This is a genomic window from Streptomyces sp. NPDC056224 (assembly GCF_042267665.1).
Classification (GTDB): Bacteria; Actinomycetota; Actinomycetes; order Streptomycetales; family Streptomycetaceae; genus Streptomyces.
Genome location: NZ_JBHJTK010000017.1, coordinates 1 through 57,366 on the forward strand (window position 1 = coordinate 1; position 57,366 = coordinate 57,366).

Below are 57,366 nucleotides of genomic sequence, written 5' to 3' on the forward strand. Positions count from 1 at the left end.
GTCCGCTTTCGCGGACCGGGGCCCTCTCGCAGGGTGAGTGACGGGACTTGAACCCGCGGCCACCTGGACCACAACCAGGTGCTCTACCAACTGAGCTACACCCACCATGTCCGGTCGGAGAACCGACCGGCCGAAGAAAAGGGTACAGGGTCCGGGAGGGTGCTCGCTCCCCCCTTGTCGCCGCCCCCGCTCCGGGGTGGCTATTCGGCGGGCAGGACGTACTTGGCGGCGATGGCCCGAGCGGTGTCCGAGTCGGGTCCGGGCTGCGGAACGAAGACCGCCTCCCGGTAGTAGCGCAGCTCGGCGATGGACTCCTTGATGTCCGCGAGCGCCCGGTGGTTGCCGTTCTTCGGGGGGCTGTTGAAGTACGCCCGCGGGTACCAGCGGCGCGCCAGCTCCTTGACCGAGGACACGTCCACGATCCGGTAGTGCATGTAGCTCTCCAGCGCGGCCATGTCGCGCAGCAGGAAGCCGCGGTCGGTGCCGACCGAGTTCCCGCACAGCGGGGCCTTGCGGGGTTCCTTGACGTGTTCCCGTACGTACGCCAGGACCTGGGCCTCGGCGTCGGCGAGGGTGGTTCCGCCGGCCAGCTCGTCCAGCAGCCCGGAGGCGGTGTGCATCTCGCGCACCACGTCGGGCATGGTCTCCAGGGCGGCGTCCGGCGGGCGGATCACGATGTCCACGCCGTCGCCGAGCACGTTGAGCTCCGAGTCGGTGACCAGTGCGGCCACCTCGATAAGTGCGTCGTCCGTCAACGAGAGCCCGGTCATCTCGCAGTCGATCCACACCATGCGATCGTTCATGTGTCCCACCTTATGCGGTACCTGGGATCCCGGGCGCTGATCGCACATCACCGGCCACACCTCACCGGCCACACCTCACCGGCCACACCTCACGGGTCGCACCTGGACGATCACGCAAGGACGATCACGCAAGGACGATCACGCAAGCGGAAGGTCCCCCATCGGCGGCGACCGATGGAGGACCTTCTTCGCCGGCTGTCGCCGGGAGCGTTACGCGTGTTCCCGCAGGACCCGGCCGGGGGCGTAGAGCTCGGTCACCGTCGGGCCCGTGGCGGCCAGGGCCGCCGCCGCCCGCTGGGGCTGCGCAGTCCGCTGGTGCGGGAGCGGGCTCTCCGAGAGCTGGGACACCTGGGCCACGTCGGCCTGCGGCCGCCGTGCCCGGTAGGCGGACCGGTATGCGGCCGGGGAGGACCCCAGCTGCCGCCGGAAGTGCCCGCGCAGGGCGACCGGCGACCGGAACCCGCAGCGGCCGGCGACCTCGTCGACCGAGTAGTCGGAGGTCTCCAGCAGCCGCTGTGCCTGGAGCACCCGCTGGGTGATCAGCCACTGGAGCGGCGCGCTGCCGGTCAGCGAGCGGAACCGGCGGTCGAAGGTGCGCCTGCTCATGTAGGCGCGGGCCGCCAGGGTCTCCACGTCGAACTGCTCGTGGAGGTGTTCCAGCGCCCAGGCGACGACCTCGGCCAGCGGGTCGGCGCCGATCTCCTCCGGCAGCGACCGGTCGAGATAGCGCTCCTGGCCGCCGGTGCGGCGCGGCGGTACGACGAGCCGGCGGGCCAGGGCCCCGGCCGCCTCACTGCCGTGGTCCGTCCGCACGATGTGCAGGCACAGGTCGATTCCGGCCGCCGTACCGGCGGACGTGAGCACGTCGCCGTCGTCGACGAACAGTTCGCGCGGATCGACGTGGACGGACGGGTACCGCTTGGCCAGCGTCGGCGCGTACATCCAGTGCGTCGTCGCGGGCCGGCCGTCCAGCAGACCGGCGGCGGCGAGCACGAAGGCTCCCGTGCACAGTCCGACGATCCGGGCTCCCTCCTCGTGCGCCAGACGCAGTGCGTCGAGCGCCTCGGGGGGCGGTGGTGAAGTGATGGAACGCCACGCGGGCACGACGACCGTGCCTGCCCGGGCGATCGCCTCCAACCCGTACGGCGCGGTCAGTTCGAGTCCGCCGGTGGTCCTGAGCGGACCGTCCTCACCGGCGCACACGAGCAATCGGTAGCGTGGAACTCCCGCGTCCTGCCGGTCAATGCCGAACACGGAAAGTGGAATGGAGCTCTCGAAGATCGGTCCGCCGCTGAAGAGCAGCACCGCGACGATCTCCCTGCGGCGACGCCCCGCGAGCTTCCGGCCGGCGTCTGCGACGACGGCGGTGGAATCCTGGCTCATGGCGCTAAGCCCCCCTTGGGTGTCGCGACTCCTTGGTCTGGTCGCACCTGCACGTTTCCCCTCGGCCTTGCACGTGGATCCCCCGCCGTAAATACATGATCGAATCTACTGCGTCCCGTGGTGTCGGCGTGACAAGTTCAGCACGCAGCGCTATATCGACTTCTCAACTTGGCGAAAAGCATTCGATCAGGAAGCGTTCCGCTCCGCTACCTGCCGGAGGTGCGTTCCCTCCGGCCGTGGCCAGTACGCGTAGGGTCGAGGCACCCCCCGGCGCCTGTCGTCGCTGGTGGTGGGGGCGTTGGGGGGACATTCCGGCAAGGGGGGCACCCTGTCGGGAAGTTGGCTGAAAACATGCGGGTGTGGGTGTGCGAATGAGTCAGTCGTGCGGGAGTGCGGGCTCAGAACCGCCGCACACCCGGCGAGTCCCGGACCTGCCGCGCGAGTGCCGGCCCCGGTGGCCGGACGGAATCCGCTCCGCCGTCCGGACCGGGGCCGTGGCCGTGGCCCGCCCGGCCCTCTCCGACTGGCGCAGCAGTGCCCGGCACGCGGCCGTGACCGCGAGCAGGCCGAGGGTGGCGGCGGTCGCGCCGCCGAAGGAGGTTCCGTGGACGACGAGGACCACGGGGACCAGCAGGCAGCTGAAGGCGGCCCAGCGCACGACGTCACCCGCGGGGTCGTCATGACGGCGCCCGGCGGGACGCACGGACGGGTGAAGTGGGGGGCGTGCCGAGGCGGGGAATTGCGGGAGGGTGTCGGCGTAGTGGATGGACTGCGTCGGCTGAGCTGGCTGGACGGGGTGAACCGGATGGCCGGGCACGGCGTACTCCCTGCGGGCTCTTACCTGGAGGTCGGTCGCCTGTCCAACGCCGGCGGGCCGGGCTCGGTCACTGCGCGCACGGGTGGCTCCGGGCCGGATCGTCACTGGCTGTAGGGGACAGCGGACATTGCCAAGGCGCGCTCGCTCCGGCATGCTCCCTGGGACGCTCTCCCGGTGCGGCAAGCCCTGGGCTGCCCTGTGCAGGACAGGAGTGTCGCCGTACCCTGGTGGGTATGGGCTTGGGAAGATGCTTCCCGGACAGAGCTCCGTTACCCAGCGTCGCCGAAATTCGCCCCTGTTGCTTCCTCCAAGGACCTCTTCGCCGAGACACCCATGGCCGGTCACGAATTCTCCGATCCCGCGGACCGCAAGCGCAAACGCCTCGCCGACCCCGCGTCGGCCGCCGATCTGCGCGCGGTGGAACAGACACGCCAGCACTGCGATCCGGCCTTCCGGCACGGGGTCGTTGTGGGATTCGACGGATCCACGTCCAGCGAGCGCGCCCTCGCGTACGCGATCGGCATGGCCCGCCGCTCCGGATCCGGTCTGATCATCGTCCATGTCGCGAACCGGCTGCCCACCACCGTGTGGGCCGGCTGTGAGCCGCCGGTGTTCGTCGACGTTCCGGACCACCGCACCGAGGTGCTCGGGCTGGAACTGGCCTGTGCGGACTACCTGTCCGAGGTGCCGTGGATCCTGGTCGAGCGGGGCGGGGACATCTGCCACGAGCTGGAGGAGGTCGGCCGGGAGTACTCGGCCGACGCCATCGTCGTCGGGTCCACGCACGGGATCGTGGGCCGGATCTTCGGCTCGGTGGCGGGCCGGTTGGCCAAGCGCGCACAGCGACCGGTTGTTGTGGTTCCGTGACCGGTTGTTAATCGATTGTGCGGTTGTGCACCCGTGTAAAGGGTAGATAAATGCTGCTGGGACGCAGCAAACAACTGCAGATCGAAGGGAGCCCGCCGTGGACAATGGTGTCTCTGCGGGAAGCACGGCCTCGACTTCGACCCTCGGGAACATCGCCCTGGGTCTGACCCTTCTCGCATTCGGTATCGGCCACACCGGTGTCATCGACGGCGTGACCGCTGCCAGTTCCGTATCGCTCGCGATGTACGTCGGCGGCGTCGCCCTCTTCCTCCTCGGGCTCCTGGAGTACCGCGGCGGCAGCGGGTTCAACGGCACCGCGTTCGCGGGCCTCGGCATCTTCTGGTTCACGTGGGCCAAGGGCGCGGGAGCTTCGGTCTCCGACGAAGCCGCCGGAGCGTTTCTTGTCCTCTTCGCGCTGCTCGCACTGACCCTCACGGTCGCCGCCGCGAGCGGTCTGTTCAGCCAGGGCGTCTACGCCCTGCTGACCCTGTCCCTGCTCCTGCTGGCGATAGGCGCCTTCGCGGACAGCGGCGGTCTCGCCAAGGCCGGCGGCTGGGTCGCCGCCGTGTCCGGCCTGCTGGCCTGGTACGGGGCCACGGCGGCCCTGGCGCACTGGCCGATGGCCGTCGGCAAGGCGCGGCGCGGCGCGGTCGCCGCGGGCTGAGCACCATGTGACGAACCCCCGTGCGCGGTGCGCACGGGGGTTCGTCACATGGTGGGGGCGGTCCGGCTACTCGACGGTGACCGACTTCGCCAGGTTGCGCGGCTTGTCGATGTCCCGGCCCATGGCCAGGGCCGTGTGGTACGCCAGCAGCTGGAGCGGGATGCCCATCAGGATCGGGTCCAGCTCGTCCTCGTTCTTCGGGACCACGATGGTGTGGTCCGCCTTCTCCTGCTCGCGGTGGGCGACCGCCAGGATCCGGCCGCTGCGGGCCTTGATCTCCTCCAGCGCCGCGCGGTTCTTCTCCAGCAGGTCGTCGTCCGGGACGATCGCGACCGTCGGCAGCGAGGGCTCGATCAGCGCCAGCGGACCGTGCTTGAGCTCGGAGGCCGGGTAGGCCTCGGCGTGGATGTAGGAGATCTCCTTGAGCTTCAGGGAGGCCTCCAGCGCCACCGGGTAACCGCGCACCCGGCCGATGAACATCATCGACTTGGCCTCGGCGAACTCGGCCGCCAGCTTCTTGATGTCCTCTTCGCCGTCGAGGATCTCCTGGATCTGCGCGGGCAGCTTGCGCAGGCCCTCGATGATCCGCTTGCCGTCGGTGACCGACAGGTCCCGGATGCGGCCCAGGTGCACGGCGAGCAGCGCGAACGCCACGACCGTGTTGGTGAAGCACTTGGTGGAGACGACGCAGACCTCGGGGCCGGCGTGCACGTACACGCCGCCGTCGGCCTCGCGCGCGATCGCCGAGCCGACCACGTTGACCACGCCGAGGACGCGGGCGCCCTTGCGCTTGAGCTCCTGCACGGCCGCGAGCACGTCGTACGTCTCACCGGACTGGGAGACCGCGATGTACAGGGTGTCGGGGTCCACGACCGGGTTGCGGTAGCGGAACTCGGAGGCCGGCTCGGCGTCCGCGGGGATCCGGGCCATGCCCTCGATGAGGCCGGCGCCGATGAGGCCCGCGTGGTACGAGGTACCGCAGCCCAGGATCTTGACCCGGCGGATGCCGCGCGCCTCGCGCGGGTCCAGGTTCAGGCCGCCCAGGTGGACGGTGTTGAAGCGGTCGTCGATCCGGCCGCGCAGCACGCGGTCGACCGCGTCGGGCTGCTCGGAGATCTCCTTGTGCATGTAGGTGTCGTGACCGCCCATGTCGTACGAGGCGGCCTCCCACTCCACGGTCTCCGGGGTGGCGGTGGTCGTCGTACCGCTGGTGGTGTACGTGCGGAAGTCGTCGGCCTTGAGGGTGGCCATCTCGCCGTCGTTGAGGGTGACGACCTGGCGGGTGTGGGCGATCAGCGCGGCGACGTCGGAGGCGACGAGCATCTCCTTCTCGCCGATGCCGAGGATGACCGGGGAGCCGTTGCGGGCGACCACGATGCGGTCGGCGAAGTCGGCGTGCATCACGGCGATGCCGTAGGTGCCCTCGATGACCTTGAGCGCCTCGCGGACCTTCTCCTCGAGGGTGTCGGCCTGGGCGCGGGCGATCAGGTGGGTGATCACCTCGGTGTCGGTCTCGGAGGCGAAGACCACGCCCTCGGCCTCCAGCTTGGCGCGCAGTTCGGAGGCGTTGTCGACGATGCCGTTGTGGACGACGGCGACCTTGTTCTCGGGGTCCAGGTGCGGGTGCGAGTTGACGTCGCTGGGGGCGCCGTGGGTGGCCCAGCGGGTGTGGGCGATGCCGGTGGTGCCGGCGAAGCGCTTGGGGACGCGGGACTCCAGCTCGCGGACCCGTCCCTTGGCCTTGACCGCCTTGAGGGCGGCGGCCTTCGGGCTGTTGACGACGATGCCCGCGGAGTCGTATCCGCGGTACTCCAGCCGCTGCAGGCCTTCCAGCAGCAGCGGTGCCACGTCACGCTTGCCGATGTAACCGACGATTCCACACATACGGTCCTGCCCCTCCTGATGTTCGGTTCCTGTGCTCGTCCGCGGCCGCGTGCGGCGGCCGCCGGCGGCCGCTCAGCCGTAGACGATGCGGCGCAGTTGCCGGAGCGAGAGCTCCGCGGGCGCCACGGCGCGGTGCGGCAGCTCGGCCGCGATCCGCTCGAAGATCTCCGTGTTCACCGCTCCGCCGGACTGCAGTTCCCGGTGGCGGCGGCGCACGAACTCCTCGGTCGTCTCGTCGAAGTACGCGAGCACGTCGAGTACCACCCGGGCGGCCTCGCCGCGCTGCAGCGCGGTGCTGCGCACCAGGTGGTCGACGAGGTCGTCATGCGACGGGCGGCGATCGAGCACCCGTAGATACTGGCGGGTGGAGGCGCCGAATGCAAAAGATCCTGCCCGAATCCGGGCAGGATCCTTCTGGTATGGACCAGCGGAATGGATGGATCCGGTCAGAAACGCCGCAAAACGGCCTGCTTGGCGGCCGCGAACTCCTCGGCCGTGAGGATCCCCGTCTGATGCAGCTCGCCGAGATCACGCAGGCGGCGCAGGAGGGTGTCGTGGTCCGCCGGGGTCTCCTCCGGCGGCGCCGCGGCCGCGCTGAGCACGGTGACCGCGGCCGGGGCGCCGTCGGCGGCGGCCGCCCCCGGGTGGGGCAGCCGCAGCGCCACCGCCGCCGCGACCAGGGCCATCAGCGGGTCGTTCTTGAAGCCGAAGAGCTCCACCGTGAAGGGGTCGTACTTGGGCGCGGCGGCCGACGCGACGCCCGCCGGGACGAAGCGCAGCCAGCCGTTGCTCAGCCCCTTGGACGGACACCACTCCACCGTCCGGAGGTCGGCCAGCCCGAAGCCGCGCGTCCCTCCGGACCGCTTGGCCTCCTCGGCCGTCCAGTTCCACTCCAGGGTCACCCGGTCCCCGTCGAAGGCCACGGTCCCGTCGCCCGCGGCCACGGTGAGCGGCACCGCGGGGCCCGGCAGCAGGTACTCCCGGGTGGGCCCGGTGTCCACCTGCTCCAGCAGCAGCGCGCTGCGGACCTCGTCGACGAAGTACTCCGCCACCCCGGCCCGGTCCTGCTCCACGGTCAGCCGGTACGGGTCGGAGGCCTCCGGCAGCCGCCCGGCGGTCACCTGGAGCAGCGGATCCGCACCGTCACGCAGCCGTAGTCGCAGCCGGCCCGCCTTGCGCCCCGGTTCGAAGCTGATCCCGGCCAGCGCGCGCAGCGGTACGGCCACCTCGCCGAGCGTCTGGCGCAAGGGGCCCACCCCCTTGTCGCGGCCCGGCACGATGCGCACCACGTCCCCGTCGAAGGTCCAAGTGCCGTCCTTCTGGATGATTTCCGCCATCCGATGATTCTCGCACCGGCCAGGACGGCCCACTTGGCCTATACCTGGCCTCATGAGAGTCCTGCGACGCGCGCTCGGCACCCTCCTCGTCCTCGGCGCCCTCGGTGTCCCCGTCTCGTGTACCGACGCCCGCGGTGAGGACGCCGGAGCCGGCGACGATCCCCCCGCCGTGCCGGCCCCCTTCGAACGGCTGCTGCCGGCGCCCGTCTCCGCACGCGCCGAAGGCCCCGGGTACGCCGTCGGGCCGGGCACGGTCATCCGTACCGGCCCGGGACGGGACGCGGAGGTCCGGCGGGTCGGCGAACTCCTCGCGGAGCAGCTGCGCGGCCCGAGCGGGCTGCCGCTGCCCGTGGTCGGCGGGGCCGGCGGGGCCGGCGGGGACGGGATCCGGCTGCGGATCGACGAGGAGACCGAGGGGGTCGGCGACGAGGGTTACCGGCTGGAGTCCGGCCCGGACGGGATCACCCTCGCCGCACGGACCCCGGCCGGGCTGTTCCACGCGGGACAGACGCTGCGCCAGCTGCTGCCGGTGGCGGGCCCCGGGACGGTGCCGGGCGGGACGGTCACCGACCGGCCGAGGTTCGCGTACCGCGGGGCGATGGTGGACGTCGCGCGGCACTTCTTCACGGTGGAGCAGGTGAAGAGGTACGTCGACCAGATCGCCCAGTACAAGGTCAACACCCTGCACGTGCACCTGACCGACGACCAGGGGTGGCGCCTGGCGGTCGACTCCTGGCCGCGGCTGGCGGAGTACGGCGGCGCCAGCGAGGTCGGCGGCGGCCCCGGCGGCCACTGGACGAAGGACGAGTACCGGGAACTCGTCGCGTACGCGGGGCGGCGGTACGTCGACGTGGTCCCGGAGATCGACATGCCGGGGCACGTGAACGCGGCGCTCGCCTCCTACGCGGAGCTGAACTGCGACGGGAAGGCCCCCGAGCGGTACACGGGGGTCAAGGTCGGCTTCAGCTCGCTGTGCGTCGGCAAGGAGCGGACGTACGAGTTCATCGACCAGGTGCTCGGTGAGCTGGCGGAGCTGACGCCCGGCCGCTACCTGCACATCGGAGGCGACGAGGCGCACTCGACGCCCGCCGCGGACTACGCGGCCTTCATGGACCGGGCGCAGGCGGTGGTGGGCCGGTACGGGAAGAGGGTGGTGGCCTGGCACCAGCTGGCGGCGGCCCGTCCGGCGCCGGACGCGGTGCTGCAGTACTGGGGCCACGACCGCACCCCGGCGGCGGACAGGACACGGGTGGCGACGGCGGCCGGGGCGGGCCACCCGCTGATCCTGTCCCCGGCGGACCGGCTGTACCTGGACATGAAGTACGACACCACGACCAAGCCGGGCCTGGCCTGGGCGGGCTACGTCCCGGTGCGCAGGGCGTACGACTGGGACCCGGGCTCCTACCTGCCCGGCGTCCCGGAATCCGCGGTCCTGGGCGTGGAGGCCCCGCTGTGGACGGAGACCGTCGCGACGCGCGCCGACTGGGAGTTCATGGCCTTCCCCCGGCTCCTGGGCCTGGCGGAACTGGGCTGGTCCCCGGCGGCCGCCCTCGACTGGACGTCGTACAGCCGCCGCCTGGCGGCCCAGGCACCCCGCCTGGAGGCGCAGGGCATCGGCTACCACCGGGCGCCGGACGTGCCCTGGTCCTAGGGGTGTCCGGCTGATCAGCCGTGGCGCCGGTGGCCGCGACGGAGGCTCCCGCGGTGTGGACGGATCCGCTCGACGCGGCACGCGAGGCGGCCGAGGCGCGGGCGGCGGAGTTCCGCGGCCGGGCCTGACGGCGTGCCACGGGAGCAGTGCCGTCAGCGGGCAAGGGCCAGGGCGAGGCCGGCGCCTCCACCCGACGGCGGGTACCCGGGGGTGGCCCCGGCGAGCGTTCCGCGACGGGGAAACACGCGGGGCGTGTCCGCGAAGAGGGCCGGTCAGGGCTTCGCGGACACGCCCCGCGTGCGGAAGGGGCGGGGTTCCGGGGGGACCGTACCCGCAGGAGTGCCCGCCCCCTCGTTCACCGCCGGGCGAAGGCCGCGACGGGGTTCTTGAGGGTGCCGATCAGCTGGAGGGCCGCCGACGGGTCGGCGAGGTCGACCATCTGCTTGTTGTCGCGCAGCTGGAGGCGGTTCAGGCAGGACAGCTGGAACTCGTCCGCGAACAGGTCGTAGCGGGCGAAGCGGTCCGCGAGGGCCGGTACGGAGTCCTGGTACGCGTGGGCGCAGTCCGCGACCGCCCGCCAGAAGGTGTCCTCCTCGCAGATGCCCTCCGTGACGAGGATCGGGCCGAGGAAGCGGAAGAAGCAGTCGAAGACGTCCGTGAAGACCGACAGCAGCTTCATGTCCTCCGGGATGTCCGCCCGGACCCGCTCGACCGCCGGGGGCAGGACCGCGTCCGGGTCCATGACCACGATCTCCTCGGCGATGTCCTTGAAGATCGCCCGCTTCACCACGCCGCCCTCGATGACGAGGATCGTGTTCTCGCCGTGCGGCATGTACGCGAGGTCGTACTGGTAGAAGCAGTGCAGGAGGGGGACCAGGTAGGCGCGGAGGTAGGACGCCAGCCACTCGGACGGGGTCAGGCCCGACTCCTCGATCAGGGCGCCGACGAAGGACTTGCCCTCGGCGTCCACGTGGAGGAGCGAGGCCATCGTGGCCAGCCGCTCGTCGCCCCGCAGCGAGTTCACGGGGGACTCGCGCCACAGCGCGGCCAGCATCTTGCGGTACGGGCTGTACCGGTCGGTGGCGCGCTCGTACTGGCGGTGGTGGTAGCCGATCGCCGCCCGCTCGCGGATGATCGAGAAGTCGACGGACCGCAGGACGGGGTCCGACTCGATCAGCTGGTGGAGCCAGTCGTTGATGGCCGGGGTGGCCTCCATGTACGCGGCCGACAGACCGCGCATGAAGCCCATGTTGAGGACCGAGATGGCCGTCTTGACGTAGTGCTTCGTCGGCGTGGTGGTGTTGAAGAACGTGCGGATGGACTGCTGTGCGAGGTACGCGTCCTCGCCCTCCCCCAGCAGGACCAGGCGGCGGCCCGCGATCTCGGCGGCGAAGGTGACCGTCGTCTTGTTCCACCACTGCCAGGGATGGACGGGCAGGAGGTGGTAGTCCGCCAGGTCCAGGCCCAGGGACCGCATCTTCGAGGAGAAGAGCGCGAGGGTGCCCTCGCCCAGCTCGGCGTGCATGAACGCGTCGTGGTCCAGGCCCGCGCCCGCCGTGAAGGTGGAGACGTCCTTGCGGGCGGCGACCCACACCAGGTGGACCGGGCTCGCCGCCTCGGGGGCGTACGACAGGTACTCGTGCACGCCGAAGCCGAGCCGGCCGTTGTTGGCGACGAAGCAGGGGTGGCCCTCGGTCATGCCGGTCTCGATGTCCTGGAACGAGGACTTCGCGAGGACGGCCGAGGAGACCTGCGGTTTCGTGTACTTGAAGCCCGAGCCCGCCAGGGTGGAGGAGATCTCCTCCAGGTAGACCGGCAGGACCTCCGCACTCAGCCCCAGGGCCTCGCGCATCTCGATGTGGAAGTCGAGGGCGTCCAGCGGGAGCTCGGCGCCGCCCTTCCGGCGGGTGATCGAGGACTCGTCCACCGCCCAGTGGTCCAGGGCGTGGAGCTGCGCCGTGAAGCGGTACTCGACCGAGCCGTCGTCACTCAGGACCGCGTACGTCGAGTCGCCGAGCGGTTTCGGGGTCAGCAGGCGCTCGTGCGAGAACTCCGCGAGGGCCTTGCGGACCAGGGCGCGGCTGGCGCGGGCCCACAGCTCCGGGGAGAGGTGGGAGACGGCGTCGGCGAGGCTCATATCGACACTTCCTGGGTGGCTTCGAACTGCGCCCGCGTGCAGAAGCTGAGCAGGGCGGTCTTCTCCGGCTTGACGACCTCGCGCTCGGGGACGAAGCCGACCGCCTCGTTCAGGGCGTGGACGGCGGTGTTGCGGACGTCCGGCTCGACGACGACGCGGAGGTTCGCGGGGTCGTCGAAGAGCGAGGCCATCACCGTGGTGATCACGGCGCGGGTGAAGCCGCTGACCGGGGTGTCGGCCGGGGCCACCAGGAAGTGCATGCCGACGTCGCCGGGCCGGGCGTCGTACAGGCCGACCAGCTCCAGTTCGGCGGGGTCGTACGTCTCCATCAGGAAGGCCGGCCGTCCCTCGTGGAGGCCGATGAAGGCCTGGTGGTGCTCGGCCGCGGCGATCCTCATGTACTCGCGCTCGACGTCCGGCAGCGAGGCGTCCTGCATCATCCAGAACGAGGCCTTGGGGTGCGTGACCCATCCGTGCAGGAGCTCCGCGTCCGCGAAGGGGTCCAGGGGGCGGAGGGAGAAGGTCCCGAGCGCCGCGTCGGTGCGGGCGTACAGGACCTCGGAGGTGGTGCTCATGCGTGCGTGCCTTCCGGGGCTGCGAACTGCTGGAACGCGATGGACTTCTCGACCTTGTAGTGCTCGCGGCCGAGGAGCTCACCGACGATGTACGCGTTGCGGTACGCGGCCATGCCCAGGTCGGGCGAGGTGAGGGAGTGGTTGTGGGTCGTGCCGTTCTGCAGGTAGACCTCGCGCCCGGTGGTGTCGACGCTGTAGTTGCGGGCGGCGTCGAGGCGGCCGCGGCCGTCGAAGTTCAGCCGGCCGCGCACGGGGGCGAGGAACTCCGGGACGGGGTGCTTGTAGCCGGTGGCCAGGACCAGGCCCTCGGTCGCGAGGGAGAAGTCCCGCTCCTGTTCCTCCTGGCGCAGGCCCAGGGTGTACGTGCCCGTGGTGGTGTCGTAGGCCGCGCCGTTCAGGGAGGTGTTGGTCAGCAGGGTGGTCGGGACGGCGCCCGGCATGCTGATCCTCTTCTGATAGAGCAGGTCGAAGATGGCGTTGATCAGATCGCCGTCGATGCCCTTGAAGAGGTTCTTCTGCCGGCTCTCCAGCCGGTAGCGGGTGTCCTCGGGGAGGGCGTGGAAGTAGTCCACGTACTCGGGGGAGGTCATCTCCAGCGTCAGCTTCGTGTACTCCAGCGGGAAGAACCGCGGTGAGCGCGTGATCCAGTTGAGCTGGTAGCCGTACGCGTCGATCTCGGCCAGCAGGTCGTAGTAGATCTCGGCGGCGCTCTGCCCGGAGCCGACCAGGGTGATCGACTTCTTCTTCTGCAGCTCGGCCTTGTGCGTCATGTACGCGGAGTTGTGCAGGAAGTCGCCGCCCAGGCGGGCGCAGGCCTCCGGCACGAAGGGCGTGGTGCCGGTACCGAGGACCAGGCGGCGGGCCCGGTGGGTCTCGCCCCGGTCCGTGTGGACCTCGTAGAGGCCGGCCGCCTCGTCGTGGGTGACCTCGGTGACGGAGGTGGAGTACAGGACGTTGTCGAGCCGGTCGGCGGCCCAGCGGCAGTAGTCGTTGTACTCGGCCCGCAGCGGGTAGAAGTTCTCCCGGATGTAGAAGGAGTACAGCCGGTCCTGGTCCTTCAGGTAGTTCAGGAAGGAGAAGGGCGAGGTCGGGTCGGCGAGGGTGACCAGGTCGGACATGAACGGCGTCTGCAGGTGGGCGCCGTCCAGGAACATTCCGGCGTGCCACTCGAAGTGCGGCTTCGACTCGATGAACAGGCCGTCGAGTTCGCCGATCGGTGCCGTCAGGCAGGCGAGTCCCAGATTGAAGGGACCGAGGCCGATGCCGATGAAGTCGTGGGTCTTAGCGGTGGACGGCAAGGGATTCTCCCAGGAACTGCTCGGCGTGCGAGGCGAGAAGGTCGAGGACGGCCGCGATGTCGGCCGTCGTGGTCTGCGGGTTGAGGAGGGTGAACTTCAGGTACTGGTCCCCGTCGACCCTGGTGCCGGCCACCACCGCCTCGCCGGAGGCGAACAGGGCCTTGCGGGCGTGCAGGTTGGCCTCGTCGACCAGGTCCCCCCGGACCTCGCCCTCCGGGACGTAGCGGAAGACCAGGGTGGAGATCCGGGGCTTGACCACGACCTCGAAGCGCGGGTCGGCGTCGATGAGGTCCCAGCCCGCGGCGGCCAGGTCGACGACCTCGTCGAAGAGCGAGCCGATGCCGTCGGCGCCCATGACGCGCAGGGTCATCCAGAGCTTGAGCGCGTCGAAGCGGCGGGTGGTCTGGATGGACTTGTCGACCTGGTTGGGGATGCTTTCCTCGGCCATCCGGCGCGGGTTGAGGTAGTCCGCGTGGTACGTGGCGTGCCTCAGCGTGTCGCGGTCGCGGACCAGCACGGCGCTGGAACTGACGGGCTGGAAGAAGGACTTGTGGTAGTCGACCGTGACCGAGTCGGCGCGTTCGATGCCGTCGAGGAGGTGCCGCCGGGTGGGGGAGACCAGCAGTCCGCAGCCGTACGCGGCGTCCACGTGCATCCACGCGGAGTGCTCGGCGGCCAGGCGGGCGATCTCGGGGAGCGGGTCGATGGACCCGAAGTCGGTGGTGCCGGCGGTGGCGACGACGGCCATCGGGAAGAGGCCCTCGGCGGCGCACTCCTCCAGCTCCAGGGCGAGCACCGCGGTGTCCATGCGGCGGCTCCGGTCGACCGGGACGGCGATGACGGCCTCGTAGCCGAGTCCGAGCATGGCGGCCGACTTCTGCACGCTGAAGTGGCTGGCCTCGGAGGTGAAGATGCGCAGCTTCGGAAGGAGTTCGGCCTTGGTGAGCTCGCGGCCCTCGTCCATCGCCTGCTTCATGACGATGCGGCAGGCCTCGTCGCGGGCGAGGAGCAGCGCGTGGAAGTTGGACTGGCTGCCGCCGGAGGTGAAGACGCCGTCCGCGCCGGGGCCGAGGCCGATGCGCTGGGCGGTCCAGTCGATGAGGCGGCGCTCGATGAGCGTGCCCCCGATGGACTGGTCCCAGGTGTCGAGCGAGGAGTTGACGGCGGAGAGGACCGCCTCGCCGAGCACCGCGGGGATGACGACCGGGCAGTTGAGGTGGCCGAGGTAGCGCGGGTGGTGGAAGTACACCGCGTCGCGCAGGTAGACGTCCTCCAGCTCGTCGAGGACGGCGGCCGGGTCTTCGAGCGGCTTGTCGAGGTCGATCCCGTTGATGACCGGGGCGAGTTCGTCGACGGAGATGCCGGTGTGGGGACGCTGCGTGCTCGCGAGTTTGGCGGCGACGCGTTCGACTCCCTCGGTGACGGAACGCCGGTAGAGGTCCGCGGTCGTCTCATTCAGCAGATGCGAGCGCATCAACTTTCCTCCGGGCAGGGAGAGCGGGGGGTGGGGTGGCAATACTTAGGTTAGCCTAACCTAAATTCCAGGCCAAATGGAGATGGGCCCTGGCCGGAAGCCGGGGCCCATCTCAACTGCTCTGCTGGGTAAGGGAGTTGCCTACAGCTCGGAAGCCGGGTCCTCGCTCGGGGCCCGGCCCGCGTACGCCTCGGCGAGGAGCTGCTCCTCGCTCGCCCCGAGCCGCCAGTAGCCGGTGAAACGCACCGCGCGGCGATCGACGGATCGTTCCTGCACGAAGTGCCGGCGCACGGCCCGGATCGTGCCGGACTCGCCCGCCAGCCACACGTACGGGGCTTCGGCGGGGCGCGGATCCTCGGCCCGCAACACGCTCAGCAGCTGCTCGGTCCGCTCCCGGCCCGCGCTGCCGCGCACGATCCAGGTAATGTCCGCCTCGGCGAGCGTGTCCAGCGGCAGCCGGTCGTCCTCGTGCGGGACCTCCAGCCAGGCCCGGACCGGGGTGCCCGCGGGCAGCCCGTCCAGGATCGCGGCCGCGGCCGGCAGGGCGGTCTCGTCCGCGTACATCCAGATCGCGTCGCTGCCGGCCGGCGGCTGGAACCGTACGGACTTGTTCTCCGCGACGGCCGGGCCGATCGCCATGATCCGGCGGCCGGTGACCGCCCGTCCCGCCCAGCGCGAGGCGGGGGACGAGTCGCCGTGCAGGACGAAGTCGATGTCGACCTCGTCCACGCCCCCGGCCGTACGGCGCTGCTCGCGCACGGTGTAGGAGCGCATCACCGGGCGTTCCCCGTCCGGCATCGCGCGCCAGGCGGCGAACCAGGTGTCCTCGTCCGTGGACGGGAGCACCGTGTGCTCCTGGTCGCCCGTCGGCAGGAAGAGCGACAGGCTCTGGTCGAAGCCGCCCGAGCGGAAGTCCGCGAGGGACTCACCGCCGAACGTGACCCGCAGGAACGAGTGGCCGAGGCGGCGCGTGCGGAGCACGTCGAGCGTGAAGAACCGGAAGTGCGCTACGGCCGGGGCGTCGGACGCGGTGGCGGTCATACGGTGGGTCCCCCCTGGGATTCAGCCGGAGTGAAGGGTGGTCAGCTGACCTTCTTGGCGTTCTGGACGGCCTTGGTGAGGTCCTCCAGGATCTGGGCGCACCTGTCGTACGAGTAGATCGGCTCGGTGACGCGCGGGGTGACCTGGCCGGCCTTGACGGCGGGGAGCTCGGCCCACGTGGCCTTGGCCTTCAGGGCGTCCGGCTGCAGGGTTCCGGTGCGGTTGTCGAGCAGTACGACGTCGGCCTTGTACTTGCCGGCGTTCTCCCAGCTGAGGCTCTCGAAGAAGCCGCCCTCGTCCAGCTTCTCCGGGGTGACGAACTCGACGCCGAGGGACTTGAAGTACTTCAGGTCGGCCGAGGTGTCCGGGGTCGAGACGTAGAACAGCGCGTCGGCGCCGGAACCGGCGAGCACCTTGACGCCCGGGTTGGCCTTGGTGGCCTCGCGGAGCTTGGCGGAGGCGGCCTCGAAGCGGGCCTTGGCGTCGACGACGGTCTTGGAGTTCAGGTCGGCGCCGAGCGCCTTGGCGAGCTCCGCGGTGCGCTGCAGGCCCTTGTCCAGGGTGGCGTCGCCGCCCACGCCGATCGCGGCGGCCGGGGCGAGCTTGAGGATCTTGTCCTTGGAGGCCTCCGGCACGTACCAGTACTTGCCGTCCCAGGTGTTGGTGACCAGCAGGTCGGGCTGGAGGGCCGCGTACTTCTCGACGTTGAACTCGTCGTAGACGTTGCCGAGGATCTCGACCTTGGAGATGTCCATCGAGCCGGCCTGGACGTCGGGCTTGCCGTCGGCGGTCCTGGTCGGGCCGAAGACGCCCTTGACCGGGACGCCGTAGTCGTACAGCGCGGCGGCGGTGCCGGTGAACGCGACGATGTTCTTCGGCTTGGCCTTGAGGCTGACTTCCTTCTTCGTGACGTCGTCCGTGAAGGTCCAGGGGCCCGAGGCGGCGGAGCCCTTGTCCTTGCCGCCGTCACCCTTCGCCGAGTCGGTGCCTCCACACGCGGCGAGCGCCGCGACGAGGCCGAGGGCGCCGCCGGCCGCGACGAATCCGCGACGGGTCAGGGAGGAGGTACGGGACTTGGGCATGTCGGGGTCCGCTTTCGTGCGTGCAGGGCGGCCAGCCACCGGGCCGTTCGGAGGGAAGGTTAGCCTAACCTTGGCCGAAAGCGGTAAGGGGGCCCTAACTTTCTTGGGCCCCCTCGGTGCTGTCCTGCGTCCGTACGCGCGCTACGGCTAGGCGGAGAAGCCCAGTTCACGCGCGATCAGCATGCGCTGGACCTCGCTCGTGCCCTCGCCGATCTCCAGGATCTTGGAATCCCGCCACATCCGGGCCACCGGGTACTCGTTCATGAACCCGTAGCCGCCGTGGATCTGCGTGGCCTCGCGGGCGTTGTCGACGGCGACCGTGGAGGAGTACAGCTTCGCGATCGCCGCCTCCTTCTTGAACGGCTCCCCGGCCACCAGCCGGGAGGCCGCGTCGCGCCAGCCGATGCGGGCCATGTGCGCGCGCATCTCCATGTCGGCCAGCTTGAACTGGATGGCCTGGTTGTCGCCGATCGCCTTGCCGAAGGCGTGCCGCGCCTTGGCGTACTTCACCGACTCGTCCACGCAGCCCTGGGCGAGCCCGGTGGCCAGCGCCGAGATGGCGATGCGGCCCTCGTCGAGGATCCGCAGGAACTGGGCGTAGCCGCGCCCCTCTTCGCCCACCAGGTTGGCGAGCGGGACCCGTACGCCGTCGAAGGACAGCTCACGGGTGTCCGAGGAGTTCCAGCCGACCTTGGAGTACGGCGCGGCCACCGTGAAGCCCGGCGTGCCGGACGGGACGATGATCGAGGAGATCTCGGGGCGGCCGTCCGGCTTGCGGCCCGTCACGGCCGTGACGGTGACCAGACCGGTGATGTCCGTACCGGAGTTGGTGATGAAGCACTTGGAGCCGTTGATGACCCACTCGTCGCCCTCGCGCACGGCGGTGGTGCGGGTGCCGCCCGCGTCGCTGCCCGCGCCGGGCTCGGTCAGGCCGAAGGCGCCCAGGATCTCGCCGGAGCACATCTTCGGCAACCACTCCCGCTTCTGCTCCTCCGAGCCGAAGAGGTAGATCGGCATGGCGCCGAGGGAGACGCCGGCCTCCAGGGTGATGGCGACCGAGGAGTCGACGCGGGCCAGCTCCTCCAGGGCGATGCCGAGGGCGAGGTAGTCGCCGCCCATGCCGCCGTACTCCTCGGGGAAGGGCAGGCCGAACAGGCCCATGCGGCCCATCTCGCGGACGATCTCGTACGGGAACTCGTGGCGCTCGTACAGGTCGCCGATCTTGGGCGCGACGACGTCGTGCGCGAACTCCTCGACGGTGCGGCGGAGTTCCTCGTGCTCGGGGGTGAGCCGGTGGTCGAGGGACATGATGTGACTACTCCTTGTGGGAGAGGGCGCGGACGGTACGGGAGGGGCTGGGACGCCCCAGCTGTTCGGCCATCCACACGCTCGTGGCGGTGAGGGCGGCCAGATCGACCCCGGTCTCGATGCCGAGACCGTCGAGCATCCACACCAGGTCCTCGGTGGCGAGGTTGCCGGTGGCGCTCTTCGCGTACGGGCACCCGCCGAGGCCCCCGGCGGAGGCGTCGACCGTGGTCACGCCGTGCTGGAGCGCGGCGAGGGTGTTGGAGAGGGCCTGGCCGTAGGTGTCGTGGAAGTGCACGCCGATGCGGTCGGTGGCGACCCCCGCTTCGTTCAGGCCGCTGAGCAGTGCCTGAACGTGGCCGGGGGTCGCGACGCCGATGGTGTCGCCGAGGCTGAGCTCGTCGCAGCCGAGGTCGAGCAGGGACGTGGCCACGGAGACGACCTGGTGGACCGGGACCGGGCCCTCCCAGGGGTCGCCGAAGCACATCGAGAGGTAGCCGCGGACGTGGGCCCCGCCCTCTTTGGCGCGGGCCACGACGGGCTCGAACATGGCGAGGGACTCGGCGACGGTCCGGTTGAGGTTGCGCGAGGCGAAGGTCTCGGTGGCCGATCCGAAGACGGCGATGCGGGTGGCGCCGAGGGCGAGGGCGCGGTCGAGGCCGCGCTCGTTGGGGACGAGGACGGGCAGGGCCGCCTGCACGTCGCCGAGGAGCGGGACCAGTTCCTCGGCGTCGGCGAGCTGCGGCACCCACTTGGGGTGGACGAAGCTGGTGGCCTCGACGGTGGTGAGGCCGGCGGCGGCGAGCCGGTGGATGAACTCGGCCTTGACGGCGGTGGGGACGGCCGTCTTCTCGTTCTGCAGCCCGTCGCGGGCGCCGACCTCGTGGATCCGGACCCGGGCCGGGAGGCCCGGGGCCGGGACGGTCATGGGCAGACGGTTCATGCGGCCGCCTCCTCTTCCGGTTCCGGGGTGACCACGGCCAGGACCTGGTCCATGGCGACGGTGGTGCCGGGGGTGACGTCGAGCTCGGTGACGGTCCCGGCGTGCGGGGCGGAGATGACGTGCTCCATCTTCATGGCCTCGACGACGAGGAGGCTCTGCCCGGCCACCACCGTGTCGCCCACGGCCACCTTGACGACGGTGACGGTGCCGGGCATGGGGGCGGCCAGCGTGTCGGCCCCCGCGTGTCCGCTCCCGCTCAGCGCCGCGGCGACCGGGTCGTGGGCCTGCACGTGCCAGGAGTCCGCGTCGCGGCCCAGCCAGGTCCCCTCCGGGGAGGCGGCGTGGCTGAACCGGTGCGTGACGCCGTCGAGTTCGACGGTGACGGTGTCGCAGGTGCGGGCCACGATCCGGGCGCGCGCCGGTGCCGCCTGATCCGGCCCGGCGGGGTCGACGACGAGCAGCTCGGACTCCGCGCCCAGGGGTCGGGTGCGGACCTCCACCGGGTCCTGGCCCGGGAGGCGGAAGTGGCGCACCGTCCAGGCCGCAGTGCCGCCGAGGCGCCAGCCGTTGGCCGCGTCGAACGGGTCGACCCAGCGGGCGGTGGCCGGGGGAATGCGGGGCGCGGCCAGCAGCGCGGCCGCCGCGTACACCTCGTACGGGACCCCCTCCGGGAGGAGGGAGGGGAGGTCGCGCTCGACCAGGCCCGTGTCCAGGTCGCCCGAGACCACGTCCGGGTGCGCGAGGAGACGGCGCAGGAAGCCCGCATTGGTCTGGACACCCAGGATCACCGTGTCGGCGAGGGCGGCCCGCAGCATGCGCAGGGCGCCGGCCCGGTCCGGCCCGTGGACGATGACCTTCGACAGCATCGGGTCGTACGTCGACCCGACCGGCACGCCCGCCGTCAGCCCGGAGTCCGTACGGACCGCCCCGCCGTCGGGCTCCGACAGCGCCAGGACCGTGCCGCCGGACGGCAGGAACCCCCTGGCCGGGTCCTCCGCGCAGACGCGGGCCTCGATCGCGTGGCCCGTGAGCCGGACCTCGTCCTGAGTGAGGGGCAGGGTCTGGCCGGCCGCCACCCGCAGCTGCAGCTCCACCAGGTCCAGGCCCGTGACCAGCTCCGTCACCGGGTGCTCGACCTGGAGGCGGGTGTTCATCTCCATGAAGTAGTAGGAGGAGGGGTCCCCGCCCGGGACGATGAACTCCACCGTGCCCGCGCCCACGTACCCGCACGAGCGGGCCGCGTCCACGGCCGCCGCGCCCATCGCCGCGCGGGTCTTCTCGTCGAGCAGGACCGAGGGGGCCTCCTCGATGACCTTCTGGTGGCGCCGCTGGAGCGAGCACTCGCGCTCGCCCAGGTGGACCACGTTCCCGTGGGCGTCCGCCAGCACCTGGATCTCGATGTGCCGCGGCCGGTCCACCCACCGCTCGACCAGGAGGGTGTCGTCGCCGAAGGAGGAGCGCGCCTCGCGGCGGGCCGCCGCGATCTCCTCGGCCAGTACGGCCGCGTCGCGCACCAGCCGCATGCCCTTGCCGCCGCCGCCCGCCGAGGGCTTCAGCAGCACCGGCATGCCGATCTCCTCGGCGGCGGAGACCAGTTCGGCGTCGGTGAGGCCGCTGCCGGAGGAGCCGGGGACCACGGGCACGCCCGCCGCCTTCACCGTCTCCTTGGCCCGGATCTTGTCGCCCATGAGGGAGATGGCGGAGGCGGGCGGCCCGATGAAGGCCAGTCCGGCGTCCGCGCACGCCTGGGCGAAGGCCGCGTTCTCGGCGAGGAAGCCGTAGCCCGGGTGCACGGCCTCGGCGCCCGTCCGCCTCGCGGCATCCAGCAGCCGCTCCACCGACAGGTAGCTCATCGAGGCCGCCGCCGGGCCGATCCGGACGGCCGTGTCGGCCTCCCGTACGTGACGGGCGTCCGCGTCGGCGTCGCTGAAGACGGCCACGGAGCGGATGCCGAGCTCCCGCAGGGTGCGGATGACCCGGACCGCGATCTCGCCGCGGTTCGCGACCAGAACAGTGCTGAACATCGAAGAGGTCCTCACGTCACATACGGAAGATGCCGAAAGCGGAGTCGCCCAGCGGGGCGTTCGCGCACGCGGTCAGGGCCAGTCCCAGCACCTGCCGGGTCTCCATCGGGTCGATGACCCCGTCGTCCCACAGCCGGGCCGTGGCGTAGTAGGCGTTGCCCTGTTCCTCGTACTGCGCGCGGACCGGGGCCTTGAAGGCCTCCTCGTCCTCGGCCGGCCACTCCTGGCCCGCGCCCTCGATCTGGTCGCGCTTGACGGTCGCCAGGACGGAGGCGGCCTGCTCGCCGCCCATCACCGAGATCTTGGCGTTCGGCCACATCCACAGGAAGCGCGGCGAGTACGCCCGCCCGCACATCGAGTAGTTGCCCGCGCCGTACGAGCCGCCCACCACCACCGTCAGCTTCGGGACCCGGGCGCAGGCCACCGCCGTCACCATCTTGGCGCCGTGCTTGGCGATGCCGCCCGCCTCGTAGTCCCGGCCGACCATGAAGCCCGAGATGTTCTGGAGGAAGAGCAGCGGGATCCCGCGCTGGTCGCACAGCTCGATGAAGTGGGCGCCCTTCTGGGCGGATTCGGCGAACAGGATGCCGTTGTTGGCGATGATGCCGACCGGGTGGCCGTGGATCCGGGCGAAGCCGGTGACCAGCGTCTGGCCGAACTCGGACTTGAACTCCTGGAAGCGGGAGCCGTCCACGACCCGGGCGATGATCTCGCGGGCGTCGTAGGGGGTGCGCGAGTCGACGGGGACCGCTCCGTACAGGCCGGCCGGGTCCACCTTCGGCTCCTCGGGAGCCTCGACCGACCAGGGCAGGGCCCCGCGCTCGGGCAGGGTCGCCACGATGTTCCGTACGATCCGCAGCGCGTGCGCGTCGTCCTCCGCGAGGTGGTCGGTGACGCCCGAGGTCCGGGAGTGCACCTCGCCGCCGCCGAGCTCTTCGGCCGTGACGACCTCGCCGGTGGCGGCCTTCACCAGCGGCGGGCCGCCGAGGAAGATCGTGCCCTGGTTGCGGACGATGACGGCCTCGTCGCTCATGGCCGGGACGTACGCGCCGCCCGCCGTGCAGGAGCCGAGGACGGCGGCGATCTGCGGGATGCCGGCGCCCGACATGCGCGCCTGGTTGTAGAAGATGCGGCCGAAGTGCTCCCGGTCGGGGAAGACCTCGTCCTGCATGGGGAGGAACGCGCCGCCGGAGTCGACCAGGTAGAGGCAGGGGAGACGATTCTCCAGGGCCACCTCCTGGGCGCGCAGGTGCTTCTTGACGGTCATCGGGTAGTACGTGCCGCCCTTGACGGTGGCGTCGTTCGCGACGATGACGCATTCGCGGCCGCTGACCCGGCCGATGCCCGCGATGACACCGGCGGCCGGGGCCGCGCCCCCGTACATGCCCTCGGCGGCCAGCGGGGCCAGTTCCAGGAAGGGGGATCCGGGGTCGAGGAGGGTGTCGACGCGGTCGCGCGGGAGGAGTTTCCCGCGGGCGGTGTGGCGGGCGCGGGCCTTCTCGCCGCCGCCGAGCCGGGCCGCGTCGAGCCGGGCCCGCAGCCCCTCGGTCAGCTCGCGGTGGGCGGCCTCGTTGGTCCGCCAGGCCTCGGACGCCGGGTCCGCGGCGCTCGTCAGCACTGGTGCCTGCTGCATCGGTCGAGCTCCCTTGCTCGGTGCACGCTGTTAATGAGCGTTAACGCATGTACGCCTTAGGTTAACGACCGCTAACGGCCCTGTCTAGAATGGTTTCCCATGAGCACCAGAGCGGCCGCCCCGACCCGTCGCGAGCAGATCCTCAGTGAGGCCGCCCGCCTCTTCGCCGCGCGCGGATTCCACGGCGTCGGCGTCGACGAGATAGGGGCCGCGGTGGGCATCAGCGGACCCGGCCTCTACCGGCACTTCGCGGGCAAGGACGCCATGCTCGCCGAGCTGCTGGTCGGCATCAGCGAGCGGCTGCTGACCGGCGGCCGCCGCCGGGCGGAGGAGGCGCAGGGCGATTCCGTCCTGGTCCTGTCCTCCCTCATCGACGGGCACATCGACTTCGCGCTGGACGACCGGGCGCTGATCACCCTGCACGACAGGGAGCTCGACCGGCTGCGGGACACCGACCGCAAGCTCGTACGGCAGCTGCAGCGGCAGTACGTGGAGCTGTGGGTGGCGGTCGTACGGGAACTGCATCCGGAGGTGGGCGAGGCGGAGGTACGGGTCTCCGTGCACGCCGTCTTCGGCCTGCTGAACTCCACCCCGCACCTGGCGGCCCTGGGGCGGGAGGCGACGGAGTCGCTGCTCCGGAGGCTCGCGCACGGGGCGTTCGGGGCGCTGTCGGTGTGAGCCGGGGCGTCCGCGGACCGGGATGGACGGGACGCTTCCGCCTGGGCGGCGGCAGAATGGCCCGTATGCCGAAGCCGATAGAGACGCCCGTACCCAGCCGCGCAGAACTCATCGACCACCTGGTCCGCACCCGGATCGCGGGGCAGGTCGCGACCCCGCGCGAGAACAACCTCTCCCATTACCGCAAGCTCGCCAACGGCGACCGGCACTACTGGCTCGGTCTGGAACTGGGCGACCGCTGGACCGACGAGCAGGACGTGCTCGCGGTGATGGCCGAGCGGTGCGGGGTCGTCGACGACCCCGAGCTCCGCCACGGCCAGGACACCATCGACCCCGAGCTGACCGTGGCCGGCCTGGACCGGCTGGCGGCGCGGCTGCGCAAGGCGGCGCTGGACCGGCAGAGCGTGCTGCTGGCCACCGGGCACCCGGGCGGGCTGCTGGACGTCCACCGGGTCACGGCGGCGGCCCTGCGGGCGGCCGGGTGCGAGATCGTCGTCATCCCCGCCGGACTGACGGCCGACGAGGGCTCGGTGTGGCAGTTCGCGGACGTCGCCGTGCTGGAGCGGGGCGCGACGCTGTGGCACACCCATTCGCCGGAGCCGATGGCCGCGATCCTGGACGGGCTCACGGCGGCGGGCCGCCCGCAGCCGGACCTGGTCGTCGCCGACCACGGCTGGGCGGGCTGCGCGGCGCAGCGCGGCCTGGACGCGGTGGGCTACGCGGACTGCAACGACCCGGCCCTCTTCCTCGGCGAGGCCGAGGGCACCCTCCAGGTGGCGATCCCGCTCGACGACCACGTCCGCGACCCGCGCCACTACGACCCGATGGTCGCCTACCTGCTGGACGCGGCGGGCCTGTTGGAGGCCTGAGGCCGCGTCTGAGACCGTGCCTGGGGGCGTTGTCAGTGGCCGCGGTTACGGTCGTTTTCATGCCGACACCGCCGAAGTCGCCGCAGGCGCACCACCCGCTGTCCGTGCTGGCCGAGGATCCCCAAGGGCGCTCCCTGGGGCTTGAGTTGCCGCCGGGGACGCTCTTCCCCCGGCCGGTCGCGCGGACCTGGCGCGCGCGCCGCGCGCGGCCCGAGCCGCTGCTGTGGGTCTGCGACGGACCCGTGGACGCCGGGGAGTTCGCCGCGCACCGGGGCCGCGCCCTGGCCGCGGCGGGGCTCCAGGCGGTGCTGCTCCTGGAGCGGTCCGGACTGGAACGGTGGTGGGAGGTCAAGGGGCTGGCGCCGGAGCGGATGTCCGACCCCGACGACCACCATGTCGAGCCGGTCCTGCGGGAGTTCTGGGGCGCCGTGATACCCGACCCCGAGGAGGAGGGCGAGGACGGTCCGGAGCTCATCGCCCCGTTCGGCCGACACTGGCCGGGCCTGGCGGACCCGGGCGCGCAGCCGCAGGACGGGCCGGACCCCGACGAGGCGGCCCGCGCCCTCGCGGCCGAGCTGATCGGGGACGGCACCCGGCCCGCCCCACGGCTCGCCCTGGTCGCGGCGGGACGCCCGGCCGACGTACCCACCGCGATGGGCTGGTGCGGGCCCACCAACCACGAGAACGACACCGCCCTCATGAGCGCGGTCCTGCGGTCCTGGGAGGACCGCTTCGGCGCCCGCGTCGTCGCCCTCGGCTTCGACGAACTCCACGTGTCGGTCGCGGCCCCGCCCCGTACGCTCGTCCGCTCGCTCCCCGTCGCGGCGGAGCACTTCGCCTTCGCGCCCGACAACATCTGGCAGGGCTCCGGCAGCATCCGGGCCTACGCGGACGAGGCGGTCACCGGCGCCGCACACTGGGGCTTCTGGTGGGACTGAGGCCGCCCGGGACGTCCGTCACGCACGCGGGACGCGGACCACGCCCTCCTGGATGACGGTGACGGCCAGACGTCCGTCCTGGGTCCAGATGCGGGCCTGGCCGAGGCCCCGGCCGGCGGCCGCCGAGGGCGACTCCTGGTCGTACAGCAGCCACTCGTCCGCGCGGAAGGGCCGGTGGAACCACATCGCGTGGTCCAGCGAGGCGCCGACCACGTCGCCCACCGCCCACCCGCCGCGCCCGTGGGCGAGCAGCACCGAGTCGAGCAGCGTCATGTCGGAGACGTACGTGGCCAGGCAGGTGTGCAGCAGCGGATCGGCGCTGTCCAGCTTCCCGGCCGTGCGGAACCACACCTGCGAGCGCGGCTCCACCGGCTCGCCGATGCTGCCCCAGGGCGGGATCGTGGCGTACCGCAGGTCCACGGCCTCCCGGGTCTCGATCAGCCGCTCGACCGTGCCCGGGTCGCGGAAGATATCCCGGTACGCGGGCAGCGACTCGGCCGCCGTGGGCAGGGACTCCGGGTCCGGGGCCGACGGCATCGGGACCTGGTGGTCGAGGCCGTCCTCGTACGTCTGGAACGACGCGGAGAGGTGGAAGATCGGCTGCCCGTGCTGGACGGCGACGACCCGGCGCGTGGTGAACGAGCGGCCGTCGCGGATGCGGTCCACGGAGTACACGATGGGCGCGCCCGTGTCCCCGGTGCGCAGGAAGTACGAGTGCAGGGAGTGCGCGGTGCGGTCCGCCGGGACGGTCCGCCCGGCCGCGACCAGCGCCTGGGCCGCGACCTGACCGCCGAAGACGCGCGGTACCAGGGAAGGCCTGCTGGTACCGCGGAAGATGTTCTCCTCGATCTGCTCGAGGTCGAGCAGATCGAGGAGGGACGTCAGTGCCTCGTTCATGGGACTGGGACTGGATCCCTTACAGGCCCATCGACTTGGCGATGATGGACTTCATGACCTCGCTGGTGCCGCCGTAGATGCGGTTCACGCGGTTGTCGGCGTACAGGCGGGCGATCGGGTACTCGTTCATGTAGCCGTAGCCGCCGTGCAGCTGGAGGCACTTGTCGATGACGCGGTGCGCGACCTCGGTGCAGAACAGCTTCGCGGACGCGGCCTCGGCCGCCGTCAGCTCACCGGCGTCCAGGGCCTCCAGGGCGCGGTCGGCGACCGCCTCGGCGGCGTCCACCTCGGCCTGGCAGGAGGCCAGCTCGAACTTGGTGTTCTGGAAGTGCGCGACCGGCTTGCCGAAGACGGTGCGCTCCGTCACGTACTGCTGGGCGAACCGGATGGCGGCCTTGGCCTGCGCGTAGGCGCCGAAGGCGATGCCCCAGCGCTCGGACGGCAGGTTGGCGCCGAGGTAGTAGAAGCCCTTGTTCTCCTCGCCGAGGAGGTCCTCGACCGGGACCTTCACGTCGACGAACGCCAGCTCGGCGGTGTCGGAGGTGCGCAGGCCGAGCTTGTCCAGCTTGCGGCCGATGGAGTAGCCCTCGGACTTGGTGTCCACGGCGAACAGGGAGATGCCGAAGCGGCGGTCCTCGGCCGAGGGGGCGGAGGTGCGGGCGCAGACGATCACGCGGTCGGCGTGCACGCCGCCGGTGATGAAGGTCTTGGCGCCGTTGAGGACGTAGTGGGTGCCGTCCTCGGAGAGCTTGGCGGTGGTCTTCATGCCCGCGACGTCGGAGCCGGTGCCCGGCTCGGTCATCGCCAGGGCCCACATCTCCTCGCCGGTGACGAACTTCTCGAGGTAACGCTTCTTCTGCTCGTCGTTGGCGAGCATCTTGATGTAGGGGAGGGCGAGCAGCACGTGCACGCCGGAGCCGCCGAAGTTCACGCCCGCGCGGGAGGTCTCTTCGTAGAGGACGGCCTCGAACTTGTGCGTGTCCAGGCCCGCGCCGCCGAACTCCTCGGGCACGTTGATGCCAAAGACGCCCAGCTCGCCGAGCTTGTAGTAGAAGTCGCGCGGCGCCTGGCCGGCCTGGAACCACTCGTCGTAGACCGGGACGACCTCGGCCTCGATGAAGGCGCGGATGGTCTCGCGGAACGCCTCGTGGTCCTCGTTGAATACGGTACGGCGCACGGCCGGCCTCCCTCTCTGCGGCTAAACCGCCGCCGCTCTCGCGGAGCGGTTGCGCGCCGTCGTGGTGCCTCAATTGATGGTTGAGGTCTAAGCGCTTGCTCAGATTAAGTTACCGACGAGTTATGGCCGCTGTCCAGGCCACGTAGCGCAAACCACAGTTCCATCCGGGTGTCGGGGTCGTCGAGGTCGCGGGCCAGCAGGGTCGCGGCGCGGGCCACCCGCTGGCGGACCGTGTTGCGGTGGACTCCGAGGGCTGTGGCGGTGCGGTCCCAGCTGCCGTGGTGGGCGAGCCAGGCGCGGAGGGTCTCGCGGTGCGCCGGGCCGAGCGGGGCGAGCAGGGACTCGGCGTGGGCGCGGGCCTCCGCCGGGTCGACGAGGGCGGCCAGCCCCCCGCTCGTGTGCCGGACCAGTGGGGTGCGGGCCGCCTCCGCGCGGTCCAGGGCCCGCGCGGCCTGGGCCGTCGCGGTCGCCAGCCCGTCCGGAGCCGCGGGGGCGCTCACTCCCAGCCGCCATCCGGGCTGCGGGGCCGGCTCCCGGTCGGTGAGCAGTCTTGCCCGGTCCCCCTGCGGGTCCAGCAGTACGGTGCCCAGCGCGGCCGCCAGGGCGTGCGGGTCGCCGGAGCCGCGGGCGTGCACGACGTACCAGGGTCCGGGTGCCAGGGCCCGGGCCGGGTGCCCGTCCAGCAGGAGCCGGGTGAGGGCGGCCGCCGCGTCCCCCTCGGGCCGGGGCGCGGTGAGCAGCGTCAGCAGCACGGCCGCGATGGCGGTGACGGCGTGGTCGCCGGGGGTGCGGTCGGGGCGGGCGACGCCGAGGACGGGCCCGTCGCCGAGGGCGTAGGCGGTCAGGCTCCAGCCCGCCGCGGAGTCGGTGGCGGTGGCCGCGCCGCCGGGCGGACCGACGCGCGCCAGCAGGGCGGACAGGGCCTCGGCGGCCCCGGTCGGCAGCGGGCGCCCCGCCGACTGTGCCGCCGACCGCCCCGCCGACCGGCCGTCCCGGTCCCGCCCGTCCTGGTCCCGCCCATCCCGGTCCCGGCCGGCCGGGACCAGGACGACGTGGCCCCCCAGGCTCGCCGCGAGCCGGGACAGCACCGCCGGGACCGGGTCGGGCCGGGCGGCCGCGGCGGCGAGCGACTGCTGGGCCTCGGTGACCCGGCGCAGCTCCCGCGTACGGGCCTCCGCCATCAGCCGCCAGACCGTACGGGCCACCGCGGTGAAGGGGGTCCCCGGCGGGACCTCCAGCAACGGCAGTCCGTACCGGTCGCAGGCCTCGGCGAGCCCCGGCGGCACCGCCTCGTGCACCGGGGCCACGCCGAAGCCGAGCGCCGCCACCCCCGCCGCGGAGAGCCGCGCGACGTACGCCTCGGCGTCGGTGAGCGCCGCCCCCGCCGTCAGGAGCAGCTCGCCGCCCAGCAGGTAGGGGGACGGGTCCGCCATCTCGGAGGCGTGCACCCCGTGCACATCGGCCTCGGCGGGCCCCGCGAGGTGGCGCAGGCCCAGCTCCCGGCCGGGGAGCAGCGCGCTGAGGGGGACCGGTGGGGTGAGCGGGGCCTCCATGGATACTCCGTATATGTCAGAGGCGGTCTATGGATAGAACGTACACTTCGCCGTCCCGTGGGCACCGGCTTACGCTCGAAGCACCGCACTTGTAGGACATCCAGAAGGGCACCCCCCATGAGCACGCAGCCGCGCGGACCCGTCGACTCCTCCCGCATCCCGCGCTACGCGGGCCCGGCGACCTTCGCCCGGCTGCCGCGCCTCGACGAGGTCGGCTCCGCCGACGTCGCCGTCGTCGGCGTGCCCTTCGACTCCGGTGTCTCCTACCGTCCCGGCGCCCGCTTCGGCGGCAACGCGATCCGCGAGGCCTCCCGCCTGCTGCGCCCGTACAACCCGGCCCAGGACGCCTCCCCGTTCGCCCTCGCGCAGGTCGCGGACGCCGGTGACATCGCCGTGAACCCCTTCAACATCAACGAGGCCGTCGAGACGGTCGAGGCCGCCGCCGACGAGCTGCTCGGCGCCGGCTCCCGCCTGATGACCCTCGGCGGCGACCACACCATCGCCCTCCCGCTGCTCCGTTCCGTCGCGAAGAAGCACGGCCCGGTCGCGCTGCTCCACTTCGACGCGCACCTGGACACCTGGGACACCTACTTCGGCGCCGAGTACACCCACGGCACCCCGTTCCGCCGCGCCGTCGAGGAGGGCATCCTCGACACCGAGGCGCTGTCCCACGTCGGTACGCGCGGCCCGCTGTACGGCAAGCAGGACCTGGATGACGACGCCAAGATGGGCTTCGGCATCGTGACCTCCGCCGACGTCTACCGGCGCGGCGCCGACGAGGTGGCCGACCAGCTGCGCCAGCGCATCGGCGACCGCCCGCTGTACATCTCCATCGACATCGACGTGCTGGACCCGGCGCACGCGCCCGGTACCGGCACCCCGGAGGCGGGCGGCATGACCTCCCGCGAGCTGCTGGAGATCATCCGGGGTCTGTCCTCCTGCAACCTCGTTTCCGCCGATGTCGTCGAGGTCGCCCCGGCGTACGATCACGCGGAGATCACCTCGGTCGCGGCCTCGCACACCGCGTACGAGCTCACCACGATCATGAGCCGTCAGATCGCGGCGGCGAAGGCCAAGTGACGGCGAAGGCCAAGTGACGGCGAACGCCGATTGACGGCGAAGGCGAAGGGCGACTGAGAGCGTGACGCACGACCACGACCTGGTACTCCGTCCCACCGAGGCCCAGACGGCCGCCGCCCTGGCGCCGCCGCCGGGCCGGACGGGCGGGGACCTGGTCGTGGAGACGCTGCGCTCCCTCGGCGCGACCACCGTCTTCGGGCTGCCCGGGCAGCACGCGCTGGCCGTCTTCGACGCCGTCGGCCGCTCGGACCTGCGCCTGATCACCCTCCGTACGGAGAACAACGCGGGCTTCGCCGCCGACGCGTACGGCCGGATCACGGGCGAGGCCGTGCCGCTGCTGCTGTCGACCGGCCCGGGGGCGCTGATGGCCCTGCCCGCGCTGGCGGAGGCGGCGGCGGCGTCCGCACCCGTCGTCGCCATTTCCTCCCAGGTCCCCGTGGCGGGTCTGGGCGGCGGCCGGCAGGGGTACCTGCACGAGCTGCGCGACCAGTCCGCCTCCTTCCGGGACGTGGTCAAGTCGGTCCATGTGGCCCGCAGCCCCTCCCAGATCCCGTCGGCGGTCGCGGCGGCCTGGGAGTCGGCGCTGTCCGCCCCGCACGGCCCGGTCTGGGTGGAGATCCCCGAGGACGTCCTGCGGGCCGAGACCCTCGTCCCGCAGGTCACGGGGATGGACGCGACCCCGCACGAACTCGCCCCGCGCCCGGAGCTGACGGCGCTGGCGGCGCACTGGCTGTCGCGGGCCTCCCGCCCGGTGATCATCGCGGGCGGCGGCGTGATCCGCGCGGACGCGGCGGGCAAGCTGAGGCAGCTGGCGGAACGCCTCAACGCCCCGGTGGTCACCACCTTCGGCGGCAAGGGCGCCTTCCCCTGGACGCACCCGCTCTCCCTCCAGTCCTGGCTGGAGGACCGCTACATGACCGACTTCCTGGAGGACGCGGACGTCCTCCTCGTCGTCGGCTCCGGACTGGGCGAACTGTCCTCGAACTACCACACCTTCTTCCCCACGGGCCGGGTCATCCAGATCGAGGCCGATCTCGGCAAGCTGGAGTCCAACCACGCGGGCCTGGGCATCCACGCCGACGCCCGCCTGGGGCTCCAGGCCCTGCTGGAGACGGTGGCCGGGCGCGAGGACCCGTACGCCCCGGACCGCGTCCGCATGGTCCTGTCGGCCGTCGCGGACCGCTTGTCCGGTCAGGACGTCGCGCTGGAGCAGGAACTCCTGGCCTCCGTCCGCGCGGCCCTGCCGCCGCGCTCCCCGTCCTTCTGGGACATGACGATCCTGTCCTACTGGGCGTGGTCGGCGTTCGACGCGCAACACCCCAACACCATGCACTCGGCCCAGGGCGCGGGCGGCCTCGGCTACGCCTTCCCGGCGGCCCTCGGCGCCTGCGCGGCGGAGCCCGGCACCCCGGTCCTGGCCGTCTCCGGCGACGGCGGCGCGATGTACTCGATCGGGGACCTGGCCACGGCGAAGCAGCACGGCCTGGACGTCACCTGGCTGATCGTGGACGACGGCGGCTACGGCATCCTGCGCGAGTACGGCTGCGAGACCGGCACGGAACTGACCCGCCCGGACTTCGTCGCCCTGGCGGCCTCCTTCGGCGTCCCGGCCGCCCTCACCACCGCGGACACCCTCCGCGAAGACCTGGCCACGTCCCTCTCCACGCCGGGCCCCTCGGTCCTGGTCCTCCCCACCACCCTCAAGATGTTCGCCCCGACGCACGTGTAGGGACCACCCTGGCGGTCGGACCGGGGCGGTAAGGAATCAGCCACTCCGATTCCGCTTGGTTAAGGTGGCCGGGTCAATGTCTGACGAGGTGTCGCTGGGGGAGACGTGTCGTTCGAGCAAGAGTGGGCCGGAGCCAAACAGGCCGCATCCGATGGCCCGTCGCCGCAGATGCGGCTGAATCAACTCCCTGCCGATCAGGGGGGTTCCACGGCGCCGCCCGGTGGCGGCTACGGCGTCCTGGCGACGGCCCCTCCCGAGAAGAAGAAGGCGGCCAACACCATCGAGAACGTCCTGCAGCCCGGCACGACGAAGGCAGCGGACGCAGCCGACGAACCGACGAAGGGCGCCGTCAAGGCCTTCAGCGGCTGGGAGACGGCGGTGGGCCTGACGAAGGCGCACACGCAGTGGGACGACCAGGTCAAGCGCCTGATGGCGCGGCTGAACTCGGAGAAGACGGCGCTTCGCGGGGCGTCGAACCTGTTCACCGGAAACGACCAGCTGACGGGTCGGAGCTTCCAGCCGGTGCAGTCCAAGATCTCGGGAGTGTAGGGAAAGACATGCCGAGCTACCACGAGATCATGCAGACGGACCTCTCCGCGCTCACCACGGCCGCAGAGGGCTGGAAGTCGATGGCGACGGAGTTCAAGAAGCTCGAGGACGTCTACGAGAAGGAAGTCCAGAGCGTCTCCGCCGGCAACGGCTGGCTGGGCAGCAGTGCGCAGGTCGCGAGCACCAACTCCTCCATCACCCGGAACGAGTTCGACGCGGCCCAGACGGAGGCGCTGGCCATGGAGTCGCTGCTCCGTGACGCGTTCGCCCGGTTCACGGAGCTCAAGGGGCGGGTGACGTCCGCCGTCGCCGACGCCGTCGAAGCGGGCATGAAGGTCTCGGACGCGGGCATAGCGAGCTACGACTTCAGCAAGGCCGACCCGGCCTCCGCGAACGCGATCCGCCACGACCCCGACCTTCGAAACGTCGAGCAGTCCTGGACGAGCCGGATCGCGGACACCGTCAAGGCGGTCACCGAGTTCGACGAGGACGTGAAGACGGCCCTGTTGAGCGCGTCCGGGGCCGATGGAACCTCCGTGTTCGGGTTCAACTCCAAGGCCGTGAACGACGTCGAGGCCGTGGAGGCGCTGGCCCTCACCCAGAAGATCCGTGACGGCAAGGCCTCGCCGGAGGAGCTGAAGCACTACAACGACCTCCTCAAGCAGAACTCCGGGGACAAGCACTTCAGCGAGGCGTACCTGCACTCGATGGGCGCGAAGGACACCCTGCTGCTGGCGGACCAGATGAACCTGGCGTCCAACGACCGCGGTGCGTCGGCAGCCGACAAGAAGCTCTACGAGTCGATCAACTCCGGCCTCGCGGGGACGATCGCCTCGGGCACCAAGGACCCGGAGAGCTACGCCTACAAGCCCTTCGTCAACGGGCTCAAGGAGCTGGGCGACGACAACCTCGCCAAGGGCGCGCGGCCGATGCACGGGTACCAGGCCCTCGTGACCCTCATGGAGAACGGCGACGGCTACGGCAAGCAGTTCCTCAACGACATCGGCAACGGCATCATCGAGACCGAGAAGTCGAAGCCGTACGTTTTCAACCACGCCTTCGACGCGGCCCGCCCGAACCTGGTCCCCGACCCGCTGGACAGCCTCCTCGGCATCATGGCCAAGGACCCGGCCTCGGCCGAGTACTTCCTCGACCCCGCCGCGCCCGGCAACAAGAACGACCACCTGGACTACATGCTCACCGACCGAGAGTGGCCGACCGAGTGGCTCTCCGGCGGCTACGGCAACATGGACCTCGAAAACCCGAACAAGGCGGAAGGCTTGGGCGCGGCCATCCAGGCGGCGGCCACGGGCCACGCGGACGGCGAGAAGCTGGGCCCGCCCGGGCCGCACAGCGAGGGCCAGGCCCGGGTCATGCACAACGCGATCCGTTTCCTCGACGACGAGATGGGCGGCGATGAGTTCCCGGAGGACCTGGAGGGCCTGCGCGAACCGATGGCGAGGGCGCTAGTGGACTACGTGGCCGACACCCACGAGATCCTCGGCGGTAAGAACACCGATCTGGGCGGTCACGCGGGCAGCGACTCCATCTATGGTTCGGGTGACAAGGCCCAGATCGCGGTCGGGCAGGGCAGCCTGATCCGCGTGATGCGCGGCATCGCGGACGACGGCCCGTCCTACGGTCTGATGGTCCAGGCGGAGCGGGCCTATTCGGCGGAACAGCTCGCGACTGCCGTGCCGTTCAAGGCCGGATCTCCGCACGAGGCCACTATCGACTGGGACAACCGTGCGCACGACATCGGAGCGGCATCCGGGGCCCTCAACGGCATCGGGGCCGACGTCTACAAGGACAAGGAAGACGACAAGGTCAAGTGGGCCGAGGGTACGGCCGAGTACACGGCCGCGAGCGTAAACGGGCTCATCGGCGAGATCCCGGTGGTGGGCACGCTCGGTGGCTCGCTGATGGACGCGGCCAAGTACGACTGGGTCGAGGGGGTCAAGGACGCAGCCGAGGAACTGAGCAAGAAGGAGTCCAGCGAAAACTACTCGGCGGGCATGGACGGGACCAACAAGCTGTTCGATGCATGGAGGGACCAGCGGCAGATGGACGACAACCACCCGGAGGCCAAACACGCTCAGAACGAAGCGGGCGAGGCCTACACGAGCGGGCGGGAGGCTGCCCGTGCGCACCTCCGGCCCTGACGTGCGGAAGGCTTTCGCAGGGTCGACGCTCGCGCTCCTCTGCGTTGTGGCCCTGGCATCGTGCACCGCGGACGATTCCGCGTCGAAGTCCGCGGACGTCTGCGGGATCAGCCCGTCCTCGGAGGAGGAATCGCTGGTGCGCGAGGTCCTCGGGAAAGAGGACTTCGTGACGAAGGCCTACGGCAGCACGAGCGTCTTGGTGGACAAAATGGAGCGCGCGCTGCCGAATATGCCCAAGAGGGACATGTTCTACACGAACGCATGCGGATACAGCGTGGGTGGAGAGCAGGGTGACTCCGGTGTGACCTTCCTGGCCGGGTGGTTTCTTCGGACCTCCGAACTGCCCTCTTTCCCCAACGACGTGTCCTACGAAGTGAACGGTGTGCGCGGTGTAGCGCGAAGCAGCAGCTCGACGCTGCTCGTCCCGTGCGACCTGCCTGGTGAACTCAGGGCGCAGTCGCAGAAAGTGTGGCTCACGGCGGACACCACGTTCACGTTCAGCCCGTCCCGGCCGGATGCGGATCAGGCGGCCCAAGAGCGGCGAATGACCTTCACCTACCTCATGGCCCGCCGTATCACCGACGCCCTCGGCTGCGAGAACAAGCCGCTGGAGAAGCCCCCCGTGGTGAAGCCGGCGCCCAGCCCGTGAGGTGAGGGGCGGCCTTGACCCGCGTCCGGCCCCGGGCGCGGTCAGGCCGCCTCGTGCTGCTGGGCGGTGAACGCGACCGTGAACGTCTGGCCGACGAGCTTGAGGTGCAGCTCGGACTCCATGGCCCGCGCCAGCCGTGCCAGCAGCGGCACGGCCGACGTGGTGCCGCCGAGTTCCAGCCTGGACACCTCCGGCTGCGTCATTCCGGCCCGGCGCGCCAGCTCGCCCTGCGAGATCCCGAGCTCGTTCCGCCGGTCGTAGACGGCCTGCCCGATCACGAAGGCGAGCCGGACTTCGTCCCGCAGCCTCAGCATGTGGGTGCCTCCGGCATCCAGCCGATCTCGGCCCAGACGGCCTTGCCGATGCCGTGCCGCCGGGGGCAGCAGCCCCAGCGCTCGGCCAGTGCCGCGACGATGGCGAGCCCGCGCCCCCGCTCGTCCCAGTCCGCCACGATCTGCGGCGTGAGCTTGACGGCGGGGCCCGCGTCGGCCACCTCCACGCGCAGCACCCCGTCGTACCGCGCGAGCCGGACCCCGATGTCTCGCCCCTGCGGCGCGCGGGAGTGCCGTACGGCGTTGGTGACCAGCTCGGAGAGCAGCAGCTCGGCCGCTTCGGCGGGGTCTGCGCCGGCCTCCCACTCGGCGAGCTGCTTGCGGAGCAGTGCGCGGGCGTGTCCCGGAGTGCGGTGGCTGCAGGGCAGCAGCCAGAAGATCTCATCGGCGTGAACCAGCGCCATGAAGTCACCTCTCTAGAGATACCTCCTCAAGTGAAGCGGCTCGTCGGCAAGCGGTCAAGCGATTCTCTAGAGACGTTGGCGTGTGGCGTGGATTGGACGAGCGTGCCGTCTCATCGGCGCGAGGGGGTGCCTAGGATGACTAGAGATGATCAGGGAGGACCGCATGCCGAGTGACGGCGCCGTACGGCAGCCCAAGTACCAGCGCATCGCTGCCGCACTGAAGGCCGCCATCGAGGCAGGCGAGTACGGGCCCGGGGACCGGCTGCCCGGCGAGAACGATCTGATGAATACCTACGGGGTCGCCCGGATGACCGCGCGGCAGGCTCTCGGCGTGCTCCAGTCCGAAGGGCTGACCGAAGCCCGTAAGGGCGCCGGGGTCTTCGTACGGGAGTTCCGGCGGATCCGGCGGCGCGGGATCCAGCGGCTGGCCGCCGAAGTCTGGGGTGGGGGACGGTCCATCTGGGCTGCCGACACGGAGGAGCGGGAACCCGTCGTCGAGTCGCTCGACGTCTCCGAGGAAGCCGCGCCCGGTGCCGTCGCCGGTGTGCTCGGCCTGGCGGACGGGGCGCCCGTGTGCGTGCGACGTCGCATGTTCCTGCTCGACGGGAAGCCGGTGATGCTCGCGAGCTCGTACCTCGATGCCGTCCTGGTGGCCGGTACGCCCATCACCGAGCCCGACACCGGGCCCGGTGGGATCTACGCCCGCCTCGCGGAGCTCGGCGTCGGGCCCGCCCGGTTCCGCGAGGAGGTCCGGTCGCGGATGCCGAGCCCGCACGAGGCCGCGCAGCTCGGGCTGGCCGCCGGGACGCCCGTCGTACTGGTGTGCCGTACCGCCTTCGCCTCCGACGGGCGGGTGGTCGAGGTCAACGAGATGGTCCTCGACGCCTCCGCCTACGTCCTGGAGTACGAGTTCGACGCTCCGTAAGCGTCTTCATCTGCGTCTTCTTCTGCGTCTTCATCAACGTCTCCGAGGCACCCCCGTCGGCCGCCGGCCGTCGCGACCCGGCTTCCGGCGGCTGTCCGCCGGACGGCAGTCCCCTGTTCGGATCAAGCCCCCGTGCCCGGCGCGGGCTCCGGTGCCATGGTTGCGGCGGGATGAAATCCGCCGGTCGGGGCGTTGGGGCTTCCGGTAGGACAGGCGAACGGGGAGGCACAACGTGGCGGCGGCAGAGACGGCGGCTGGGGAGAAACAGGGCTGGGCCAGGCGGCTGACTGCCTACACCTGGCGGTACAAGGTCAACGTGCTGCTCGCGCTCGGGTCCTCGCTGGCCGGCATGGCCGTCATGGCGCTCGTGCCGCTGGTCACCAAGGTGATCATCGATGACGTCATCGGGGACGGGACCAAGCCCATGGGGCCCTGGGCCGCGATGCTCGTAGGCGCGGCCCTGCTCGTGTACGCGTTCACCTACGTACGCAGGTACTACGGCGGGCGGCTCGCCCTCGACGTCCAGCACGACCTGCGCACCGACATGTACGACACCATCGCCCGCCTCGACGGGCGGCGGCAGGACGAACTGTCGACCGGGCAGGTGGTGGGGCGGGCCACCAGCGACCTCCAGCTCATCCAGGGCCTGCTCTTCATGCTCCCGATGACCATCGGGAACTTCCTGCTGTTCGGGATATCCCTGGGGATCATGCTGGCGCTCTCGCCGCTGCTGACCCTCGTCGCGCTGCTGATGGCCCCCGCCCTCTGGTTCATCGCCAAGCGCAGCCGCAAGAAGCTCTTCCCCGCCACCTGGTACGCGCAGGGCCAGGCCGCCGCCGTCGCGACCGTCGTCGACGGCGCCGTGACCGGCGTCCGCGTCGTCAAGGGCTTCGGGCAGGAAGAGCAGGAGACCTCCAAGCTGCGCGCCGCCGGACGGCGGCTGTTCGCCGGCCGGATGCGCACCATCCGGCTCAACTCCCGCTACACCCCCGCCCTCCAGGCCGTCCCGGCCCTCGGGCAGGTCGCCATACTGGCCCTCGGCGGCTGGATGGCCACCAAGGGGCAGGTCACCCTCGGCACCTTCGTCGCCTTCTCCACCTACCTCGCCCAGCTCGTCGGGCCGGTCCGGATGCTCGCCATGGTGCTCACCGTCGGCCAGCAGGCCCGCGCCGGCGTCGAGCGGGTCTTCGAGCTCATCGACACCGAGCCCGTGATCAGGGACGGGGACCGCGAGCTGCCCGCCGACGCGCCCGCCACCGTCGAGTTCGACGACGTCCGCTTCGGCTACGACCCCGAGCGGCCCGTCCTCGACGGCTTCTCGCTCTCCGTCGCGGAGGGGGAGACCGTCGCCCTGGTCGGGTCCTCCGGCAGCGGGAAGTCCACCGTCTCGCTCCTGATGCCGCGCTTCTACGACACCGACCACGGCACCGTCCGCGTCGGCGGCCACGACGTGCGCGAGCTGACGTACGACTCGCTGCGCGGCGCCATCGGGCTCGTACCCGAGGACTCCTTCCTCTTCTCCGACACCATCCGCTCCAACATCGCCTACGGGCACCCCGGCGCGACCGACGAACAGATCCGCGCCGCGGCCCGCGCGGCCCAGGCCGAAGGCTTCATCGAGGCCCTGCCCGCCGGGTTCGACACCAAGGTCGGCGAGCAGGGGCTCACCCTCTCCGGTGGCCAGCGCCAGCGCATCGCGCTCGCCCGGGCCATCCTCACCGACCCCCGGCTGCTCCTCCTCGACGACGCCACCTCCGCCGTGGACGCCCGCGTCGAGCACGAGATCCACGAGGCCCTGCGCGGCGTCATGGCCGGCCGGACCACCCTGCTGATCGCCCACCGCCGCTCCACGCTCGGGCTGGCCGACCGGATCGCCGTACTCGACCACGGGCGGCTCGCCGACATCGGGACGCACGAGGAGCTGGAGCGCCGCTCCCCCCTCTACCGCAGGCTGCTCACCGACCCCGACGCGCTCGGCGCCGGCTCGCCGCGGACTCCGGACGCCCCGGTGATGACCGAGTTCGAGCGCGACCTCGAAGACCGCCTCGAACGCGACATCGAGCTCGAAGCCGAGATCGACTCCGAGCCCGTCAACGCCAAGCGCCGCGTCGCGGCCGGGATCACCCCCGAGCTCTGGCGGCGCCGGGACGAGTCCGACAGCGCCGCCACCGCCCCGGCCGCCGGGAGCGGCGCGCCCGGAGCCGGGCACTCCATGGCCGGGGCCGTCGCCGGGATGCTCCCCCAGCTACCGCCGGGGGGACCCCCAGCGACCCCCGAACTGCTCGCCCAGGTGGCGGCCCTGCCGCCCGCCGACGACGAGCCCGACGTGGACGAGGACCGCGCCACGGCCCCCGAGGAGAGCTACGGCCTGCGCCGCCTGCTCCGCGGGTTCTGGGCGCCGCTCGCCATCAGCCTCGGCCTCGTCGCCGTCGACGCCGGCTCCGGTCTGCTCCTGCCGATCCTGATCCGGCACGGCATCGACCAGGGAGTGGAGAAGGCCGCCCTCGGCGCGGTGTGGGCCGCCGCGGTCCTCGCGCTCGGCGTCGTCCTCGCCCAGTGGGCCGCGCAGTTCGCCGAGACCCGGATGACGGGCCGTACCGGCGAGCGCGTGCTGTACGCGCTCCGCGTCAAGATCTTCGCCCAGCTGCAGCGCCTCGGCCTCGACTACTACGAGCGCGAGCTGACCGGCAAGATCATGACCCGGATGACCACGGACGTGGACGCCCTGTCCAGCTTCCTGCAGACCGGCCTCGTCACGGCCGTCGTCTCCGTCTTCACCTTCTTCGGCATCCTGGTCGCCCTCCTCGTCCTCGACGTCGAACTCGCCCTGATCGTCTTCGCGACCCTGCCGCTGCTCGTGATCGGGACCGTCGTCTTCCGCCGCAAGTCGGTCGCCGCGTACGAGCTCGCCCGCGACCGGGTCAGCCTGGTCAACGCCGACCTCCAGGAGTCCGTCGCCGGGCTCCGCATCGTCCAGGCCTTCCGGCGCGAGGGCTCGGGCGCCCGCCGCTTCGCGGAGCGCAGCGACTCGTACCGCGAGGCCCGGGTCCGCGGCCAGTGGCTGATATCCGTCTACTTCCCCTTCGTCCAGCTGCTGTCGTCGGGCGCCGCGGCGGCCGTGCTGATCGTCGGTGCGGGCAGGGTCGAGGCCGGGACCCTCACCACCGGCGCGCTGGTCGCGTACCTGCTCTACATCGACCTGTTCTTCGCCCCGGTCCAGCAGCTCTCCCAGGTCTTCGACGGCTACCAGCAGGCCACCGTCTCGCTCGGCCGCATCCAGGGGCTGCTGCGCGAGCCCACCACCACACCCCGGCCCGAGCGGCCCCGCGAGGTCCCGGAGCTGCGCGGGGAGATCGCCTTCGAGGGCGTCCGCTTCCAGTACGGCACCGCCGAGGAGCGGGGCGAGACGGCCGAGGCGCTGGCCGGAATCGACCTGCGCATCGCCGCCGGGCAGACCGTCGCCTTCGTCGGCGAGACCGGAGCCGGCAAGTCGACGCTGGTCAAGATGGTGGCCCGGTTCTACGATCCGACCTCGGGCCGGATCACCGCCGACGGCACCGATCTGCGGGAGCTCGACCTGACGGCGTACCGCCACCGTCTCGGTGTCGTCCCCCAGGAGTCCTACCTCTTCCCCGGGACCGTCCGCGACGCCATCGCCTACGGGCGGCCCCGGGCGAGCGACGCAGAGGTGGAGGCCGCAGCCCGCGCGGTCGGAGCCCACGACATGATCGCCACGCTGGACGGAGGCTACCTGCACACCGTCGCCGAGCGCGGACGCAATCTCTCCGCCGGGCAGCGCCAGCTGATAGCGCTGGCCCGGGCCGAACTCGTCGACCCGGACGTTCTGCTGCTCGACGAGGCCACCGCCGCCCTTGACCTGGCCACCGAAGCCCAGGTCAACCAGGCCACCGACCGGCTCGCCGGCAAGCGGACCACCCTGGTGGTGGCGCACCGGCTGACCACCGCCGCCCGCGCCGACCGGGTCGTGGTCATGGACCGCGGCCGGGTCGTGGAGGACGGCACGCACACCGAACTCCTGGCGCGCGGCGGCCGGTACGCCGAGCTGTGGCGCACCTTCGCCGGGGAGGACGAGCACGCTGCGGCCTGACGGTCGACGGGGGCGGCGCGCGCTGCGGCCTGACGGCCGGCGGGGTCAGAGCTCGCCGAAGAGCGGTTTGCCCGGGGCGTCCTCTTCCGGTCACCCGGCGCAAGCCGCTGCGGGGTCGTGAACTCCCGCCCTTCCGCCGGGGCGTTGGGGGTGTACCCGCACGGGTGAGGCGGTCGCGGATCCTTGCCGGCCGCAACCTTCCGGGGAGTTTGGGCGTCGTACGTGCGTACGTATGCGGCACGTACGGGCGAGCGGGGGACGGGATGTTGCGAGGGCGGAGAGGGTGCGGCCGATGGGCCGTGCCCCTCGGGGTGTTCACGGCGGCATTGTGGCTCTGCGCCGGCGGGCTGTTCGCGGCGTCGCCCGCGCGGGCGACGCCGCCCGCGCCGGCCGACCGGGCCGGCGGGGGCGCCGCGTACGCCGCCACCGGCAGCTGCGCGGGCCGGCTGGCCAGGACGCTGCCGATCGCGACGGGCGAGGTGCGCGTGTACAAGAGCCGCACCCAGGCGTGCGCGGTGGCCGTGGCCCGGGTCCCCGGTGAGCGGCGGGAGATGGCGGTGAGCATTCAGCCGCGCGGCGGGGCCCCGATCCGCGATATCGGGCGATTCACCCGTTATGCCGGGCCTGTCACCGTGGGTGCGATCGGCCGCTGTGTGTATGTAAAGGGGAGTGTGGGGGCCGGATCTGCCGATTCCGGCTGGATCCTGTGCTGAACGACCGGCCCAACTAGGTCTGTTCAGCAGCGCGTTCACCCCGCTAGGTTCACGGCGACCGAAGTGAACTCAAGGGGAGGGTGAATGCGCAAGACGCTCGGATGGCTGCTGTCACTCGTGGTGCTGATCGGCACCATGGGTGCGGTCGGCTCCACGGCGCAAGCGGCCACCGCCGCAGGGCCGGCGGCCGCCACGGACATCAAGGACCAGATCCTCGGCATTCCCGGGATGAGTCTGATCGAGGAGAAGCCGTACCCCGGCTACCGCTTCTTCGTACTGAACTACGAGCAGCCGGTCGACCACCGGCAGCCGTGGAAGGGCACCTTCAAACAGCGCCTGACCCTTCTGCACAAGGACGTCTCGCGGCCGACGGTGTTCTTCACCTCCGGCTACAACGTCAACACCAACCCGCGCCGCAGTGAGCCGACGACCATCGTCGACGGCAACCAGGTGTCGCTGGAGTATCGATTCTTCACGCCCTCCCGGCCCGACCCGGCCAACTGGGCGAACCTGGACATCTGGCAGGCCGCCAGCGACCAGCACCGCATCTTCACCGCCCTGAAGAAGATCTACACCAAGAACTGGCTGGCCACGGGCGGCAGCAAGGGCGGTATGACGGCGACGTACTTCGAGCGCTTCTACCCCCGCGACATGGACGGCGTCGTCGCGTACGTCGCGCCCAACGACGTCGTCAACAACGAGGACTCGGCCTACGACCGGTTCTTCGCGAAGGTCGGCACCAAGGAGTGCCGCGACAAGCTGAACGCGGTGCAGCGCGAGGCGCTCGTGCGCCGCGAGCCGCTGGAGGCCAAGTACGCGGCCGCCGCCGCCGAGAACGGCTGGACCTTCACCACCGTCGGCAACCTCGACAAGGCCTTCGAGGCCGTCGTGCTCGACTACGTGTGGGCCTTCTGGCAGTACAGCCTGCTCTCCGACTGCGCCGCCATCCCGGCCGCCGCGACCGCGAGCGACCAGGAGATCTGGGACACGGTCGACGCGATCTCCGGCTTCTCCGCCTACGCCGACCAGGGCCTGGAGACGTACACCCCGTACTACTACCAGGCGGGTACGCAGCTCGGCTCCCCGGACATCAAGCAGCCGCACCTGGCCGGCCTGAGCCGCTACGGCTACCAGCCGCCGCGCAACTTCGTGCCCCGCGACATCCCCATGACCTTCCAGCCGGCGGCCATGCGGGACGTGGACAACTGGGTCCGCAAGAACGCCAACCAGATGCTGTTCGTGTACGGGCAGAACGACCCGTGGGGCTCCGAGCCGTTCCACCTCGGCTACGGGGTGCGCGACAGCTACGTGATGATCGCGCCGGGTGCCAACCACGGTGCGAACGTCTCCAAGCTCCTGGACGAGGAGAGGGCCCTCGCGACCGCGAAGATCCTCCAGTGGGCGGGGGTGGCCCCGGCCGCCGCGCTCGCCGACGCGGGGAGGGCGGCGCCGCTGGCGGCGCCGGACGCGCAGCTCGACCAGCGTGACCTGGAGCGCGAGCCGCAGCTGCGGCCGTAACGCGCCTGCCGGGCCGCGGGCCGGCGTCTAGTACGTCAGCCCGTGGCCCAGCGGGTAGCGGCCCGGGACCGGCACCGGGAGGCGGCCGGCCGGCCGCAGTGCCCCGGTGAGCACCCGGGCCGCCGCCCGCATCTCCACGTCCGTCCAGGAGTACGTCGCCACCTCCGCCGCGCAGGCCGGCAGCCGCGCCGAGTCGTACGGGTTGCGGATCGCCACCGCGATGACCGGGACACCGGTGGCCAGCAGACCGGCCACCAGGGTGCGCTGCGGGTCGTCCCCCTCGGGGACGTTGTACGTGCACACCACCACCGCCGCGTGACCGGGCGCCGCGGCCGCCGCGCGGGCGGGCGGCAGGGCCTCGGCCCGGCAGCCCAGCGCGGTCAGCTCCCTGGCCAGGACGGTGGTGGGGGGACCCGTGGTGCCGCTGGGGGAGACCGGGTCCGACCCGGTGACCAGCAGCCGCGGCCCGGCCGACGCGTCCAGCGGCAGCAGCCCGGCCGGATTGGCCAGCAGCGTCGTCGTGGCCGCCGCGATCCGGTCGGCCGCCGCCAGGTGCTCCGGGACGCCGACCACGGCGTCCACCTCCCCGGACGGGGCGCCCGCCCCGCCGAACAGGCCCCGGCGCGCCTTCAGTCCGAGGATCCGCAGGACCGATTCGTCGATCCGTTCCTCCGTCAGCTCGCCCGTCTCCACGGCCGCCAGCACGCTGCGGTGGGCGAGGTCCAGGTCCGGCGGGTTCAGCAGCTGGTCGCAGCCCGCCTTCAGGGCCAGCACCGGCACCCGCTCGTCCCCGTACTTCTGGCGCACCCCCGCCATGTCGAGCGCGTCGGTGACCACCACCCCCCGGAAACCGAGGCGTTCGCGCAGGATCCCGGTCACGATCGGCCGGGAGAGGGTCGCCGGGTCCCCCGAGGGATCGAGGGCCGGGAAGACGATGTGCGCCGTCATGACCGCGTCCACGCCCGCCTCCACCGCGGCCCGGAAGGGCGGCTCGTCCAGCTCCTCCCAGAGGGCGCGGGTGTGCCGCATCACCGGCAGCCCGACATGGCTGTCGGTCTCCGTGTCCCCGTGGCCCGGGAAGTGCTTGGCGGTGGCCGCGACCCCGGCCCGCTGGTAGCCGTGGACCTGGGCGGCGACCAGCTCCGCCACCGCGTCCGGGTCGGCGCCGAAGGACCGTACGCCGATCACCGGATTCGCCGGGTTCACGTTCACGTCGGCCACCGGCGCGTAGTCCTGCCGGATGCCCATGGCCGCGAGCTCGGCCCCCGCGATGCGCGCGGCCCGGCGGGCACCGGCGGCGGAACCGGTCGCGCGGTGCTGCGCGCCGAGCGCCATCGCCCCCGGGAACAGCGTCGCGGGCCTGCCGATGCGGGCGACGGCGCCGTGCTCCTGGTCGGTCGAGAGCAGCAGCGGGATCCCGGGACCGGTGGCGAGCGCGGCCTCCTGGAGACCGGCCGACAGCGCGGCGATCTGGTGCGGGGTACGGGTGTTGTGCGCCCAGCCGAAGTAGATGATCCCGCCCAGGTGGTAGCGGGAGACCAGCTCGGCCGCGGTGCGCACCCCGAACAGCTCCTGGTTCTTCGCCGCGTCCGCCGGGTCGGGGTCGGTCGCCGAATGCCCGTACGCCCGGGAGACGAAGAGCTGCCCGACCTTCTCGGCGAGGCTCATCCGGTCCACCAGGCGGCGCAGCGCCGCCCCGCCCGCCCCGCCCGCGCCGTCGGGCGGGAGCGCGCCGGGGGCCCGGAGGGCGCCCGCGGCGCCGGCCGCGGCGGGGGAGGCCCCGGCGGCCGTGACGGCGGCCATGGCGGCCGCGGCGAGCAGGGTCCGGCGGGAAGCGTGGTACGGCACGCGCCGGACCCTACTGCCGGCCCGCGCCCCGCGGGCCCCGGACACTCGGGAGGTCCCCCGGATGACCCGCTACGGGGTCCAGCGCTCCTGAAGGGTCCGCACGGCCTCGGTGATCGCGGGGCGGCGGGCGGCCCCGGTCCGCCACAGCGCGTACAGCCGGCGTACGGGGCCGGGCTCCAGTGGCACGGCCACCGCGCCCGGCGGCAGCGCGCCGGTGCCCAGCCGGGGCACCACCGCCACCCCGAGCCCGGCCGCGACCAGGGCGACGATGGTGTGGTTCTCCTCCGCCACGTGCGCGATGTCGGGCTCGAAGCCGGCCGTGCGCAGGGTCCGCACCAGCCAGTCGTGGCAGACCCGGCCGGGCGGCTGGCAGACCCAGCGCTGGCCGCCGAGGTCGCCGCGGCGGACGACGGAGCGCTCGGTGAAGGGATGCCCGCCCGGCACGACCAGGTCGCAGAGGTCGTCCCCGATCACCGCCTGCTCGACCCCTTCGGGAGCCGGCAGCGGGGCGATGTCCCAGTCGTGGGCCACCGCCAGGTCGGTGACGCCCCGGGCCACCAGGTCCACCGACAGGTGCGGGTCCACCTCGGTGAGCCGGACGTCGAGGGCCGGATGGCGGCGGGCCAGATCGGCCAGCACCCCCGGCAGCAGCCCGCGCGCCGCGGAGGCGAACGCGGCCACCGTCAGCAGCCCGCTCGGCTGCCCGCGCCGCTCCTCCAGTGTGGTCTCGGCGCGCTCCACGATCGCCAGCAACTCCTGCGCCGTGTCGGCCAGATGGCGGGCCTCCTCGGTGAGGGCGATCCCCCGCCCGCGGCGCTCCAGCAGCGTGGTGCGGGTCTCCCGCTCCAGCTTGGAGATCTGCTGCGAGACCGCCGAGGGGGTGTAGCCGAGGGCGGCCGCGGCGCCGGCCACCGAGCCGTGGACGGAGACGGCGTGCAGGGCGCGCAGCCGGGACAGGTCGAGCATGGGCCAAGCGTAAGCAATGCTTCATCCATCCCGGAAGAGATCGGCGCTGGTGCTACACGATCGGGGCGCCGATGCTCGGAACATGCGTCCCGTACACACCGCACTCGCCGTACTCGTCGCCGCCGTCTGGGGGTTCAACTTCGTCGTCATCGAGATCGGACTCGGCCACTTCCCGCCGCTGCTCCTGTCCGCCCTGCGCTTCCTCGTCGCGGCGCTGCCCGCCGTGTTCTTCGTCGGCCGTCCCCAGGTCGCCTGGAAGTGGATCGCCGGGGTGGGCGTGGCCCTCGGCATCGCCAAGTTCGGCCTGCTCTTCACCGGGATGTCCGCCGGGATGCCGGCCGGGCTGTCCTCCCTCGTCCTGCAGGTGCAGGCCGTCTTCACCGCCGTCCTCGCCGCGGTCGTACTGCGCGAACGGCCCGGCCGGGTACGGGTGCTCGGCATGGGCGTGGCGCTCGCCGGGATCGCGGTGGCCGCCGCGGACGGGGGCACGTCCGGACCGGTGCTCGGCTTCACGCTGGTCGTCGCGGCCGCCGCCTGCTGGGGCGTCTCCAACGTCCTGACCCGCAGGGCCTCGCCACCCGACGCGCTGAACTTCATGGTGTGGGTGTGCACCGTCCCGGTGCTGCCGCTGTTCGCGCTCTCGCTGCTGCTGGAAGGGCCCGAGCGGGACCTGGCCGCGCTGCGCGCCCTGGACTGGTCCGGCGTCGCCGTCATCGGCTACGTGGCCTGGGTGTCCACCGTCTTCGGCTTCGGCGCCTGGGGCTACCTGCTGCGCCGCTACCCGGCCTCCTCGGTGGCGCCGTTCTCGCTGCTGGTCCCGGTGTTCGGCATGTCCTCGGCGGCCCTGGTGCTGGGGGAGTCCGTCTCGGGCCTGTGCTGCCTGGCGGCCGTACTCCTGGTCGGCGGGGTGGCCCTCACCTCGCTGGCCCCCGCGCGCGCCTCGAACCGTACGGGGGTCGGTTCGGGCGTCAGCGCGGGAAGCCCTCCTGCAGCGGCAGTCGCCACTCCTGCCCCGTGAGGGTGACCCCGTACGAGCGGTGCGGGCGTTCGGCGACCAGGGTGAAGCCGGCCCGCAGGCAGAGCGCGCGGGCTCCGGCCAGCACGTCGTCGGTCCCCAGGACGAGCTCGCGGTAGCCGGCCGAGCGGGCGAAGCCGACGACCGCGGCGACCAGCAGGGAGCCGACCCCGCGGCGGCGCTCCTTCGGATCGACGAGGAGCAGCCGCAGCCGGGCGGTGCCCGGCGCGCCGTCCTCGCGGACGCACATCACCGAGCCGACCGGACGCCCGTCCAGCTCGGCGATCCACACGCGTTCCAGGTACGGGTCGTGGTCCTCGGCGAACTCCGCGACGGTCCGGGCCACCAGGCCCTCGAAGCCGGTGTTCCAGCCGTGCTCGGCGGCGTACAGCGCGCCGTGGCGCTGCACGATCCACCCCAGGTCCCCCGGCCGCGGTTCCCGTAGCCGCACGCTCTCCGCCATGGGCCAACTCTAGGTCCTGTCGTCAAAGTGGCGTCGGTCAGGCCCGCGGCGTTCGGTGCCGTGCATCGCAAGGCGGAGGGGCGCCTGAGTACTGGACGTACTTGGGCGCCCCGACAACGCGGCGAGGTGCGGTGCCGAACGCCGCGGGCCAGGCGCCACTTTGACGACAGGACCTAGGGTCCGAGGCGGCCGCGGGCTCCCGGAACGGGCTACTTCCCGCCGCCGCCCGGGACCTCGCCGCCCAGCGGGCCGCCGAGGCCGCCGGGGTTGCCGCCGGGCGTGGGGAGGGGGATCCACTCATGCCCGAAACACCGCTTCTGTGCAGATTCGCGGGCACCTTGAGTAGGCGTTGGGTAACGGAAAGGCAAAGCTGTGGATCAGGGTGCAACCCTCCCGGGGAATCGCGAGTCGTATGGTGCGTCGGTACTTCCGGGAGGGGATCTGGGGGGATCGGGAAGTCCGACACGGGAGGGGTAACCGTGATGGGGGTCCGGCCGCGAGGCTGGACCCCTTTCTGGTGCCGTCCACAGGCCTGACGCGTTGTCGGCCCCGAACGGTAGCTTCGTGCCATGGCAACCAACGGGGCGGCGGTACAACTGGCGGTGGTCGAGGGGGTGCTCGAGCGCATCACCTACGCCAACGAGGAGAGCGGGTACACGGTCGCCCGCGTCGACACCGGCCGGGGAAGCGGTGACCTGCTCACCGTCGTCGGCTCGCTGCTCGGCGCCCAGCCCGGCGAATCGCTGCGCATGGAGGGCCGCTGGGGCTCACACCCGCAGTACGGCCGGCAGTTCACGGTGGAGAACTACTCCACACTCCTGCCCGCGACCATCCAGGGCATCCGCCGCTACCTGGGCTCCGGCCTGATCAAGGGCATCGGCCCCAAGATCGCCGACCGGATCGTGGAGCACTTCGGCCTCGACACCCTGGACGTCATCGAGGGCGAGCCCGAGCGGCTCATCGAGGTGCCCGGGCTCGGCCCCAAGCGGACCAAGCTGATCGGCGCCGCCTGGGAGGAGCAGAAGGCCATCAAGGAGGTCATGGTCTTCCTCCAGGGCGTGGGCGTCTCCACCTCCATCGCGGTGCGCATCTACAAGAAGTACGCCGACGCCTCCATCTCCGTGGTGAAGAACCAGCCCTACCGGCTCGCCGCCGACGTGTGGGGCATCGGTTTCCTCACGGCCGACCGCATCGCCCAGGCCGTCGGGATCCCGCACGACAGTCCCGAGCGGGTCAAGGCCGGGCTCCAGTACGCCCTGTCCCAGTCCACCGACCAGGGGCACTGTTTCCTGCCCGAGGACCGGCTCATCGCCGACGGGGTCAAGCTGCTCCAGGTGGACACCGGGCTGGTGATCGACTGCCTGGCCGAGCTCGCCGCCGACCCGGAAGGCGTCGTGCGCGAGCCCGTACCCGATCCCCAGGGCGGTCCGGATCCGCTGACCGCCGTGTACCTGGTGCCCTTCCACCGGGCCGAGCTCTCGCTGGTCGGGCAGGTGCGCCGGCTCCTGTACGCCGAGGACGACCGGATGCCCGGCTTCCAGGACGTGGACTGGGACAAGGCCCTGGGCTGGCTCGCCGGGCGGACCGGGGCCTCGCTCGCCCCCGAGCAGCGCGACGCGGTCAAGCTGGCGCTGACGCGTCGGGTCGCCGTACTCACCGGCGGGCCCGGCTGCGGGAAGTCCTTCACCGTGCGCTCGATCGTGGAGCTGGCCCGGGCGAAGAAGGCCAAGGTCGTGCTCGCGGCGCCCACGGGCCGGGCCGCGAAGCGGCTCTCGGAGCTCACCGGGGCCGAGGCCTCCACCGTGCACCGGCTGCTGGAGCTCAAGCCGGGCGGGGACGCCGCGTACGACCGGGAGCGCCCGCTGGACGCCGACCTGGTCGTCGTCGACGAGGCCTCGATGCTGGACCTGCTCCTGGCGAACAAGCTGGTCAAGGCCGTGGCGCCGGGTGCGCACCTGCTCCTCGTGGGGGACGTGGACCAGCTGCCCTCGGTCGGCGCGGGCGAGGTGCTGCGCGACCTGCTGGCCGAGGGCGGCCCCGTGCCCGCGGTCCGGCTGACCCGGATCTTCCGGCAGGCCCAGCAGTCGGGCGTCGTCACCAACGCCCACCGGATCAACACCGGGCTGCCGCCCCTCACGGACGGGCTGCCGGACTTCTTCCTCTTCCCCGAGGAGGACACCGAGGCGGCCGGGGTGCTCGCCGTGGACGTGGCGGCCCGCAGGATCCCGGCGAGGTTCGGACTCGACCCGCGCCGCGACATCCAGGTGCTCGCGCCCATGCACCGCGGCCCGGCGGGCGCCGGAAACCTCAACGGCCTGCTCCAGCAGGCCATCACGCCGGCCCGGCCGAACCTGCCGGAGAAGCGGTTGGGCGGCCGGGTGTTCCGGGTGGGCGACAAGGTCACCCAGATCCGCAACAACTACGAGAAGGGGGCCAACGGTGTCTTCAACGGCACGGTCGGCGTGGTCACCGCCCTCGACGTGGACGAACAGTGCCTGACGGTGCGGACGGACGAGGACGAGGAGATCGGCTACGAGTTCACGGAGCTCGACGAGCTGGCCCACGCGTACGCCGTCACGATCCACCGCTCCCAGGGGAGTGAATACCCCGCGGTCGTGATCCCGGTCACCACCGGCGCTTGGATGATGCTCCAGCGGAATCTTCTCTACACGGCGGTGACCAGGGCGAAGAAACTGGTCGTCCTCGTCGGGTCACGCAAGGCCCTCGGACAGGCTGTGCGTACGGTTTCCGCAGGCAGGAGGTACACGGCGGTCGCTCCCAGGCTGGCCGGCCGGATACCGGTGGGAAACATCACCTAAATGATCGATCATTTGGGGTTCCGGCAACCGGGGAGAGGGGGCAGGATGAGCAGGCTGAAGGCACTCAGTGCCGTCAAATGGACCAAACGCCGACCCCGAGTGCACTCTCCTGCGCCAAATGGGGGAAGGTAGAGGCAGTCAGGGCACCTCGAAGAAGAGGCACTACGTCGGTGAGGGATGACGTGAGCGACAACTCTGTAGTACTCCGGTACGCGGACGGTGAATACACCTACCCGGTGGTCGAGAGCACCGTCGGTGACCAGGGCTTCGACATCTCGAAGCTGCGGGCCCAGACCGGGCTCGTCACCTTGGACAGTGGCTACGGCAACACCGCGGCGTACAAGTCCGCGATTACCTACCTCGACGGTGAGCAGGGCATCCTGCGCTACCGCGGTTACCCGATCGAGCAGCTGGCCGAGCGTTCGACCTTCATCGAGGTCGCGTACCTGCTGATCAACGGTGAGCTGCCGACCGTCGACCAGCTCGCGTCGTTCCGCAACGAGATCACCCAGCACACGCTGCTGCACGAGGACGTGAAGCGCTTCTACGACGGCTTCCCCCGTGACGCGCACCCGATGGCGATGCTGTCCTCCGTGGTCAGCGCGCTGTCGACCTTTTACCAGGACAGCCACAACCCGTTCGACGAGAAGCAGCGCCACCTCTCGACGATCCGGCTGCTGGCCAAGCTCCCGACGATCGCGGCGTACGCGTACAAGAAGTCGGTCGGCCACCCGGTGGTCTACCCGCGCAACGACCTCGGCTACGTCGAGAACTTCCTGCGCATGACCTTCTCCGTGCCGGCCCAGGAGTACGACCTGGACCCGGTCGTGGTCTCGGCGCTCGACAAGCTGCTGATCCTGCACGCGGACCACGAGCAGAACTGCTCGACCTCCACCGTGCGTCTGGTCGGCTCCTCGCAGGCGAACATGTTCGCCTCGATCTCCGCCGGCATCTCGGCCCTGTGGGGTCCGCTGCACGGTGGCGCCAACCAGTCCGTCCTGGAGATGCTCGAGGGCATCAAGAACGACGGCGGCGACGTCGACGCCTTCATCCGCAAGGTGAAGAACAAGGAGGACGGCGTCCGCCTGATGGGCTTCGGGCACCGCGTCTACAAGAGCTTCGACCCCCGGGCGAAGATCATCAAGGCGGCGGCGCACGACGTCCTCTCGTCGCTCGGCAAGAGCGACGAGCTGCTCGACATCGCGCTCAAGCTGGAAGAGCACGCGCTGGCCGACGAGTACTTCGTCTCGCGCAACCTCTACCCGAACGTGGACTTCTACACCGGCCTGATCTACCGGGCCATGGGCTTCCCGACCGAGATGTTCACCGTGCTCTTCGCGCTCGGCCGTCTTCCCGGCTGGATCGCCCAGTGGCACGAGATGATCAAGGAGCCGGGTTCCCGCATCGGCCGCCCGCGCCAGATCTACACCGGCGAGGTCCTGCGCGACTTCGTCCCGGTCGAGGCCCGCTGACCCGAGCCTTCCCGCGGCCGGCCTTCACGGCCGGCCGCACCGACGCTTGCGAAAAGCGCCCCGCCGCCGATCCCCCCACGGGTCGACGGTCGGGGCGCTTTCCTTTCCCCGGAACGGATTCCCCCCACGGGACCCGCGCCGGGGCGTCGGTGTCTGCCGGGACCCGTTTCGGGTCGGGAGGGCCGCTCAAAGCTTCCCGCGGGCACGCGTCCCGGCCGGCTGATGCCCCCGGACGTCCCCCAAGACCTCCGCGGAACGTCCCCCAAGACGTTCCTGGCATCGCCCCATTAGACCCGTCACGACCCCGAATGGTTACGTTGCGATCACTGTGATCTGCGTCTCGTGTGAAGAAGCTGTGTGCTCGATGCGAAGGCGATCCACTAGCGGAAGGACCTCAACCGGAGGCTGTTGGTCACCACGAACACGGATGAGAAGGCCATGGCGGCCCCCGCGATCATCGGGTTGAGCAGTCCGGCGGCTGCCAGCGGCAGGGCCGCCACGTTGTAGCCGAAGGCCCAGAACAGGTTGCCCTTGATGGTGGCCAGGGTCCGGCGGGACAGCCGGATCGCGTCCGCCGCCACCCGCAGGTCTCCCCGTACGAGGGTCAGGTCGGCCGCCTCGATGGCCGCGTCCGTGCCGGTGCCCATGGCCAGGCCCAGGTCGGCCTGGGCGAGCGCGGCCGCGTCGTTGACCCCGTCGCCGACCATCGCGACCGTACGGCCCTCGGCCTGGAGGCGGCGTACGACGTCCACCTTGTCCTGCGGGAGCACCTCGGCGATCACCTCGTCGATGCCGACCTCGCGGGCCACCGTCTCGGCGACGGCCTTGTTGTCGCCGGTCAGCAGGACCGGGGTGAGGCCCAGTGCCCGCAGCCGGGCGACGGCCTCGGCGCTGGTCTCCTTGACCGCGTCGGCCACGGTGAGCACTCCGCGCGCGGCGCCGTCCCAGGCCACCAGGACGGCGGTGCCGCCCTCCGCCTCGGCCGCCGACCTGGCCTCCGCGAGTCCGGCCGGCAGGGTGATCGACCAGTCCGCCAGCAACTGCTCGCGGCCCACCAGGACGGCGTGCCCGTCGACGACGCCCTGGACGCCGAGTCCGGCGACGTTCTCGAAGCTCTCGGGGACCGGCAGGGCGCCGGCCCGTTCGGCCGCCGCGACCGCGACGGCCCGGGCGATCGGGTGTTCCGAGGAGTGTTCCAGGGATCCGGCCAGGCGCAGGAGTTCGCGCTCGTCGGTGCCCTCGGCGGTGAGGACGCCGACGAGGGTCATCCGGCCGGTGGTGACGGTCCCGGTCTTGTCCAGCACGACGGTGTCCACGCGCCGGGTGGACTCCAGCACCTCGGGGCCCTTGATCAGGATGCCGAGCTGCGCGCCCCGGCCGGTGCCGACCATGAGCGCGGTCGGCGTGGCCAGGCCGAGGGCGCACGGGCAGGCGATGATCAATACGGCCACGGCGGCCGTGAACGCGGCGGCGGGGTTGTCGGTGATCAGCAGCCAGGTGACCCAGGTGCCGAGCGCGAGCAGCAGGACGACGGGCACGAAGACAGCGGAGACCCGGTCGGCGAGCCGCTGGACCTCGGCCTTGCCGTTCTGCGCCTGCTCGACCAGCGTGGCCATCCGGGCGAGCTGGGTGTCGGCGCCGATCCGGGTGGCCTCGACGACCAGGCGTCCGGCGGCGTTGACCGTGGCGCCGGTGACGGAGCCGCCGACCGTGACCTCGACGGGGACCGACTCGCCGGTCAGCATGGACGCGTCCACGGCGGAGGTCCCCTCGACGACCGTGCCGTCGGTGGCGATCTTCTCGCCGGGGCGGACGACGAACCGGTCGCCGACCGCGAGCGCGCCCACCGGGATGCGGACCTCCCGGCCCCCGCGCAGCACGGCGACGTCCTTGGCACCGAGTTCGAGCAGGGCCTTCAGCGCCGCGCCCGCCTTCCGCTTGGAGCGGGCCTCGAGGTAGCGGCCGAGCAGGATGAAGCTGACGACCCCGGCGGCGACCTCCAGGTAGATGGCGGAGGAGCCGTCGGTGCGGGAGATGGCGAAGTCGAATCCGTGCCGCATGCCCGGCATGCCGGCGTGGCCGAGGAACAGGGCCCACAGCGACCATGTGAAAGCGGCCAGCGTGCCGACCGAGACCAGGGTGTCCATGGTGGCGGCGCCGTGCCGGGCGTTGGTCCAGGCGGCCCTGTGGAAGGGCAGGGCGCCCCAGACGACGACGGGCGCGGCGAGGGTCAGCGAGAGCCACTGCCAGTTGTCGAACTGGAGGGCCGGGACCATGGAGAGCAGGACGACGGGGAGGGCGAGGGCGGCGGAGACCAGCAGGCGCTGGCGCAGAGCGGCCAGCTCGGGGTCCCGTACGGCCGGTGCGGCTCCGTCCGCGGCGCCGGGGTCCGGGTCCGGCTCCGGCGGCGGGGGCTCTTCGGCGGTGTAACCGGTCTTCTCGACGGTCGCGATGAGGTCGGCGACCCGTACGTCGGCCGCGTACGAGACCTTCGCCTTCTCGGTGGCGTAGTTCACCGTGGCGGTGACCCCGTCCATCCGGTTCAGCTTCTTCTCGATGCGGGCCGCGCAGGAGGCGCAGGTCATCCCGCCGATCGTGAGCTCGACCGCCGTTATGGGTCCGTCGTGCACTGTGCTGGTCATCTTCCGGCTCCAGGGGAGGGCCGGGGCGCACGGAATCCAGTATGAGCTGGCCGGCACGCCCCGGCGGGGTACTGCCGAAGGGGGAGGCGCTCAGGCCTGGCCGGCGAGCTCGTAGCCCGCCTCGTCCACGGCGGCGCGTACGGCCTGCTCGGCCAGCGGGGCGGCGGAGGTCACGGTGACCTCTCCGGTCGCGGCGACGGCCTTGACCGAGCTGACGCCCGGCAGGGCGGAGAGTTCGGCGGTCACCGCGCCCTCGCAGTGCCCGCAGGTCATGCCGGTCACCCGGTAGACGGTGGTGGTCTGGGTGTCCGTCTCGGCGGTCATGTCGTTCTCCTCTTCGAGGGGGTGTGCGGTCGCCGGGGAACGGCGAGTCGCTCCACCGTCCTCCCGACACTCCGAGACTCTATACCCCTAGGGGGTATGGATGCGAGTATTCGCGCCCGCTCTTTCCGGGTGGCCGGACCGGGCGAACCGTCTGTGATGGGGTGATACGGGGCCGCCTGGGAGCCCTCGCGGTCAGTGGGAGTGGGTGACGGTGACCATCGGCTCCAGGTAGCGCAGCAGGACGTTCTTCAGCTCCGCGACGTACGCGGCGCGCTCCGCACCCTCGTGGGCCAGGATCAGGTCCAGGGACGACTTGAAGATGCCCAGGATCATGTTCGCCGTGCGGGTGAGTTCGGCGGGCGGGGCCTCGGGGCAGAAGGTGCGCAGGACCCCTTCGACGCGGGTGAGCAGGCCGGAGTGCAGTTCCTCGTGCTCCTGCGCGATGCCCGGGATGCCGGAGCCGTGCATGAGCGCCCAGAAGGCCGGGTTCTCGCAGTTGAAGGCGATGACCGGATCCAGGACGGCGTCCAGCAGCTCGGGCAGGGGGCGGTCCAGGTTCTCGGGCAGGAAGGCCTGTCCGTGCATCTCGTGCGCGCGCTGGAGCAGGTGGCCGCCGAGCTCGACCGCGATGGCCTCCTTGTTCGGGAAGAACTGGTAGAGCGTGCCCGGTGACACGCCGGCCTCGCGGGCGATGGCGTTGGTGCTGGCCGCGGCGTACCCGGTGCGGCAGAACACTCCGGCGGCGGCCGACAGCAGCTGGGAGATCCGGCGCTCGCCACGGGCCTGGCGGCGGCGTGGGGCGGTGTCTTTTTCCCCGCTTTCGGTGGTCTTGCCCTTGGAAGTTCCCGGCATGTCCAATCCCTTGCTTCCCGTGGGTGATTGACAAACACGAGTGGTCGCTCGCATTCTGAGTAAACGCGAGCGACTGCTCGTGTTTGCCAGTCTATTCGGCCTGGCAATCACGGTGAAGGGGACACCGAGCCATGTCCGAAGTCAAGAAACCGCCGTCGTCCGGGGAGAGCGGCCGGTGGACCCGGTTCGTCACGGCCCGGCCGCGGCTCTCGCTGCTGCTCGCCCTGGTGGTCACGGCCCTGGCCGTGTTCGCGGGCGGCGGCGTCGCCGACCGGATGGGCAGTGGCGGCTGGGAGGACCCGGACGCCCAGTCCACCTACGCCGCCGCGGCCCTGGAACGCGAGTTCCCGGCCTCCCAGCCCAATCTGCTGCTGCTCGTGGACGCCGGCGCGGGAACCGGCGGGGTGGACGACCCCGCCGTCGCCGCCGAGGCGGAGCGGCTGACCGCACAGCTCGCCGCCGAGCAGGGGGTCGCCGGCGTCGGCTCGTACTGGCGCACCGGGCTGCCCGCGCTGCGCTCACAGGACGGCAAGCAGGCCCTGATCGCGGCCAGAGTGCTGGGCGACCAGAAGACCACCACCGAGGTGCTGGAGCGGATCGCGCCGCGCTACCGGGGTGAACACGGGCCGGTGCGGGTCTCCCTCGGCGGGCCCGCGGCGGTCCAGCGCGAGGTGACCGCGACCATCCAGGAGGATTTGCTGCGCGCGGAACTGATCGCGCTGCCGGTCACCCTCGTCCTGCTCATCCTCGTCTTCGGCAGCGCCGTCGCGGCCCTGCTGCCGCTCGGCGTCGGCATCGTGGCCATCCTCGGCACCAACGCGGTGCTGCGCGGCCTGACCGAGGTCACCGAGGTCTCCGTATTCGCCCAGAACCTGACCACGGCGCTCGGTCTCGGACTCGCCATCGACTACGCCCTGTTCATCGTCCGACGGTTCCGCGAGGAGCTCGCCGGCGGACGGGATCCGGTGGCCGCCGTCGGGGCCACCCTGCGCACCGCCGGGCGCACCGTGCTGTTCTCCGCGCTGACCGTCGCGGTCTCCCTCTCGGCGATGGGGTTGTTCCCGATGTACTTCCTGCGCTCCTTCGCCTACGCGGGAGTGGCGGTGGTCCTGCTCGCGGCGGCGGCCGCGCTCATCCTGCTGCCGGCGGCCCTGGTGCTGCTGGGCGAGCGGGTCAACTCCCTGGACCTGCGCCGGTTGTGGCGTCGGGGCCGGACGGCCGGGGCGACGGCCGGCGCCACGGCGGAACAGGGGCGGGGCTGGGGACGGGCGGCCGCGCTGGTGATGCGCCGCGCCCCGGTGTTCGCGGTGGCCACCACGGCGGGGCTGCTGCTCCTCGGACTTCCCTTCCTCGGCGTGAAGTTCGGCACCGTGGACGACCGGCAGCTCCCGAAGACCGCCGAGTCGCACGTGGTCCAGCAGCAGATCCGGGACGCCTTTCCGGGCAGCCCCGGCGGCGGGCTCACCGTGCTCGCCGAGGGGGCGGCCGGGAAGGCCGAGCTCGACGCCTACCGGGACCGCCTGGCCGCCCTGCCCGGCGTGATCCGGGTCGACGGGCCGGTGAGCACCGGGGCCGGGGCGCGGTACGCGTACTTCTCGGTGACCGCCGAGGGCGAGACGGCGGGCCCGCAGGCCCAGGATCTGGTCGGCGACGTGCGGCAGGTCGATGCCGGCTTCCGGACCTCGGTGAGCGGACAGGCGGCGCGGCTCGTCGATGCCCAGAAGGCCATCGCGGATGCTCTGCCCGCCGCGCTGGCCCTGGTGGTG

General features: G+C 71.7%; 45 protein-coding genes, 1 tRNA gene and 1 pseudogene (1 of these 47 only partly in view). 19 read left to right on the forward strand and 28 right to left on the reverse strand.

The genetic code is table 11. The annotated features are described in order from the left end of the window. Window positions 1-32: 32 nt before the first annotated feature. The 4 genes from ACFCZ1_RS20615 to ACFCZ1_RS20630 form a co-directional block, all read right to left on the reverse strand. A tRNA-His gene (locus ACFCZ1_RS20615) sits at window positions 33-105 on the reverse strand. 95 nt (window positions 106-200) lie between these two features. Next, the gene (orn, locus tag ACFCZ1_RS20620; protein ID WP_376679711.1) at window positions 201-803 is read right to left on the reverse strand and encodes an oligoribonuclease; all 603 of its coding nucleotides are present in this window, start codon (window positions 801-803) and stop codon (window positions 201-203) included. A gap of 210 nt (window positions 804-1,013) precedes the next feature. Then, complete coding sequence (locus ACFCZ1_RS20625) at window positions 1,014-2,186, reverse strand: helix-turn-helix domain-containing protein (RefSeq protein WP_376679712.1); 1,173 nt, start codon at window positions 2,184-2,186, stop codon at window positions 1,014-1,016. Window positions 2,187-2,562: 376 nt separating this feature from the next. Beyond that, complete coding sequence (locus tag ACFCZ1_RS20630) at window positions 2,563-2,844, reverse strand: hypothetical protein (RefSeq protein WP_376679713.1); 282 nt, start codon at window positions 2,842-2,844, stop codon at window positions 2,563-2,565. A 492-nt stretch (window positions 2,845-3,336) separates the two neighbouring features. Between ACFCZ1_RS20630 and ACFCZ1_RS20635 the strand changes: the two genes are divergently transcribed. Next, the gene (locus ACFCZ1_RS20635; protein ID WP_376679714.1) at window positions 3,337-3,870 is read left to right on the forward strand and encodes a universal stress protein; all 534 of its coding nucleotides are present in this window, start codon (window positions 3,337-3,339) and stop codon (window positions 3,868-3,870) included. 97 nt (window positions 3,871-3,967) lie between these two features. After that, complete coding sequence (locus ACFCZ1_RS20640; protein WP_376679715.1) at window positions 3,968-4,534, forward strand: acetate uptake transporter; 567 nt, start codon at window positions 3,968-3,970, stop codon at window positions 4,532-4,534. Between the two features lie 66 nt (window positions 4,535-4,600). Here ACFCZ1_RS20640 and glmS read toward each other — a convergent pair whose 3' ends face one another. The 3 genes from glmS to ACFCZ1_RS20655 all read right to left on the reverse strand — a co-directional run bounded on the left by glmS (window position 4,601) and on the right by ACFCZ1_RS20655 (window position 7,755). Next, window positions 4,601-6,418, reverse strand: coding sequence for a glutamine--fructose-6-phosphate transaminase (isomerizing) (gene glmS / locus ACFCZ1_RS20645; RefSeq protein WP_376679716.1), 1,818 nt, complete (start codon window positions 6,416-6,418; stop codon window positions 4,601-4,603). Window positions 6,419-6,490: 72 nt separating this feature from the next. Then, window positions 6,491-6,766: a hypothetical protein gene (locus tag ACFCZ1_RS20650; RefSeq protein ID WP_376679717.1), complete on the reverse strand. Its 276-nt coding sequence runs from the start codon at window positions 6,764-6,766 to the stop codon at window positions 6,491-6,493. Between the two features lie 98 nt (window positions 6,767-6,864). After that, window positions 6,865-7,755, reverse strand: a complete 891-nt coding sequence (locus tag ACFCZ1_RS20655) for a DUF4429 domain-containing protein (RefSeq protein ID WP_376679718.1) — start codon at window positions 7,753-7,755, stop codon at window positions 6,865-6,867. Between the two features lie 52 nt (window positions 7,756-7,807). Between ACFCZ1_RS20655 and ACFCZ1_RS20660 the strand changes: the two genes are divergently transcribed. Next, window positions 7,808-9,406 (forward strand): beta-N-acetylhexosaminidase, encoded by a 1,599-nt coding sequence (locus ACFCZ1_RS20660; protein WP_376679719.1) that lies wholly within the window; start codon window positions 7,808-7,810, stop codon window positions 9,404-9,406. 355 nt (window positions 9,407-9,761) lie between these two features. Here the strand turns inward: ACFCZ1_RS20660 and ACFCZ1_RS20665 are convergent, their stop codons facing one another. The 10 genes from ACFCZ1_RS20665 to ACFCZ1_RS20710 form a co-directional block, all read right to left on the reverse strand. Further along, on the reverse strand, window positions 9,762-11,543 hold the full coding sequence (locus tag ACFCZ1_RS20665; RefSeq protein WP_376679720.1) for an IucA/IucC family protein: 1,782 nt from the start codon (window positions 11,541-11,543) through the stop codon (window positions 9,762-9,764). Beyond that, on the reverse strand, window positions 11,540-12,118 hold the full coding sequence (locus tag ACFCZ1_RS20670; RefSeq protein WP_376679721.1) for a GNAT family N-acetyltransferase: 579 nt from the start codon (window positions 12,116-12,118) through the stop codon (window positions 11,540-11,542). Before ACFCZ1_RS20670 ends, ACFCZ1_RS20665 begins: the two co-directional genes overlap by 4 nt. Continuing rightward, entirely contained in the window at window positions 12,115-13,416 is a 1,302-nt protein-coding gene (locus ACFCZ1_RS20675) for a lysine N(6)-hydroxylase/L-ornithine N(5)-oxygenase family protein (protein ID WP_376679722.1), read from the reverse strand. Before ACFCZ1_RS20675 ends, ACFCZ1_RS20670 begins: the two co-directional genes overlap by 4 nt. Next, a complete protein-coding gene (locus ACFCZ1_RS20680) occupies window positions 13,400-14,890 on the reverse strand; it encodes a pyridoxal phosphate-dependent decarboxylase family protein (RefSeq protein WP_376679723.1) in 1,491 nt (496 codons plus the stop codon). The genes ACFCZ1_RS20675 and ACFCZ1_RS20680 overlap by 17 nt, the downstream gene beginning before the upstream one ends. A gap of 141 nt (window positions 14,891-15,031) precedes the next feature. Next, on the reverse strand, window positions 15,032-15,931 hold the full coding sequence (locus ACFCZ1_RS20685) for a siderophore-interacting protein (RefSeq protein WP_376679724.1): 900 nt from the start codon (window positions 15,929-15,931) through the stop codon (window positions 15,032-15,034). Window positions 15,932-15,972: 41 nt separating this feature from the next. Further along, window positions 15,973-17,013, reverse strand: coding sequence for an ABC transporter substrate-binding protein (locus tag ACFCZ1_RS20690; protein ID WP_376679725.1), 1,041 nt, complete (start codon window positions 17,011-17,013; stop codon window positions 15,973-15,975). A 147-nt stretch (window positions 17,014-17,160) separates the two neighbouring features. Then, the gene (locus ACFCZ1_RS20695) at window positions 17,161-18,321 is read right to left on the reverse strand and encodes an acyl-CoA dehydrogenase family protein (RefSeq protein ID WP_376679726.1); all 1,161 of its coding nucleotides are present in this window, start codon (window positions 18,319-18,321) and stop codon (window positions 17,161-17,163) included. Between the two features lie 7 nt (window positions 18,322-18,328). Beyond that, window positions 18,329-19,261 carry a hydroxymethylglutaryl-CoA lyase gene (locus ACFCZ1_RS20700; protein ID WP_376679727.1) on the reverse strand — a complete coding sequence of 311 codons (933 nt, stop codon included), beginning with the start codon at window positions 19,259-19,261 and terminating at the stop codon, window positions 18,329-18,331. Further along, window positions 19,258-21,285 (reverse strand): acetyl-CoA carboxylase biotin carboxylase subunit, encoded by a 2,028-nt coding sequence (locus tag ACFCZ1_RS20705; protein ID WP_376679728.1) that lies wholly within the window; start codon window positions 21,283-21,285, stop codon window positions 19,258-19,260. The genes ACFCZ1_RS20700 and ACFCZ1_RS20705 overlap by 4 nt, the downstream gene beginning before the upstream one ends. A gap of 16 nt (window positions 21,286-21,301) precedes the next feature. Next, window positions 21,302-22,918: a carboxyl transferase domain-containing protein gene (locus tag ACFCZ1_RS20710; RefSeq protein WP_376679729.1), complete on the reverse strand. Its 1,617-nt coding sequence runs from the start codon at window positions 22,916-22,918 to the stop codon at window positions 21,302-21,304. A gap of 99 nt (window positions 22,919-23,017) precedes the next feature. Here ACFCZ1_RS20710 and ACFCZ1_RS20715 point away from each other — a divergent pair, with 99 nt between their 5' ends. Genes ACFCZ1_RS20715 through ACFCZ1_RS20725 form a run of 3 tightly spaced genes read left to right on the forward strand, consistent with a single transcriptional unit; the run spans window position 23,018 to window position 25,403 of the window. Next, complete coding sequence (locus tag ACFCZ1_RS20715; RefSeq protein WP_376679730.1) at window positions 23,018-23,596, forward strand: TetR/AcrR family transcriptional regulator; 579 nt, start codon at window positions 23,018-23,020, stop codon at window positions 23,594-23,596. 56 nt (window positions 23,597-23,652) lie between these two features. Continuing rightward, window positions 23,653-24,465: a phosphatase gene (locus ACFCZ1_RS20720; protein ID WP_376679731.1), complete on the forward strand. Its 813-nt coding sequence runs from the start codon at window positions 23,653-23,655 to the stop codon at window positions 24,463-24,465. A 59-nt stretch (window positions 24,466-24,524) separates the two neighbouring features. Beyond that, window positions 24,525-25,403, forward strand: coding sequence for a DUF4253 domain-containing protein (locus ACFCZ1_RS20725; protein ID WP_376679732.1), 879 nt, complete (start codon window positions 24,525-24,527; stop codon window positions 25,401-25,403). Window positions 25,404-25,421: 18 nt separating this feature from the next. Here ACFCZ1_RS20725 and ACFCZ1_RS20730 read toward each other — a convergent pair whose 3' ends face one another. The 3 genes from ACFCZ1_RS20730 to ACFCZ1_RS20740 all read right to left on the reverse strand — a co-directional run bounded on the left by ACFCZ1_RS20730 (window position 25,422) and on the right by ACFCZ1_RS20740 (window position 29,030). Then, the gene (locus tag ACFCZ1_RS20730) at window positions 25,422-26,300 is read right to left on the reverse strand and encodes an acyl-CoA thioesterase (protein ID WP_376679733.1); all 879 of its coding nucleotides are present in this window, start codon (window positions 26,298-26,300) and stop codon (window positions 25,422-25,424) included. A gap of 19 nt (window positions 26,301-26,319) precedes the next feature. Further along, window positions 26,320-27,477 (reverse strand): acyl-CoA dehydrogenase family protein, encoded by a 1,158-nt coding sequence (locus ACFCZ1_RS20735; RefSeq protein ID WP_376679734.1) that lies wholly within the window; start codon window positions 27,475-27,477, stop codon window positions 26,320-26,322. Window positions 27,478-27,581: 104 nt separating this feature from the next. Next, window positions 27,582-29,030 (reverse strand): PucR family transcriptional regulator, encoded by a 1,449-nt coding sequence (locus tag ACFCZ1_RS20740; protein WP_376679735.1) that lies wholly within the window; start codon window positions 29,028-29,030, stop codon window positions 27,582-27,584. Between the two features lie 117 nt (window positions 29,031-29,147). Between ACFCZ1_RS20740 and speB the strand changes: the two genes are divergently transcribed. The 5 genes from speB to ACFCZ1_RS20765 all read left to right on the forward strand — a co-directional run bounded on the left by speB (window position 29,148) and on the right by ACFCZ1_RS20765 (window position 35,199). Further along, window positions 29,148-30,110 (forward strand): agmatinase, encoded by a 963-nt coding sequence (speB, locus tag ACFCZ1_RS20745; RefSeq protein ID WP_362587276.1) that lies wholly within the window; start codon window positions 29,148-29,150, stop codon window positions 30,108-30,110. 61 nt (window positions 30,111-30,171) lie between these two features. Further along, window positions 30,172-31,839, forward strand: coding sequence for a thiamine pyrophosphate-binding protein (locus ACFCZ1_RS20750; protein ID WP_376679736.1), 1,668 nt, complete (start codon window positions 30,172-30,174; stop codon window positions 31,837-31,839). A gap of 105 nt (window positions 31,840-31,944) precedes the next feature. After that, entirely contained in the window at window positions 31,945-32,388 is a 444-nt protein-coding gene (locus ACFCZ1_RS20755) for a hypothetical protein (RefSeq protein WP_376679737.1), read from the forward strand. Window positions 32,389-32,396: 8 nt separating this feature from the next. Continuing rightward, window positions 32,397-34,550: a hypothetical protein gene (locus tag ACFCZ1_RS20760; RefSeq protein ID WP_376679738.1), complete on the forward strand. Its 2,154-nt coding sequence runs from the start codon at window positions 32,397-32,399 to the stop codon at window positions 34,548-34,550. After that, window positions 34,531-35,199, forward strand: a complete 669-nt coding sequence (locus ACFCZ1_RS20765; RefSeq protein ID WP_376679739.1) for a hypothetical protein — start codon at window positions 34,531-34,533, stop codon at window positions 35,197-35,199. The genes ACFCZ1_RS20760 and ACFCZ1_RS20765 overlap by 20 nt, the downstream gene beginning before the upstream one ends. A gap of 41 nt (window positions 35,200-35,240) precedes the next feature. On the opposite strand, the gene ACFCZ1_RS20770 is transcribed toward ACFCZ1_RS20765, so the two are convergent. Continuing rightward, the gene (locus ACFCZ1_RS20770) at window positions 35,241-35,513 is read right to left on the reverse strand and encodes a helix-turn-helix domain-containing protein (RefSeq protein WP_376679740.1); all 273 of its coding nucleotides are present in this window, start codon (window positions 35,511-35,513) and stop codon (window positions 35,241-35,243) included. After that, on the reverse strand, window positions 35,507-35,935 hold the full coding sequence (locus ACFCZ1_RS20775; protein WP_376679741.1) for an ATP-binding protein: 429 nt from the start codon (window positions 35,933-35,935) through the stop codon (window positions 35,507-35,509). The genes ACFCZ1_RS20770 and ACFCZ1_RS20775 overlap by 7 nt, the downstream gene beginning before the upstream one ends. 163 nt (window positions 35,936-36,098) lie before the next feature. Between ACFCZ1_RS20775 and ACFCZ1_RS20780 the strand changes: the two genes are divergently transcribed. The 4 genes from ACFCZ1_RS20780 to ACFCZ1_RS20795 all read left to right on the forward strand — a co-directional run bounded on the left by ACFCZ1_RS20780 (window position 36,099) and on the right by ACFCZ1_RS20795 (window position 43,199). Next, window positions 36,099-36,860: a GntR family transcriptional regulator gene (locus tag ACFCZ1_RS20780; protein ID WP_376679742.1), complete on the forward strand. Its 762-nt coding sequence runs from the start codon at window positions 36,099-36,101 to the stop codon at window positions 36,858-36,860. A gap of 232 nt (window positions 36,861-37,092) precedes the next feature. Beyond that, entirely contained in the window at window positions 37,093-40,968 is a 3,876-nt protein-coding gene (locus ACFCZ1_RS20785) for an ABC transporter ATP-binding protein (RefSeq protein ID WP_376679743.1), read from the forward strand. Window positions 40,969-41,279: 311 nt separating this feature from the next. Further along, a complete protein-coding gene (locus tag ACFCZ1_RS20790) occupies window positions 41,280-41,681 on the forward strand; it encodes a hypothetical protein (protein ID WP_376679744.1) in 402 nt (133 codons plus the stop codon). A gap of 84 nt (window positions 41,682-41,765) precedes the next feature. Then, window positions 41,766-43,199 carry a S28 family serine protease gene (locus tag ACFCZ1_RS20795; protein ID WP_376679745.1) on the forward strand — a complete coding sequence of 478 codons (1,434 nt, stop codon included), beginning with the start codon at window positions 41,766-41,768 and terminating at the stop codon, window positions 43,197-43,199. Between the two features lie 27 nt (window positions 43,200-43,226). Here the strand turns inward: ACFCZ1_RS20795 and ACFCZ1_RS20800 are convergent, their stop codons facing one another. Further along, window positions 43,227-45,002, reverse strand: a complete 1,776-nt coding sequence (locus ACFCZ1_RS20800) for a glycoside hydrolase family 3 protein (protein WP_376679814.1) — start codon at window positions 45,000-45,002, stop codon at window positions 43,227-43,229. Window positions 45,003-45,116: 114 nt separating this feature from the next. After that, window positions 45,117-46,013 (reverse strand): LysR substrate-binding domain-containing protein, encoded by an 897-nt coding sequence (locus ACFCZ1_RS20805; protein ID WP_376679746.1) that lies wholly within the window; start codon window positions 46,011-46,013, stop codon window positions 45,117-45,119. A gap of 82 nt (window positions 46,014-46,095) precedes the next feature. On the opposite strand from ACFCZ1_RS20805, the gene ACFCZ1_RS20810 reads away from it, so the two are divergent. Continuing rightward, window positions 46,096-47,031: an EamA family transporter gene (locus ACFCZ1_RS20810; protein WP_376679747.1), complete on the forward strand. Its 936-nt coding sequence runs from the start codon at window positions 46,096-46,098 to the stop codon at window positions 47,029-47,031. Here ACFCZ1_RS20810 and ACFCZ1_RS20815 read toward each other — a convergent pair. Next, window positions 46,982-47,494 (reverse strand): annotated as a pseudogene (locus tag ACFCZ1_RS20815) (GNAT family N-acetyltransferase); the annotation flags it as partial. The gene ACFCZ1_RS20810 and the pseudogene ACFCZ1_RS20815 overlap by 50 nt on opposite strands. Before the next feature lie 566 nt (window positions 47,495-48,060). On the opposite strand from ACFCZ1_RS20815, the gene ACFCZ1_RS20820 reads away from it, so the two are divergent. After that, window positions 48,061-50,310, forward strand: a complete 2,250-nt coding sequence (locus ACFCZ1_RS20820) for an ATP-dependent RecD-like DNA helicase (protein WP_376679748.1) — start codon at window positions 48,061-48,063, stop codon at window positions 50,308-50,310. 182 nt (window positions 50,311-50,492) lie between these two features. After that, the gene (locus tag ACFCZ1_RS20825; RefSeq protein ID WP_030161574.1) at window positions 50,493-51,782 is read left to right on the forward strand and encodes a citrate synthase; all 1,290 of its coding nucleotides are present in this window, start codon (window positions 50,493-50,495) and stop codon (window positions 51,780-51,782) included. A gap of 380 nt (window positions 51,783-52,162) precedes the next feature. Here ACFCZ1_RS20825 and ACFCZ1_RS20830 read toward each other — a convergent pair whose 3' ends face one another. From ACFCZ1_RS20830 to ACFCZ1_RS20840, 3 genes are all read right to left on the reverse strand, one after another. Continuing rightward, the gene (locus ACFCZ1_RS20830; protein ID WP_376679749.1) at window positions 52,163-54,424 is read right to left on the reverse strand and encodes a heavy metal translocating P-type ATPase; all 2,262 of its coding nucleotides are present in this window, start codon (window positions 54,422-54,424) and stop codon (window positions 52,163-52,165) included. Between the two features lie 90 nt (window positions 54,425-54,514). Then, complete coding sequence (locus ACFCZ1_RS20835) at window positions 54,515-54,748, reverse strand: heavy-metal-associated domain-containing protein (protein ID WP_376679750.1); 234 nt, start codon at window positions 54,746-54,748, stop codon at window positions 54,515-54,517. Between the two features lie 192 nt (window positions 54,749-54,940). Further along, on the reverse strand, window positions 54,941-55,600 hold the full coding sequence (locus ACFCZ1_RS20840; protein WP_376679751.1) for a TetR/AcrR family transcriptional regulator: 660 nt from the start codon (window positions 55,598-55,600) through the stop codon (window positions 54,941-54,943). 131 nt (window positions 55,601-55,731) lie between these two features. On the opposite strand from ACFCZ1_RS20840, the gene ACFCZ1_RS20845 reads away from it, so the two are divergent. Beyond that, window positions 55,732-57,366, forward strand: the 5' portion of a protein-coding gene (locus ACFCZ1_RS20845; RefSeq protein ID WP_376679752.1) for an MMPL family transporter. The gene runs 612 nt beyond the window's last position; the window shows 1,635 of its 2,247 coding nt (coding positions 1-1,635); the start codon lies at window positions 55,732-55,734; its stop codon lies off the right edge, out of view.

Coding starts and splice junctions, on each gene's coding strand:
- ACFCZ1_RS20760 (WP_376679738.1), top strand. CDS start 32,397: ATGCCGAGCTACCACGAGATCATGCAGACGGACCTCTCCGCGCTCACC.
- ACFCZ1_RS20635 (WP_376679714.1), top strand. CDS start 3,337: ATGGCCGGTCACGAATTCTCCGATCCCGCGGACCGCAAGCGCAAACGC.
- ACFCZ1_RS20800 (WP_376679814.1), bottom strand. CDS start 45,002: ATGGCCGCCGTCACGGCCGCCGGGGCCTCCCCCGCCGCGGCCGGCGCC.
- ACFCZ1_RS20695 (WP_376679726.1), bottom strand. CDS start 18,321: ATGTCCCTCGACCACCGGCTCACCCCCGAGCACGAGGAACTCCGCCGC.
- ACFCZ1_RS20680 (WP_376679723.1), bottom strand. CDS start 14,890: ATGCGCTCGCATCTGCTGAATGAGACGACCGCGGACCTCTACCGGCGT.
- ACFCZ1_RS20690 (WP_376679725.1), bottom strand. CDS start 17,013: ATGCCCAAGTCCCGTACCTCCTCCCTGACCCGTCGCGGATTCGTCGCG.
- ACFCZ1_RS20705 (WP_376679728.1), bottom strand. CDS start 21,285: ATGTTCAGCACTGTTCTGGTCGCGAACCGCGGCGAGATCGCGGTCCGG.
- ACFCZ1_RS20725 (WP_376679732.1), top strand. CDS start 24,525: ATGCCGACACCGCCGAAGTCGCCGCAGGCGCACCACCCGCTGTCCGTG.
- ACFCZ1_RS20685 (WP_376679724.1), bottom strand. CDS start 15,931: ATGACCGCCACCGCGTCCGACGCCCCGGCCGTAGCGCACTTCCGGTTC.
- ACFCZ1_RS20835 (WP_376679750.1), bottom strand. CDS start 54,748: ATGACCGCCGAGACGGACACCCAGACCACCACCGTCTACCGGGTGACC.
- orn (WP_376679711.1), bottom strand. CDS start 803: ATGAACGATCGCATGGTGTGGATCGACTGCGAGATGACCGGGCTCTCG.
- ACFCZ1_RS20805 (WP_376679746.1), bottom strand. CDS start 46,013: ATGCTCGACCTGTCCCGGCTGCGCGCCCTGCACGCCGTCTCCGTCCAC.
- ACFCZ1_RS20830 (WP_376679749.1), bottom strand. CDS start 54,424: ATGACCAGCACAGTGCACGACGGACCCATAACGGCGGTCGAGCTCACG.
- ACFCZ1_RS20665 (WP_376679720.1), bottom strand. CDS start 11,543: ATGAGCCTCGCCGACGCCGTCTCCCACCTCTCCCCGGAGCTGTGGGCC.
- ACFCZ1_RS20660 (WP_376679719.1), top strand. CDS start 7,808: ATGAGAGTCCTGCGACGCGCGCTCGGCACCCTCCTCGTCCTCGGCGCC.
- ACFCZ1_RS20670 (WP_376679721.1), bottom strand. CDS start 12,118: ATGAGCACCACCTCCGAGGTCCTGTACGCCCGCACCGACGCGGCGCTC.
- glmS (WP_376679716.1), bottom strand. CDS start 6,418: ATGTGTGGAATCGTCGGTTACATCGGCAAGCGTGACGTGGCACCGCTG.
- ACFCZ1_RS20655 (WP_376679718.1), bottom strand. CDS start 7,755: ATGGCGGAAATCATCCAGAAGGACGGCACTTGGACCTTCGACGGGGAC.
- ACFCZ1_RS20770 (WP_376679740.1), bottom strand. CDS start 35,513: ATGCTGAGGCTGCGGGACGAAGTCCGGCTCGCCTTCGTGATCGGGCAG.
- ACFCZ1_RS20700 (WP_376679727.1), bottom strand. CDS start 19,261: ATGAACCGTCTGCCCATGACCGTCCCGGCCCCGGGCCTCCCGGCCCGG.
- ACFCZ1_RS20715 (WP_376679730.1), top strand. CDS start 23,018: ATGAGCACCAGAGCGGCCGCCCCGACCCGTCGCGAGCAGATCCTCAGT.
- ACFCZ1_RS20740 (WP_376679735.1), bottom strand. CDS start 29,030: ATGGAGGCCCCGCTCACCCCACCGGTCCCCCTCAGCGCGCTGCTCCCC.
- ACFCZ1_RS20720 (WP_376679731.1), top strand. CDS start 23,653: ATGGCCCGTATGCCGAAGCCGATAGAGACGCCCGTACCCAGCCGCGCA.
- ACFCZ1_RS20780 (WP_376679742.1), top strand. CDS start 36,099: ATGCCGAGTGACGGCGCCGTACGGCAGCCCAAGTACCAGCGCATCGCT.
- ACFCZ1_RS20840 (WP_376679751.1), bottom strand. CDS start 55,600: ATGCCGGGAACTTCCAAGGGCAAGACCACCGAAAGCGGGGAAAAAGAC.
- speB (WP_362587276.1), top strand. CDS start 29,148: ATGAGCACGCAGCCGCGCGGACCCGTCGACTCCTCCCGCATCCCGCGC.
- ACFCZ1_RS20810 (WP_376679747.1), top strand. CDS start 46,096: ATGCGTCCCGTACACACCGCACTCGCCGTACTCGTCGCCGCCGTCTGG.
- ACFCZ1_RS20625 (WP_376679712.1), bottom strand. CDS start 2,186: ATGAGCCAGGATTCCACCGCCGTCGTCGCAGACGCCGGCCGGAAGCTC.
- ACFCZ1_RS20710 (WP_376679729.1), bottom strand. CDS start 22,918: ATGCAGCAGGCACCAGTGCTGACGAGCGCCGCGGACCCGGCGTCCGAG.
- ACFCZ1_RS20775 (WP_376679741.1), bottom strand. CDS start 35,935: ATGGCGCTGGTTCACGCCGATGAGATCTTCTGGCTGCTGCCCTGCAGC.
- ACFCZ1_RS20795 (WP_376679745.1), top strand. CDS start 41,766: ATGCGCAAGACGCTCGGATGGCTGCTGTCACTCGTGGTGCTGATCGGC.
- ACFCZ1_RS20730 (WP_376679733.1), bottom strand. CDS start 26,300: ATGAACGAGGCACTGACGTCCCTCCTCGATCTGCTCGACCTCGAGCAG.
- ACFCZ1_RS20820 (WP_376679748.1), top strand. CDS start 48,061: ATGGCAACCAACGGGGCGGCGGTACAACTGGCGGTGGTCGAGGGGGTG.